This window comes from Pseudomonas sp. NFACC05-1 (assembly GCF_900100135.1).
Taxonomy (GTDB): Bacteria; Pseudomonadota; Gammaproteobacteria; order Pseudomonadales; family Pseudomonadaceae; genus Aquipseudomonas; species Aquipseudomonas fluorescens_Q.
The window spans coordinates 57672-115342 of record NZ_FMTR01000018.1 but is presented as its reverse complement, the minus strand read 5'-3'; the positions used below and the strand labels follow the sequence as shown (position 1 = coordinate 115342).

Annotated in this window: 52 protein-coding genes, 1 tRNA gene and 2 pseudogenes (2 of these 55 cut by a window edge); 21 read left to right on the top strand and 34 right to left on the bottom strand. The window is 59.8% G+C overall.

Annotated features, from left to right (window positions below; all coding sequences use genetic code 11):
* Positions 1–520, top strand: the 3' portion of a protein-coding gene (locus BLO97_RS22705; protein ID WP_218189624.1) for an NAD-dependent epimerase/dehydratase family protein. 317 nt of this gene lie to the left of the window's left edge; 520 of the gene's 837 nt are visible here — the last part of the coding sequence; its start codon lies beyond the left edge, outside the window; the stop codon is at positions 518–520.
* Positions 521–568: 48 nt separating this feature from the next.
* Here BLO97_RS22705 and BLO97_RS22700 read toward each other — a convergent pair whose 3' ends face one another.
* The 4 genes and pseudogenes from BLO97_RS22700 to BLO97_RS32040 all read right to left on the bottom strand — a co-directional run.
* Positions 569–2743 carry a glycosyltransferase gene (locus BLO97_RS22700; protein WP_092348312.1) on the bottom strand — a complete coding sequence of 725 codons (2175 nt, stop codon included), beginning with the start codon at positions 2741–2743 and terminating at the stop codon, positions 569–571.
* Positions 2736–3422 carry a 2OG-Fe(II) oxygenase gene (locus BLO97_RS22695; protein WP_170862013.1) on the bottom strand — a complete coding sequence of 229 codons (687 nt, stop codon included), beginning with the start codon at positions 3420–3422 and terminating at the stop codon, positions 2736–2738. The genes BLO97_RS22700 and BLO97_RS22695 overlap by 8 nt, the downstream gene beginning before the upstream one ends.
* Positions 3416–4777, bottom strand: a pseudogene (locus tag BLO97_RS32045) (polysaccharide pyruvyl transferase family protein); the annotation flags it as partial. The gene BLO97_RS22695 and the pseudogene BLO97_RS32045, both read right to left, overlap by 7 nt.
* A gap of 138 nt (positions 4778–4915) precedes the next feature.
* Positions 4916–6139 (bottom strand): annotated as a pseudogene (locus BLO97_RS32040) (ABC transporter ATP-binding protein); the annotation flags it as partial.
* A 183-nt stretch (positions 6140–6322) separates the two neighbouring features.
* Here BLO97_RS32040 and BLO97_RS22685 point away from each other — a divergent pair.
* The 12 genes from BLO97_RS22685 to BLO97_RS22630 all read left to right on the top strand — a co-directional run bounded on the left by BLO97_RS22685 (position 6323) and on the right by BLO97_RS22630 (position 22219).
* The gene (locus tag BLO97_RS22685) at positions 6323–7141 is read left to right on the top strand and encodes an ABC transporter permease (RefSeq protein ID WP_092348306.1); all 819 of its coding nucleotides are present in this window, start codon (positions 6323–6325) and stop codon (positions 7139–7141) included.
* 148 nt (positions 7142–7289) lie between these two features.
* Positions 7290–9737, top strand: a complete 2448-nt coding sequence (locus BLO97_RS22680; RefSeq protein WP_092348303.1) for a glycosyltransferase — start codon at positions 7290–7292, stop codon at positions 9735–9737.
* A gap of 219 nt (positions 9738–9956) precedes the next feature.
* Positions 9957–12365 carry a phospholipid carrier-dependent glycosyltransferase gene (locus BLO97_RS22675; protein ID WP_256572237.1) on the top strand — a complete coding sequence of 803 codons (2409 nt, stop codon included), beginning with the start codon at positions 9957–9959 and terminating at the stop codon, positions 12363–12365.
* A 12-nt stretch (positions 12366–12377) separates the two neighbouring features.
* Positions 12378–13400 carry a glycosyltransferase family 2 protein gene (locus BLO97_RS22670; RefSeq protein ID WP_092348297.1) on the top strand — a complete coding sequence of 341 codons (1023 nt, stop codon included), beginning with the start codon at positions 12378–12380 and terminating at the stop codon, positions 13398–13400.
* 92 nt (positions 13401–13492) lie between these two features.
* A complete protein-coding gene (locus tag BLO97_RS22665) occupies positions 13493–14179 on the top strand; it encodes a class I SAM-dependent methyltransferase (RefSeq protein WP_256572236.1) in 687 nt (228 codons plus the stop codon).
* A complete protein-coding gene (locus tag BLO97_RS22660; protein ID WP_063320414.1) occupies positions 14176–14583 on the top strand; it encodes a GtrA family protein in 408 nt (135 codons plus the stop codon). Before BLO97_RS22665 ends, BLO97_RS22660 begins: the two co-directional genes overlap by 4 nt.
* A gap of 2 nt (positions 14584–14585) precedes the next feature.
* Entirely contained in the window at positions 14586–15866 is a 1281-nt protein-coding gene (locus tag BLO97_RS22655) for an NAD-dependent epimerase/dehydratase family protein (protein WP_092348291.1), read from the top strand.
* Entirely contained in the window at positions 15856–17442 is a 1587-nt protein-coding gene (locus BLO97_RS22650) for an FAD-dependent oxidoreductase (protein ID WP_092348287.1), read from the top strand. The genes BLO97_RS22655 and BLO97_RS22650 overlap by 11 nt, the downstream gene beginning before the upstream one ends.
* A complete protein-coding gene (gene wecB, locus BLO97_RS22645) occupies positions 17439–18548 on the top strand; it encodes a non-hydrolyzing UDP-N-acetylglucosamine 2-epimerase (protein ID WP_092348284.1) in 1110 nt (369 codons plus the stop codon). The genes BLO97_RS22650 and wecB overlap by 4 nt, the downstream gene beginning before the upstream one ends.
* Positions 18539–19645, top strand: a complete 1107-nt coding sequence (locus BLO97_RS22640) for a glycosyltransferase family protein (protein ID WP_092348281.1) — start codon at positions 18539–18541, stop codon at positions 19643–19645. Before wecB ends, BLO97_RS22640 begins: the two co-directional genes overlap by 10 nt.
* 60 nt (positions 19646–19705) lie before the next feature.
* Entirely contained in the window at positions 19706–19969 is a 264-nt protein-coding gene (locus BLO97_RS22635; RefSeq protein ID WP_003203536.1) for a hypothetical protein, read from the top strand.
* 228 nt (positions 19970–20197) lie between these two features.
* Complete coding sequence (locus BLO97_RS22630) at positions 20198–22219, top strand: DKNYY domain-containing protein (protein ID WP_092348280.1); 2022 nt, start codon at positions 20198–20200, stop codon at positions 22217–22219.
* Here the strand turns inward: BLO97_RS22630 and BLO97_RS22625 are convergent.
* A complete protein-coding gene (locus tag BLO97_RS22625; protein WP_092348279.1) occupies positions 22216–23256 on the bottom strand; it encodes a zinc-dependent alcohol dehydrogenase family protein in 1041 nt (346 codons plus the stop codon). The genes BLO97_RS22630 and BLO97_RS22625 overlap by 4 nt on opposite strands.
* Positions 23257–23669: 413 nt before the next feature.
* Here BLO97_RS22625 and BLO97_RS22620 point away from each other — a divergent pair, with 413 nt between their 5' ends.
* Positions 23670–25109, top strand: a complete 1440-nt coding sequence (locus tag BLO97_RS22620) for a lactate dehydrogenase (RefSeq protein WP_092348278.1) — start codon at positions 23670–23672, stop codon at positions 25107–25109.
* A 217-nt stretch (positions 25110–25326) separates the two neighbouring features.
* Here the strand turns inward: BLO97_RS22620 and BLO97_RS22615 are convergent, their stop codons facing one another.
* The 9 genes from BLO97_RS22615 to urtA form a co-directional block, all read right to left on the bottom strand.
* Positions 25327–26370: an AAA family ATPase gene (locus BLO97_RS22615; RefSeq protein WP_092222651.1), complete on the bottom strand. Its 1044-nt coding sequence runs from the start codon at positions 26368–26370 to the stop codon at positions 25327–25329.
* A gap of 3 nt (positions 26371–26373) precedes the next feature.
* Entirely contained in the window at positions 26374–27417 is a 1044-nt protein-coding gene (locus BLO97_RS22610) for an aliphatic amidase (RefSeq protein WP_092144409.1), read from the bottom strand.
* Between the two features lie 14 nt (positions 27418–27431).
* Complete coding sequence (locus BLO97_RS22605; protein ID WP_082534334.1) at positions 27432–27779, bottom strand: FmdB family zinc ribbon protein; 348 nt, start codon at positions 27777–27779, stop codon at positions 27432–27434.
* 36 nt (positions 27780–27815) lie between these two features.
* Positions 27816–29045, bottom strand: a complete 1230-nt coding sequence (fmdA, locus tag BLO97_RS22600; RefSeq protein ID WP_003203578.1) for a formamidase — start codon at positions 29043–29045, stop codon at positions 27816–27818.
* A 132-nt stretch (positions 29046–29177) separates the two neighbouring features.
* The gene (gene urtE / locus BLO97_RS22595; protein WP_063320404.1) at positions 29178–29867 is read right to left on the bottom strand and encodes an urea ABC transporter ATP-binding subunit UrtE; all 690 of its coding nucleotides are present in this window, start codon (positions 29865–29867) and stop codon (positions 29178–29180) included.
* A 10-nt stretch (positions 29868–29877) separates the two neighbouring features.
* Positions 29878–30636: an urea ABC transporter ATP-binding protein UrtD gene (urtD, locus tag BLO97_RS22590; RefSeq protein ID WP_092144407.1), complete on the bottom strand. Its 759-nt coding sequence runs from the start codon at positions 30634–30636 to the stop codon at positions 29878–29880.
* Positions 30633–31820 carry an urea ABC transporter permease subunit UrtC gene (urtC, locus tag BLO97_RS22585; protein WP_063320402.1) on the bottom strand — a complete coding sequence of 396 codons (1188 nt, stop codon included), beginning with the start codon at positions 31818–31820 and terminating at the stop codon, positions 30633–30635. The genes urtD and urtC overlap by 4 nt, the downstream gene beginning before the upstream one ends.
* A gap of 10 nt (positions 31821–31830) precedes the next feature.
* A complete protein-coding gene (gene urtB / locus BLO97_RS22580) occupies positions 31831–32748 on the bottom strand; it encodes an urea ABC transporter permease subunit UrtB (RefSeq protein WP_170867292.1) in 918 nt (305 codons plus the stop codon).
* Positions 32749–32858: 110 nt separating this feature from the next.
* Positions 32859–34103: an urea ABC transporter substrate-binding protein gene (gene urtA, locus BLO97_RS22575; protein ID WP_058542510.1), complete on the bottom strand. Its 1245-nt coding sequence runs from the start codon at positions 34101–34103 to the stop codon at positions 32859–32861.
* A gap of 320 nt (positions 34104–34423) precedes the next feature.
* Here urtA and BLO97_RS22570 point away from each other — a divergent pair, with 320 nt between their 5' ends.
* Positions 34424–37816 (top strand): ATP-binding protein, encoded by a 3393-nt coding sequence (locus BLO97_RS22570; RefSeq protein WP_092348277.1) that lies wholly within the window; start codon positions 34424–34426, stop codon positions 37814–37816.
* On the top strand, positions 37791–38483 hold the full coding sequence (locus tag BLO97_RS22565; protein WP_092144399.1) for a response regulator: 693 nt from the start codon (positions 37791–37793) through the stop codon (positions 38481–38483). The genes BLO97_RS22570 and BLO97_RS22565 overlap by 26 nt, the downstream gene beginning before the upstream one ends.
* A gap of 189 nt (positions 38484–38672) precedes the next feature.
* Here BLO97_RS22565 and BLO97_RS22560 read toward each other — a convergent pair.
* From BLO97_RS22560 to thrS, 9 genes are all read right to left on the bottom strand, one after another.
* Positions 38673–38749, bottom strand: a tRNA-Pro gene (locus BLO97_RS22560).
* A gap of 90 nt (positions 38750–38839) precedes the next feature.
* On the bottom strand, positions 38840–39196 hold the full coding sequence (locus BLO97_RS22555; protein ID WP_003179985.1) for a MerR family transcriptional regulator: 357 nt from the start codon (positions 39194–39196) through the stop codon (positions 38840–38842).
* Positions 39177–39479, bottom strand: coding sequence for an integration host factor subunit alpha (gene ihfA, locus BLO97_RS22550; RefSeq protein WP_002553164.1), 303 nt, complete (start codon positions 39477–39479; stop codon positions 39177–39179). The genes BLO97_RS22555 and ihfA overlap by 20 nt, the downstream gene beginning before the upstream one ends.
* 3 nt (positions 39480–39482) lie before the next feature.
* Positions 39483–41861 carry a phenylalanine--tRNA ligase subunit beta gene (gene pheT, locus BLO97_RS22545; protein ID WP_092348274.1) on the bottom strand — a complete coding sequence of 793 codons (2379 nt, stop codon included), beginning with the start codon at positions 41859–41861 and terminating at the stop codon, positions 39483–39485.
* A gap of 35 nt (positions 41862–41896) precedes the next feature.
* Entirely contained in the window at positions 41897–42913 is a 1017-nt protein-coding gene (gene pheS, locus BLO97_RS22540; RefSeq protein WP_063320398.1) for a phenylalanine--tRNA ligase subunit alpha, read from the bottom strand.
* Between the two features lie 109 nt (positions 42914–43022).
* The gene (rplT, locus tag BLO97_RS22535; protein WP_002553161.1) at positions 43023–43379 is read right to left on the bottom strand and encodes a 50S ribosomal protein L20; all 357 of its coding nucleotides are present in this window, start codon (positions 43377–43379) and stop codon (positions 43023–43025) included.
* 30 nt (positions 43380–43409) lie between these two features.
* Positions 43410–43604, bottom strand: a complete 195-nt coding sequence (rpmI, locus tag BLO97_RS22530; RefSeq protein ID WP_002553160.1) for a 50S ribosomal protein L35 — start codon at positions 43602–43604, stop codon at positions 43410–43412.
* Between the two features lie 60 nt (positions 43605–43664).
* On the bottom strand, positions 43665–44216 hold the full coding sequence (gene infC, locus BLO97_RS22525) for a translation initiation factor IF-3 (RefSeq protein ID WP_169432615.1): 552 nt from the start codon (positions 44214–44216) through the stop codon (positions 43665–43667).
* On the bottom strand, positions 44216–46138 hold the full coding sequence (gene thrS / locus BLO97_RS22520; protein ID WP_003203626.1) for a threonine--tRNA ligase: 1923 nt from the start codon (positions 46136–46138) through the stop codon (positions 44216–44218). Before thrS ends, infC begins: the two co-directional genes overlap by 1 nt.
* A gap of 371 nt (positions 46139–46509) precedes the next feature.
* Between thrS and BLO97_RS22515 the strand changes: the two genes are divergently transcribed.
* Together BLO97_RS22515 and BLO97_RS22510 are read left to right on the top strand one after the other, a co-directional pair.
* Positions 46510–46812 carry a hypothetical protein gene (locus BLO97_RS22515; protein ID WP_063320397.1) on the top strand — a complete coding sequence of 101 codons (303 nt, stop codon included), beginning with the start codon at positions 46510–46512 and terminating at the stop codon, positions 46810–46812.
* A gap of 289 nt (positions 46813–47101) precedes the next feature.
* Positions 47102–47314, top strand: a complete 213-nt coding sequence (locus tag BLO97_RS22510; RefSeq protein WP_003179963.1) for a cold-shock protein — start codon at positions 47102–47104, stop codon at positions 47312–47314.
* A gap of 68 nt (positions 47315–47382) precedes the next feature.
* On the opposite strand, the gene BLO97_RS22505 is transcribed toward BLO97_RS22510, so the two are convergent.
* Both BLO97_RS22505 and BLO97_RS22500 read right to left on the bottom strand, forming a co-directional pair.
* Positions 47383–47697 (bottom strand): I78 family peptidase inhibitor, encoded by a 315-nt coding sequence (locus tag BLO97_RS22505; protein WP_014337548.1) that lies wholly within the window; start codon positions 47695–47697, stop codon positions 47383–47385.
* Between the two features lie 162 nt (positions 47698–47859).
* Complete coding sequence (locus BLO97_RS22500) at positions 47860–48165, bottom strand: hypothetical protein (protein ID WP_092348271.1); 306 nt, start codon at positions 48163–48165, stop codon at positions 47860–47862.
* A 128-nt stretch (positions 48166–48293) separates the two neighbouring features.
* Between BLO97_RS22500 and BLO97_RS22495 the strand changes: the two genes are divergently transcribed.
* Positions 48294–48491, top strand: coding sequence for a hypothetical protein (locus BLO97_RS22495; RefSeq protein WP_003203634.1), 198 nt, complete (start codon positions 48294–48296; stop codon positions 48489–48491).
* A 48-nt stretch (positions 48492–48539) separates the two neighbouring features.
* On the opposite strand, the gene BLO97_RS22490 is transcribed toward BLO97_RS22495, so the two are convergent.
* From BLO97_RS22490 to BLO97_RS22455, 8 genes are all read right to left on the bottom strand, one after another.
* Positions 48540–49568, bottom strand: a complete 1029-nt coding sequence (locus BLO97_RS22490) for a nucleoside hydrolase (protein ID WP_003203636.1) — start codon at positions 49566–49568, stop codon at positions 48540–48542.
* A gap of 30 nt (positions 49569–49598) precedes the next feature.
* Positions 49599–50003, bottom strand: coding sequence for a D-ribose pyranase (rbsD, locus tag BLO97_RS22485; protein ID WP_092348268.1), 405 nt, complete (start codon positions 50001–50003; stop codon positions 49599–49601).
* Positions 50000–50914, bottom strand: a complete 915-nt coding sequence (gene rbsK, locus BLO97_RS22480) for a ribokinase (RefSeq protein ID WP_092348265.1) — start codon at positions 50912–50914, stop codon at positions 50000–50002. The genes rbsD and rbsK overlap by 4 nt, the downstream gene beginning before the upstream one ends.
* 23 nt (positions 50915–50937) lie before the next feature.
* Positions 50938–51957: a LacI family DNA-binding transcriptional regulator gene (locus tag BLO97_RS22475; protein ID WP_092144384.1), complete on the bottom strand. Its 1020-nt coding sequence runs from the start codon at positions 51955–51957 to the stop codon at positions 50938–50940.
* Positions 51958–51960: 3 nt separating this feature from the next.
* Complete coding sequence (locus BLO97_RS22470; RefSeq protein ID WP_092144381.1) at positions 51961–52938, bottom strand: ABC transporter permease; 978 nt, start codon at positions 52936–52938, stop codon at positions 51961–51963.
* The gene (locus tag BLO97_RS22465; RefSeq protein ID WP_092348262.1) at positions 52935–54488 is read right to left on the bottom strand and encodes a sugar ABC transporter ATP-binding protein; all 1554 of its coding nucleotides are present in this window, start codon (positions 54486–54488) and stop codon (positions 52935–52937) included. The genes BLO97_RS22470 and BLO97_RS22465 overlap by 4 nt, the downstream gene beginning before the upstream one ends.
* A gap of 58 nt (positions 54489–54546) precedes the next feature.
* The gene (locus BLO97_RS22460) at positions 54547–55503 is read right to left on the bottom strand and encodes a sugar ABC transporter substrate-binding protein (RefSeq protein WP_063320391.1); all 957 of its coding nucleotides are present in this window, start codon (positions 55501–55503) and stop codon (positions 54547–54549) included.
* Between the two features lie 133 nt (positions 55504–55636).
* Positions 55637–56083, bottom strand: a complete 447-nt coding sequence (locus tag BLO97_RS22455; RefSeq protein WP_092144375.1) for a hypothetical protein — start codon at positions 56081–56083, stop codon at positions 55637–55639.
* Positions 56084–56280: 197 nt separating this feature from the next.
* Between BLO97_RS22455 and BLO97_RS22450 the strand changes: the two genes are divergently transcribed.
* Positions 56281–56580 (top strand): DUF1654 domain-containing protein, encoded by a 300-nt coding sequence (locus BLO97_RS22450; RefSeq protein ID WP_170862015.1) that lies wholly within the window; start codon positions 56281–56283, stop codon positions 56578–56580.
* A gap of 5 nt (positions 56581–56585) precedes the next feature.
* Positions 56586–57275: an endonuclease gene (locus BLO97_RS22445; protein ID WP_043042288.1), complete on the top strand. Its 690-nt coding sequence runs from the start codon at positions 56586–56588 to the stop codon at positions 57273–57275.
* Between the two features lie 151 nt (positions 57276–57426).
* Here the strand turns inward: BLO97_RS22445 and BLO97_RS22440 are convergent, their stop codons facing one another.
* Positions 57427–57671: the 3' portion of a penicillin-binding protein activator LpoB gene (locus BLO97_RS22440; RefSeq protein WP_092348256.1), read on the bottom strand. 121 nt of this gene lie beyond the right edge of the window; the window shows 245 of its 366 coding nt (coding positions 122–366); its start codon lies beyond the right edge, outside the window; the stop codon is at positions 57427–57429.

Here is a 57671-nt window from a genome sequence, read left to right as displayed (position 1 = left end):
AGAAGAACAACTCGAGCAGTGGGCGATCGAACGGCAAATCGAATGGGTGATCCTGCGACCGACCCTGATCTATGGCTTTGGCCGCGACAAGAACATCTCGGAAATAGCACGTTTCATTCAACGCTTCGGATTTTTCCCGCTTATCGGTGGCGGTACCGGCTTGCGCCAGCCAGTGCATGGGGATGACGTGATCCAGGCGTGTCTGTCCGCCATGAGTACACCTGGCCTGCCCAGTGGCGGCTACAACCTCTCAGGAGGGGAAGTCTTGCCGTATCACACGATGGTGCGGCGAATCTTCCAGGCCATGGGACGCCCGGAGCGAACGCTGCCCCTTCCCGCCAAGGCACTCAGCGCGGGCGTTTCGATTTTGCGCTGCCTGCCACGTTACCGACATCTTTCAAGCGCCCTGGTGGGGCGGATGAACCAGGACCTGGTGTTCGACCATTCGCACGCCAGTGACTGGCTTGGTTTTGCTCCCCGGGCGTTTCATCTGATGGATGAAGATTTGCCTGGGCGCTGAAACAGCCTTGGCATGGTTGCGATGATGTTGGATGTGTCGGTGCCGACCTTATTGCGACCCAGCCTTCTCCCCCGTTTCCCCGCCAGGCTCGTCACGATGAACATGGGCCTGCCACGCCCCCCATTTGCTTTCGAAGTACGCCTGGTTTTTGTCCCAGAGGGCCTGGTACTCACCACTGGCGATCAGCTTCCTGAACGACGCCTGCCCGTAATGATGGATAAACGCGTCTTCGGCGCAGACCGTCCGGTAGCCCGCCGCCTGTACGCGACGACTGTAGTCGTCGTCCTCGAACATGCCGATGCCGAATGCTTCATCCAGATACCCCACCTCTTCGAGGATGCTGCGGCGAAAGGCGACACAAAACATCGCCAGCATCGAGATGTCGAACGTCTGTCCCTTGCGGGCTTCGGTGTAGCGGTCTGCAAAATCTTGCATCTGTTGAATGTCGGTGTAGGAAATCGCGATTTTCGCTTCGTTGCCTACCGCATTCGTGACCGGCCCGACCAAGCCGATACTCGGCTCTCTCAAATGCCTAACCAGCGGGTCCAGCCAGCCGCCAGGCACTACCGTGTCGTTATTGAGCAACAGCAGGATGTCACCGTCGGCTTCTCGCAAGCCCTGGTTATTGGCCGCAGCGAAGCCTCGGTTGTCGGGGTTGAGGATGACCTTCGCGGTCGGCACCTCTTGGCGCAGGCGCTCAAGATAATCGCCCGTACCATCCTCCGAGCCGTTGTCGACGACAATGAGCTGGTAATTGGGCCAGGTGGTATTGCGCAGAATGCTGTTTACACATTGAATCGTCAGGTTGAGGTTGTTGTATGTCACGAGCACGATGGAGACTTTCTCGTACAGCCCGACGATAGCAAGTTGCATGCTATTGAACCGATCCTTCCAGTCGTTTGCTCGGGCGAGCTCCACGCGCCGCTTGTACAGGGCCAGGTCGCGCTCGGCCAAGGCACGCTCGATCTGCTCGATGAACTCATCGACCCCGGTGGCGAAGTACAGCAGGTCCTTATAAATGCTCATCTCCGTCAAAGGCGTGGAGATCACCGGCTTGCCTGCGCTGATGTACTCATAGAACTTCACCGGATCGACCGCATGCGTCACGTTGTAGAGCCTGAAGGGAATCAGGCAGGCATCGAAATGATCCAGGTAAAGCGGCATCTGCGAATAAGGCTTGCGGCCCAACAACTGGACATTGGGCTTGCGCTCAAGGCCCGCCAGATCGTCGACAAAAATATCCCCCACCAGGACGAAGTTCCACGCTGGCCGCCTGTCCGCCAACGCCGCCAGCAAAGGAAAATCGAGCCATTGCGCCAGGGCACCGTAGTAACCAATGACAGGCCCGACAAGCCCGTTCAGCACATCATTGGTAAAGCAGTGCTGCCGAAAAAAAGCGAAATCCACCGCGTTTCGGACCAGTACGCAGCGTGGGTTATGGGCGCACCACTTGTGGTAAAGCAACGCGGCGGAGACAGTCACCAGATCGGCCCGGGCAATCAGGGTCTTTTCCTCGCTCAGCAGCTGTTCGCCGATGTTCGGGAAACCGTCCCAGTCATCCATGCAGTCATAGAGAATCCGCCAGCCATGCAGGGTGCGCAGGCTGAGTGCCACGGGGCTCCAGTAAGCGATATGCACCACCGAGAGGGCGGTTCTGATCTGCATGTCGGCGACCAATGCAGCCAGGGCACGCAGCAACGCCTGATGATTTTCAGGCGTCACTATTTTTTCGTAATACGCCTCTTGCGCCTCGCGCTGCAGGACCACTTCAAAGACATTGGGCGCCACCGATGTCAATCCATAGCGCTGTCCCTGTTCCGGCACACGGGCGGGGACGATATAAAACACCCGATAACCATTGCTCGCAAACTGACTCATCAACTGCTGCGGTCGCTGGAAGCGTGCGGCCCAATCGATGTTGGCGAAGCAGAGAATATCCAGGCGTCCCTTCGTGGCAAAATCAGCCTCCACCTCAACGTTCGGCAACGGTTCCGGTGCGGCCGGGTAGACGATTGCAGCGGCCGTGTCGGGGAACTCCTGGGTAGCGGCAAACCCATACCGCATCCATCGGAACAGCGAGCGCAAGGGGCGAGTGAAACGCCACGAACGGGTGTTTTGCAGGAAGTCGACTTTTGCCAAGGCAATATCGCGCTCATTGATGGCCGCATCTCTTTGAGCCAAGGCGGCGTCGCGGTCGATCAAGGTGCTGTCGAGCTTAAGCACGTGGGTATCCATGCAGTGGAGTGCTGTCGCCCGGTGGCCACATGGAACTGAGGGACCCCGGTCGGTAGAACGTTGCCGTCAGGCTGCGGCGGGAGGAATGACAGCCGCTCACCACGGGCGTGACAGCATGCCAGGAGTTATCCGAACGCACCAGGATCGCCGAGTTGCCCACCAGGGGCTCGATCTCGGCCGCCACGGCAGTGGGATCGTTACGGTGCAAGATGTTCAGGCACCCGCCGTCGTTGCGGTCCCAGGACTCATTGAAATACAGGATATGGGTGACCAGTTTATCGGGCAGGTCTGGATGGGCCCCCAGGCTCGCGCCAGGACCGTAATGAAAAACGTTGACCTCCATCGGCACGCTGCGCAGATCAATCCCGGTCAGCTCCGACATGGCCTCACGATAGCCGGCCGAGCCAAGATCCTGCGCCAGCCTCAACCACGCCTCGCTCAGTTCTTCGGGGAAAGCGATGGTATGGCTGCCCATGTCTACCAGGGCGCGGGCCTCATAGTCATAGTTTTTTTCACCACCATAGCCACTTACCGTCTTGAAGTGATCATGGGGGAAGGTTGCCGCCAACGCAGCGGCATCCCCGGCCGAATACAGACTGCCAATTTCAGCCCATGAGAATGGATGAGACTTTAGCGCCGCTGGCGTGAGACGAGAGAGATCTAGCATTGTCTGTTCTTGTTCGCTGTCAGGTTTCTGATACCACGGGCGATGGAACGCAGTGGTGCGGTCATTCGGAATGAATTGGAGTTCTGCAACTCAAGCATCCTGGCATCACTGAGGGCCAGTTGCTGACTGAGTTGGGCAATCCGTTGCTGCTGGGCGAGCGCCTGTGTTGCCGGCTCCGGCGTCGGTTCGATGACCTCAGGCTCCGGCACGACGGGGCTTGCCGGACATTCAGCCGGCAATGGGTCGCGACCCTGGGCTGCGCTTTCGAGCAGATTGGGCAGATGCTGTAGAAAAGCGCCCAACACCGGCTGGGACGACGTTTTGCCCTGGCGAATGATCGCCGCGACCCGGTCCCAATGCTCGACCAACCGATCTGCCGCCGCAAGCGCCGCGGGCGATGGGCGGGTCTTGCCCACCCGCGCGAGAAACCATTGCGGATCGACCGTCGCCACATCCGGCAATGCGTGGAGTGTGTCGAACCCAGCCAACGCCGTGTATTTGCCCGTGGTCAGGTCCGCCGAGCAGAACACCGGGACGCCAAACGCCAGGGCGGTGATTGCCAGGTGGTAACTATGGCCGATCACCGCTTGGGCCTGGCTGAGGATTTCCGCCATCAGCAACGGTTCCGGCCAGAACGACAAGGTGACGGCCCCAGGCAAGCGCCCGGCAATGACCGACGGATCGTCCCCCAGGACAGGACCAATCGGCACCACCAAAAACTGATAGCCCTGGAACGCCTCGGCGTGGTCTTCGAACAGTTTTACAAAAGATTCCACCACATGAATGGCGTGGATCACGATGTAGGGCCCATTCAACCCGGCCTGCTCACGCAGGCGAATGAACTCGGCCGAGGGTTGCTGCTCATCGATCAGGCGGGGTAAGCCGAACGCGGTATCGGGCAGCACTTCGATCTCGGCCTGCTGGGTGAGCGCACCGAGGGCATCGCGCGACAGCGCATCACGGACGCGCACGTACTGGCTATGCTCAAGGGCCATCGTCAACAACGGCCTGGCCCAGTCGGGAATATCGTTGCAATGCATCCCGGGGGCATTCCACATGACCGGAACCCCGTGCTGCTGCGCGATAAGCGCAGGGGTCAACCAATAACCGGTAGGGTGATGGATATTGGCGGTTGTCGGACCATAGCCGTGGGCAACGACTTTATCGAACCGGATCAGGAAGCCCCCGCCGATCAAAACGCCATCCAGGCTAGCCGCTACATGAGGCAACTGCGCCAAAGACGTCACCGCATAGGGCCATTCAGGTCGATTTTTTCCGTGATAGGAAAACCGATGCAGGTTGACTGAACCCAAGCGCCGGACCAATTCCGCCTCGGCAATGATCGGAAACAGCAGATCACCGTAGTTTTCTACATCAAAGGTTCCGAATATAGCGACCTGCCACGTGCGCTCGTCCAGGTGTTGCGTCAAGACCTTCTCTCCTTGAGTCCCGCAGGCCTTGGCAAGCGACTCGACTGGTCGAGGGTCGATCCTCTGCAACCCCAGGTCAACCATGCCCAGAAAATGCTTGTGGTTCGGCAACATGTCGAACGCCAAGGGCGCCACCTGTTTCTCGATCAGTTGCGAGGTGTCTTCCGTCGCGCCGTGCAACAGCTTGAGCGTGACATGATAGCGCCCCTCGGCGAGGTTGGCCGGGAAGCGCACCGTGATCGCCGCGCGCCGCCAGCCATTCTCGGCCGGGCCTGCTTGCAGTGCGAAGTTCCCCCCGCCGATCACCAGCAGCCTGGCTTCCTGGATGGTGAAACTGATGTTGGGTTGAGTGATCGACTCATGCAGCAACGCCTCGACACGAATCTCGATGTCGTCGCCATACAGGTAACTGGAGGAGAGCTGCTGGGTGTTGGTGAAGCAGGCAGCGCTGATGTGCCCCTCCTCGGTCCCGAAGGCCATCCCCTCCTGCCCGCCCATGAAGGACTTGCGCGTCACCGGTATGACCCCGCCACTGGCCCAGCGGCGTTGCTCGTCGCGCATGTCGAGCAAATGCAGCTCGGCCATTTCATCGGGCGAACCACTGGCAACGACCCGGCCTGCGCGCAGATAGATGACCCGATGGCAAAAGCGCTTGACCATGCTCATGTCATGGGAGACGAACAGCAGGGTCGTGCCTTTGGCAGCCAGTTCTTCCAGCCGATTCAGGCATTTGAATTGAAACGAGGCATCGCCGACGGAAAGGGCCTCATCGACGATCAGGATCTCGGGCTCGACACAGACCGAAACGGCGAAGGCCAGCCGCACCAGCATCCCGCTGGAATAGATTTTGGTGGGCTGGTCGATAAAGTCGCCGATATTGGCAAAAGCGAGGATGTCATCGAAGCGAGCGTCGATTTCCGAGCGACTCAAGCCCAGCACCGCCGCATTCACATAGACGTTTTCCCGGCCGGTGAACTCCGGATTGAAACCAGACCCCAGCTCGAGCAACGCCGCAATCCGCCCCTGCCCCTGGACACTGCCGCGAGTTGGCATCAACGTTCCGCAGATCAGTTGCAACAAGGTGGATTTGCCACTGCCATTACGGCCGATGATACCGACGGTCTCCCCCCTTGCGATGGTCAGGGAAACATCGTCCAGGGCCCAGAACTCGCGATAGAAACGCTTCCTGCCGCGCACCAGCATCTGCAACAGGCGGTCCTTGGGGGCATCGTAAATCTGATAACACTTGCTCAGGTTTTCGGCGTGGATGGCCACTTCAAACGACATCGGCAAAACCCTTCCATGAATCACGGCCATTATTGCGGTGCCACTGAAATCCGTCCTTCGTTGGGCGCTGCGGATGAGTTAAGCACAAATGGGATAAAACACTGCGAATGAATCTACACTGGGCCTACTCCATGAGGATGCGACTCAAGGAGCATCCGCTATTGTCTTAAGGATCAAGCACCCATGCAGTCGTTCAGCACGTCCCCCGTTGCCATGCTCAGGAGTGTCCTGATCAATCGAATCTTGATCTACGTGTTGATCCGCAGGGAAGTCATCGGTCGCTACAAAGGCTCGATGCTCGGTATTCTATGGTCGTTCTTCACGCCGGTTTTCATGCTGGTGGTCTACACATTCGTGTTCAGTGTCGTTTTCAAGGCCCGCTGGTCTGGGGGCGGTGAATCCAAGAGCGAATTCGCCTTGGTGCTGTTCGCGGGCCTGCTGGTCTTCAACCTGTTTTCCGAATGCGTGAACCGTGCGCCAGGCCTGGTGCTGGCCAATACCAACTACGTCAAGAAGATCGTGTTTCCACTGGAAACCCTGCCCCTGGTGTCGCTCGGCGCAGCGCTGTTCCACATGGCGGTCAGCGTCCTGGCCTGGCTGGTGTTCTATATCGTCCTGTTCGGTACCCCTCCGGTAACCGCGCTTCTGCTACCGGTGGTGCTGTTCCCATTGGTGCTGCTGACGCTGGGAATCTCCTGGTTTCTCGCCTCGATAAGCGTCTACCTGCGCGATATCGGCCAGTTCATCGGCATTATCATCACGGCGATGCTGTTTCTCTCACCGATTTTCTATCCACTCTCGACCCTGCCCCAAAGCTACCAGGTCGCCCTGCAGGCAAATCCCCTGACACTGCCGGTGGAAATGGTTCGCGATGTCCTGTTTTGGGGCAAGGCGCCACAATGGGGGCAACTGGCCGCTTATTCGGCGACCTCCGTACTGATTGCCTGCTCAGGGTTCGCCTGGTTCCAGCGGACACGCAAAGGCTTTGCCGACGTCATATGACGCTTGTTGGCGTGGCGCCCCGTCCAGCAGCCGCTATGATGATTCATGCACGGCTGGAGCCTGGGCCTGTCTGTGTTGATTGAAGCCAACATCGATCCTGAAAGACCGAGTATGCGTTGCCGTATTGACCAAAGGACCAGAAAACCGCATGGACCAGATCAACCGTCTTGTTGATTGCATTGACAAACTGACTCGCTCAACACATTCCAGATCCATTGAAGCCTTGCAACTGGTCAAGGAAATCGAGAATCGAGATCGGCTTATCAAACAACTGAACCTTGATTCAAAAGCGCTTCGCACCCGCCTGTCACTTCAAGAAGGCAAGACCGGGCGGCTGCGTGAGCGACTGCGGCTGGCCGAACAGCGCCTCAAGGACGCCGAGGCATTAATCCAGACAAAGGAAAAAGAGGCTGTCGTGTTTTCCGATTGGGCGGTGGATTTGCGTGCCCAACTGGCGGCCAAGCAAGCCGAGTTGTTCAAGCTTTCCGACTGGGGCAACGCCATCGAACGTGCACCGCTGCGTTATTCGATACGCAAGCAATTGTATAAATTATCGCGCCGGGTCTACGCCTGGTTGCCCCTCACCGCACAGCAGAAAAGCAAACTGGCGCGTCGGCTTCGAAATTGGCTGAAACCCGGCAAGGCAACACCAGGCGAATCATCGCCAGACGCTGGTTTTGCGCTGCAGACTCTGCCACCGCCCGTAAACGTTGCCGTACCGTCCAGCCTCGGGCAGCCCATGATCCTGATGTTCGGCGTGATTGACTGGCACTTTCGCATCCAACGCCCACAAAACCTGGCCAAGGAATTGGCCCGGGCCGGACAAACGACTTTTTATATCTCGAACAATTTCATCGACGACGAGGCCCCCGGCTTCCAAGCAGAACCTTTGGAAGGCTCCCACCGGCTGTTCCAGGTCCGTTTCAAGGTACGCGGTGCACCGGCCATCTATCATGCCCCGCCGTCAGCGGCCGTGATCCGCCAGTTGTGCGAAGGCCTGGCCATGCTCCTGGAAGCGGCGAATATCGATGCCGCGGATTGCATTGTCCAGCACGCCTACTGGTTTCCGCTGGCAAGGCGTGTCCCCAACGCCACCCTGGTCTATGACTGCATGGATCATCACGAAGGTTTCGGCAACGTTGCCCAGGAACTGCTCGACCTGGAAATCGCCCTGATGCGCAGGGCCGATCTGCTGGTGGCGACATCCGACTGGATCGAACAACACGGCAAGCGGGAAAACCGCAACGTCGAGGTGATCCGCAACGCCTGCGAGTTCAGTTTCTTCAGCCGACGTCCCGACAGGGTCTACCGGGACCCTGCCAACAGAAAGATCATCGGTTACTACGGCGTTATTGCCGAATGGTTCGACCTGGACCTGGTCAAGCGGGTCGCCCAATCCTTCCCGCAGCACCTGATTCTGTTGATCGGCAGTGATATCGTCCAGGCAAAAAAACACTTCAAGGCCTGCCCGAATGTGATCCTGGAAGGTGAAGTCCCGTATACCGCCCTGCCTTACTACCTCCACGCCATGGACGTTTGCCTGCTACCGTTCAAGGTCATGCCGTTGACCCTCGCCACCAACCCGGTCAAGGTCTATGAATACCTGAGCGCGGGCAAACCGGTGGTGTCGGTGAAACTGCCGGAGTTGAGCCAGTTCGGCAAACTGGTCTGGGCGGTTGAAGATCCGACTGAGTTCATCTCGACCCTGCGCGCTGTCCTGGGAGCACTGCCGGAGGCCAGCGCCACATTGGAGGCTCGTCAATCGTTCGCCCGAGGCCAGACCTGGCAGCACCGGGCCGCCAGCCTGCGCGATGCCATCGCCACATTGCCCCAGCCCAAAGTCAGCGTCGTGGTGCTGACCTACAACAACCTCGAACTGACCAAGGCCTGCCTCGACAGCCTGTTGACCCAGAGCCAATACCCGAACCTTGAAATCATCGTCGTCGACAACCACTCCAGCGACCAGACCCCGGCCTACCTCACCGCCTGGGCCAAGGGACATCCGGACCGGATCGTCATCCTCAACCCGGACAACAAGGGCTTCGCCGCCGGCAACAACCAGGGCCTCGCAGCGGCCAGTGGCGACTATCTGGTCATCCTGAACAACGACACGGTCGTCACCGCCGGCTGGATCAAAGGCTTGATCCGCCATCTGCAGGACCACAAGGAAATCGGCATCATCGGCCCGATCACCAACAACATCGGCAACGAGGCCAAAGTCAGCACCCGCTATGGCCGGATCGAAGACATGCCCGCCGAAGCCGCGCAGATGACCCGCGCCCGTATGGGCGAGTGGTTCGAAATCAACACCCTGGCCTTTTTCTGCGTGATGTTCCCGCGCTCGACCTACGAGCAAATCGGTGGCCTGTGCGAAGAGTATGGCCTGGGGTTCTTCGAGGATGACGATTACTGCCGTCGCGTGCAGCGTCGTGGCATGCGCGCGGCGTGTGCCGAAGACGTTTTCGTGCACCACCACCTGTCCGCCTCGTTCAATACCTTGGGTGCAAGGAAAAAACAGGCACTTTTCGAAAAGAACCGGGCGATCTACGAAAGCAAGTGGGGATCCTGGGTCCCGCACACGTACCGAGACGTATAAGCAGCCCCTTTGCAGGCGCAGCAGATGAATTTGTGGCGAGGGGATTTATCCCCGCTGGGCTGCGAAGCGGCCCTGAATCCAGCCACCGCAGCATGCCAGGTTGGTTGCATCCAGCCTTTTTGGGGCTGCTTCGCAGCCCAGCGGGGATAAATCCCCTCGCCACAATGAATCGAACAAGCATCCAGTGGACAGCATTGCCCCTTTAGCCGAGACGATATTTTGCCCAGATTCAGCCTGAAATACGCAGTGGTGTTGTTGGTTTTGCTGGCGAGTGCGGTGGTCGGCGCATACGGTTTTTCGACGCTTGAACTGGCGTCCATGAACAGCGGCACCCGGACGATATTGCTGTCACTGGCAGGGCTGGCCGCCCTCACCGTCTTCACTCGCAAGCCACCGATCATTCTTTGCCTGGGTTTGCTGGCGTGCCTGTCCATTGCCTGCGCACAGATTTGGCCGGTGATGGTCGTCGCGGTGTTCGCACTGTCTTCGACCGTGCTCGGCAGGTGGATGCTCAGGCAAGAAACCTTGGACGACTGGAGCGTCCACCTGCTGGTGGGAGCCGGTACGTTCGGCACGCTGACAGGCCTGGCGGCCTACTTGCCGATCAACTACCCCTGGCTGTATGGCACGCTGCTGTTGTTGCCGCTTGTATTGGGACGCAGACACGTCACCTCGATAGGCCGTGAACTGTTGCGGCAAATCCGGGCCGACCGCTCAGCGCAAACACCCCTCCAGACGGGGCTCGACGTACTGATCTGCAGCTTCGCCTGCCTCTATGTGTTGGTCGCCTTCATGCCGGAGGTCGGGCACGACGCATTGGCCATGCACCTCTTTGTCCCGTCACACCTGGCCCAGCGGCATCAATGGTCGTTCGACGCCAGCACCTATGTGTGGGCGGTCATGCCCATGCTGGCCGACTGGATCTACAGCATTGTCTATATGCTGGCCGGTGAAACAGCCTCGCGCCTGAGCAACGGCGCGTTCACCCTGCTGCTGGCGTGGCAAATCCGCAACATGACCCTTTGGGCCGGCGGCTCCGCCACAAGCGCCCGCTGGGCCAGCCTGATCTTTCTGTCAACGCCTCTCGCCTTCGCTGAAAGCAGCAGCCTGCACATCGAATCGGCGTGGACCGCCTTCATGATGGCCGGGACGCTGGCGATCCTGAAGGTCTCAAGCGCTACGCCGGAACCCAGGGAGCGCCTGTCGCAATTGCTCCTGGCGGGCCTCCTGCTGGGCTTCGCCATGGCGACCAAGGCCGTGACCCTGAGCGTCCTGCCGGTCCTGCTGGTGATCCTCTTGCTGCACTACAAGGCCTGGGCCGTCCACGGGATCGCCAAGACGGTCCTACTGGGCAGTGTCGCCCTGATACTGGCCGGTGCTACCCCTTACGTCTCTGCCGGGTACTTGACCGGCAACCCCGTGTTCCCGTTTTTCAATGCCATTTTCCATTCGCCGCTCTGGCCGAACATCAACTTCGAACCACCGGCCACTTTCGGTACCGGGGTGACCTGGGACACCCTGTATCGAATGGTCTTCAAATCGCCTCAGTTCATCGAGGGACGGGTTGGCGCGGCAGGTTTTCAATGGCTGCTGCTGCCCACGGCTGCCGTCGCCGTGCTGTTGAGCGGCAACAAAAAAGCCCTGTGCATCCTCCTGGTCGGCGCCGGCGCGATGTTCATGACGTTCCACTCAACGGCCTACCTGCGTTATGTGTTCCCCTCCTTCGCGCTGTTCTCAGTGATCCTGGCCCTGCCCTTTTCCGACGCCAGGATCTTCCCGCGCGGCCTCGCCATCGTCGCCGGTGCCGTGCTGGTCCTGACCAATACCCGTTTCATCCAGGCCGCGACTTACTATGGCGACATCAAACCCTCTGCACTCTTGAGCACAGCAGGTCGGGATGCCTATCTATTGGAACGCCTGCCCATTCGAAAAATGGTCGACACCGTCAACGCCTTGAATACCGGACATCAGCCCGTGGCGGTCTTTGCGTCGCCCTTGATGGCGGGTTTACATGGCGATGCCCTTTACGCGTCGTGGTACAACCTGAAATGGAAAAACGAGTTCGACGCGGCGACCTCGCCATCAGAACTTGCCCAGCGCTTGCGCCGGCGCCAGGTGAGCTGGCTGGTGATCGACCTCAAGTCCCTTCACCAGGCGCCACTCGATCGGCTGCTCACGGTGTCCACGTCGTATGCCAGACTGGGTGACATGGAACTGCGCAAACTCAATGACACGCACTACGAACACCTGCTCAACCCAGAGCTGTCCAGCCTCGAGGGCTGGAGCCTGACGTCACCCTCGACCTATGACGCGTCGCGCAAGATCCTGACCGTCAACGTCAAGACACCGGCCACACAGCGGGTCGAAGTGACGCCGGGGCTGACGTACATCAACAGCGTTTCCGCACGTTGCGCAACGACGGTCACCGCCGGAAGAATCCAGGCCAATTGGATGGACGACCAAGGCAACTTCATTACCACCAGCATCGAAACGTTTGACTGCACCACGCAATGGGAGACCCATGAGATGAGCGTCGTCGCCCCTGCGAATGCCGCGTCCGTGATCATTTATGCATCCGGGCATACCGACACTCCCCTGGAGTTCAAGTCACTTTCATTCAGGCAATAGTGGGCGATATCGATGAACTCAAAAACAGCGCTTTTCACGGACGAGCAACGCGTCGCCGTCGTCATCCCCAGCTATCGGGTTACCGCTCATATAGACGCCGTCATAGCGGCCATAGGGCCGGAGGTCTGGCGCATCTACGTCATCGACGATGCCTGCCCGGACGGTTCCGGCGGGCATGTCCTGGCTTCCTGTCACGACCCCCGGGTCAAGGTGCTGCCCCATGAGGTCAACCAAGGCGTGGGCGGTGCGGTCATGACCGGCTATCGAGCCGCCCTCGCCGACGGTGCGCGTATCATCGTCAAAGTCGATGGGGACGGCCAGATGGACCCGACCCTGATCCCGCTGTTCATCGAGCCGATCCTGGCGGGAGAAGCCGACTACACCAAGGGCAATCGGTTTTTCGATCTGGAAGAGGTCCAATCGATGCCACGCATCCGCCTTTTCGGCAACGCCGTGTTGTCGCTGATGGCCAAACTGTCTACGGGTTATTGGGATCTGTTCGACCCCACCAACGGCTACACGGCGATTCACCGCGACGTCGCCAGGCTTTTACCCCTGGACAAGGTCAGCCAACGCTACTTTTTCGAGACCGACATTCTGTTCCGCCTGAACACCGTGCGTGCCGTCGTGGTGGATATTCCGATGGAAGCCCGATACGGCGATGAGGTCAGTCACCTCAATATCTCGAAAATCGTCGGTGAATTCCTGTTCAAACACCTGCGCAATTTCACCAAGCGTGTGCTCTACAACTATTATCTTCGCGACATGTCCCTGGCCTCGATCGAGCTGCCGATCGGGATTGTCATGTTCTTGTTCGGCGTCTTCTTCGGCAGTTATCACTGGTATGAATCGGCGCAGAATGGCATCGCGACTCCCGCCGGCACGGTGATGCTCAGTGCACTGCCCATGCTCATGGGGTTGCAGCTGATCATGGCGTTCCTCGGTTACGACATCGCCTCGGTGCCCAGCCGGCCACGGCAATCCAGGCGTGTTAAAGCAACGTCATTGCGGGAAGAAAACTCATTAAAGCGCTGAGAGATTTTTTATCGGACCCGTCGCTCAAGGCATTGGATGTCGATGGCAGCGAACGCCTGGAACTTCACGGCAAAGTGCTTGAGCGCAAGCGGATGCTTCGGGAAGTCTTCGTGGATTTCCACCACGCGTTTCATCGCCTGGCGGACCACTATTTCAAGGTCGAAGGTCTTGAGGTGGAGTTGGGGGCAGGCATCGCCCCCATGCGTCACTCATACCCTGAAGTATTGGCCACGGACATTGTCGCCACCGAGCAACTGGACATGGCGCTCAATGCCGAGGCAATGAGCCTGGACGATCACTCGGTCAGGGCCTTTTACGCTCAGAACTGTTTTCACCACTTCCCTCATCCCGATCGCTTCTTCACGGAGCTGGAAAGAACCCTCAAGATCGGCGGCGGCGCCATTTTGATCGAACCCTTCCACGGCCCCTTTGCCGCTTTTCTCTATAAGCGCCTGTTCAAATCCGAAGGCTTCGACATGCACTTCCCATCTTGGGAAACCCCGTCGACCGGGCCCATGAACGGTGCCAACCAAGCCCTCAGCTACATCGTCTTCATTCGCGACAGGCAGGCGTTCGAGCGCAAGCACCCGGGCCTGGAAATCGTCCACCAGGAAATCTGCGGCAACTATCTGCGCTACCTGATTTCCGGCGGCTTGAACTTTCGCCAGTTGCTGCCCGACGCGCTGATCTCTGTGCTCAAGGTCGTTGAAAAACTGTTGTATCCGTTGAGACGGGTATTGGCGCTGCACCACATCGTGGTCATCCGGAGGAAGTCTTGACCTTTATCAGGTACGGCATCATCCAACTCGTGGCCTATGCGCTGGACATGGGGACTTTCTTGCTATTGATGGCCTTGTTCAACGATCAACCCGTCCTGGCCAACATCGCCGGTAAAGGCGTCGCCGGTGTGTTCGCGTTCTTTTTGCATCGGCACTTCACGTTCCAGTCGACCGGCGGCAGCAGCAAGGTTCAAGCGGTGCGCTATTTCTCGTTGCTTGCCATCAATATTCCGCTCGCTTCGGCGCTGTTCAGCGTGGGGCTGTACTTCGTCAACAGCCCTGCCCTGGTGAAGTTTGTCTCCGATGTGGCCTGCGTGGTGCTGACTTACTGGATCAGCAAACTGTTCGTGTTCCATTGCGCTGCGCACCCGCCGGTTCCCACTGACCGCGCCGAAGGCGCATGACGATGAAGCTACTGATTACCGGCGCAACAGGCTACATCGGACAACGCTTGTCAGCCCTCGCGGCGGCCAGCGGACACGAGATCATTTGCGCCACGCGCCAGCCGTGCCCCGCCACCTATACCTGGCTCCCTTATGACCTGCAGGGCCCGGCACCCGAGTGCCCGGCGGGTACCCAGGTGTTGATCCACTTGGCGGCCGACACATCGACATCCCCCACCAACACGGACGACGAAGTCAAGGCGGCCGAGGCACTGATCCGTTGTGCCCAACAAGGCTCGGCCAGGTTCATCTTCATCTCCAGTCAAACCGCCATGGCCACGGCCCCTGGCGCTTATGGCCGGACAAAGTGGCGTATCGAGCAGCACGTATTGGCCGCCGGGGGCACCGTGATCCGTCCTGGCCAAGTGTATGGTGGCCCCGAACGCGGGCTCTTTGGCGTGTTGTCAGGGTTGGTGCGCCGCAGCCCGTTTGTTCCGATCCTGATGCCGGCGCCTGGCGTGCAACCTATTCATGTCGACGACTTGGCAGCCTCGATCTTAGCGGTCGTCGAGCGGGATGACCTTGACGCCGAGATCCTCAATCTGGGCGCCGTGCAGCCGATTGCCTTTGGCAGCTTCCTGATGTTGATTGCCGCGCACCGGGTGCGTGCCGCTCGCCTGCCAGTCCCTCTGCCGGTGGCATTGCTCAGGCTATTGCGCCTGTCACTCGGACGCTCCTTGAGCGCGAAATGGGGCCTGGCGCGGATTTTTTCCCTCATCCACCTGCCGCCCATGGACAGCGCGCAGTCCCTGCAAAAACTCGGCATCCAGTTGCGCCCCCTTGCCCACGGCATGCATCGCTCCGGCCATGGGCAACGTCGCGGTCTTCTGCAAGAAGCCGCAATCCTCCTGCACTACCTGCTCAAACGCCCGCCGCAAAAAAGCCTGGTCAGTCGTTACGCCAGGGCATTGCAACGTGCGGGTAAAACCCGACCCATCATTCATTCACCCTTGCTGATGCGCTGGCCGATACTCCTGGCGCTTCTGGACAATCCCGGTGTCCTGCACAAGCCCGGCGGCCAGGAACTGTCCTGGCGCCTGCAGGTTGCACTCGGTATAGCCGAAGCCTGCCCCCAGGGCGCGCAAGTGTTTCTCGGCGCCCAACAGCCGCGCAGCCTGGTCGCCACGCTGGTTGCGCTGGGACTCACCTCGGTCAAAGCGCTGGCGTGGAAGATAGCGGCGCTGTTAGGCCGCCCCTTTGCCCGCCAACTGTTGCATGGAAGTGAAGCCCACCGTGAAGCCTGAATTTGATGTGATCATTGTCGGCAGCGGTCCGGCCGGGACTTCGGCAGCCTATCCGCTGGTCAAGGCGGGCCTGAAAGTCCTGATGGTCGATGCCCAAGCCGATACAGGCTCAGTGACAGCGCCGACGCGTCCATTTCTCAGCGCCAGGGCAAACGACGAGCATCAGTGGAAATGGATGATCGGCGAAAACTTCCACGCCTTGAGCCAACTGGACGCGGTATCGCCCAAGCTGAAGACGCCGACCCACGCCCATGTTTTCGAAGGGTTCAGCGCCCGCAATCGCATCGAGACCGACAACTTTATCGGCATCGGTTCACTGGCCACCGGAGGCCTGTCCAATGCCTGGGGCTGCGGCGTGGCAACGCTCGGGGCCAGCGACTTTGCCGGGCTGCCCATCGATTACTCCGAGATGCAGGCGTCCTATGAAACGGTAACTCGCCGGATCGGTATCAGTGGCCGGATCGACGATGATCTCTCAAGCTACTTCGGTCTCGATGAGTGGTCGCAACCGCCCCTGCCATTGGACACACTGCACCAGCGCCTGCTCGATCAATACACCCGGCGCCGATCGGCGTTTCCCGAACTGGGGTTTCGCCTTGGCCGCTCCAGGGTCGCCGTCTTGAGCCAGCCGCTGGACGAGCGCAAGGCCTGCGACCTGTCTGGAAACTGCTTGTGGGGCTGTCAGAACCAGGCCTTGTACAGCGCCTCGCAAGAGCTGCAAAAACTCAAGCAATACCCTGGGTTCCAGCACGTCCAGGACTTTCTCGTGGAGGATCTGCAGAAACTGGACGGTGCATGGGCGATCACCGATCATCGCTGCGCCCGGCGCTTCTGCGGTACGCGCCTGCTGCTGGCAACGGGCACCCTGGCCACGACCCGGCTCGCCCTCAAGGGCCTGAACCATTCGTCCCCGATCCCGCTGCTGTCATCGCCGACGGCCGCCTTCCTGCTGTGGCTGCCAAAAATGCTCGGAACCCCAAGGGTGTCGACATTTGGCCTGGGCCAGCTATCGTTCGTCCTGGCGCTGACGGCCAGTACCACTGCTTTCGGTTCGACGTTCAGCACCACAGGCTTGCCGATGACCGAATTTGTCAGCCGGATCCCCATGAGCAAACGCTACAGCATCGAACTGCTGAAAAACCTGCTCAGCGCCTGCGTCGTCGGGAATATCTTCCTGCCCGGGCACTTGTCTCACAACACGGCGGTCTTGCGCCCTGACGGTTCGTTGAGCATCAACGGCCACGAGCATCCGGAGCTTCCCGGCCTCATGAAGACCGCCGAGGCAAAGCTGCGGCGGATCTATTGGAAAATGGGCGCGCTATTGATGCCCATGAGCTTCACGGTCGGCAGGCCGGGGGCGGATATCCATTATGCGGGCACCCTGCCCATGCACTCGGCGCCCAGGATCGGGCAGACCGATCGCCTCGGCGAAATCGCGGGCCTTGGCGGCGTGCATATTGTCGACGGCGCCTGCCTGCCCAGCCTGACCGAGAAATCCCACACGCTGACTCTCATGGCCAACGCGGACCGAATAGCCCGTTCACTCGTAACAACGATAGGGAATCACAAGGCATGACACGCAAGGTACTCTGCATCGTCGGTACGCGTCCGGAGGCCATCAAAATGGCCCCTGTGATCAAGGCGCTCCAGGCCCAAGACAATATCGTTTGTCGGGTGCTCGCCACCGCCCAGCACCGAGGCTTGCTGGACCAGGTGCTTGAGGGCTTCGCAATCACCGCCGATCTGGACCTGGACATCATGCGCCCCAACCAGTCATTGACGGCGCTGACCTCACGCTTGCTGCTTGAACTCGACGGGGTACTGCAAGCCGAGAAACCGGACGTCGTACTGGCTCAAGGCGACACGACCACGGTCATGTGCGCCGCACTGGCGTGTTTCCACCTGCGGATTCCCTTTGGCCATGTTGAAGCCGGCCTGCGTACCGGGGACCTAGGCAATCCGTTCCCCGAAGAAGCCAACCGGGTGATCGCCGGCAAACTGGCTCGCTGGCATTTCGCGCCGACCCAGCAGGCCGTGGACAACTTGCTGCGCGAGGGTGTCGCCGCCAGGGATATCACCCTGACTGGCAATACCGTGATCGATGCCTTGTTGATGACAGCCGCACAAGGCTCCGCCTTGACTATCCCACTGGACGCCAACAAACGCCTGGTGCTGGTGACCGCCCATCGGCGGGAAAACTTCGGCGAACCGTTCCAGGATATCTGCCAGGCCCTCAAGGACCTGGCCGAGCGCAACCCAGGCATCCAGATCCTCTACCCCGTCCATCCCAACCCGAACGTCAAGGATGTCGCGCACCGATTGCTCGGCCAGACGCCGAACATTCTCCTCTGCGCACCGCTGGATTACGCACCGTTTATCGCGGCAATGAAGCGTTCTTACCTGATCATCAGTGACTCCGGGGGCGTGCAGGAAGAAGCCCCGGCCCTGGGCAAACCCGTGCTGGTATTGCGGGAGGAAACCGAACGCCCGGAGGCCGTCGAGCTCGGCGTGGTAAAGCTGGTGGGCGCCAACCGGGACACCATCGTCGAACAGGCACAGCGCCTGCTCGATGACCCACAGGCTTACCAGGGCATGGCACGTGGGGTTTCCCCCTATGGTGACGGCAAGGCCGCCGCGCGCATCGTCGACGCTCTCAGGCAGTACTTCCAGTCATGCGCATGATCTACCTGTCCCCGGTGCCATGGGCCAGCTTCAGCCAGCGCCCCCATCACTTCGTCAACGGGTATCACCAGCAGACCGGGGCGCCGGTCTTCTGGATCGATCCGTACCCGACACGCTTACCGACGCTGACCGACCTCACGCGCAAGCCGCCTGTTGCCGATCAGCAAAGCGTCAGCGTTCCACCCTGGTTGCAGATCTGCAAACCCCGGAGCCTACCCATCGAGCCCATTCCGGGCTCAGCGTTGCTCCTCAAGCGACTGTGGCGCAACCTGTTCAAAGAGGCTGCGGCATTTTCCGCAAAAGGGCCCTGCATGATCTGTGTCGGAAAACCTTCCGAACTGGCCCTGCAACTGCTCGCCCTCATCCCTGGCAGCCGTGCCGTCTACGATGCCATGGATGATTTCCCGGCCTTTTATCAGGGCCTGTCACGCAGGTCCATGGAACGTCGCCAGGCGCAGCTCATTCGACAGGTGGGCACAGTACTGGCGTCCTCCAGCCCGCTTCGCGACAGACTCCTGGGCATGACCGACCAGGTAGAACTGGCCCTCAATGCCTGTGACATGCATGCACTGGCGCCGGTCGAAAGCCTGGACTTCGGTGTCAAACAGCAGGTACTCGGCTACGTTGGCACGCTAGGGCGTTGGTTCGATTGGGAGCTGGTCATCGCGCTGGCGCAGGCCAATCCTGGAAACCAGATCCGGCTGATCGGCCCCCTCTTCACACCACCGCCTTGCGTATTGCCCGCCAACATCGAGCTGCTCCCCGAGTGCTCCCATGCCGATGCAATCGCAGCCATGACAACGTTTTCGGTGGGCTTGATCCCGTTCAAGCTCAACCGCCTGACCGCCTCGGTCGACCCGATCAAATACTACGAGTACCGCGCCCTCGGCCTGCCCGTCATCTCCACTCGCTTCGGTGAAATGGCCCTGCGCGACCGAGAACCGGGGGTCTGGATCGTGGATGAAGGCACCGATCTGGGTAAAACCGCCACGGAAGCACTCGCCAGCCCAAGCGACCGCTCGACGGTTCATCAATTTCGTCAGGCGCACCTCTGGGCTCAGCGTTTTTCTGCGATCAATCTCAAAAACGGCCAATAACGGCCGATACCCAGGATAAGACCCCGCAACTGGGGCGCAGGACAGAACGGTAGGTCAGTCATGACAGAGATTTATTTGCTGATAGCGCACGGCACGGACCAGGGCGAAGCTTACGTTCTGGGCTGGTTCGATGACCGGAGCAAAGCCCGGGAAGTGGCCGAGCAGAAGGAATGGGAAGCGTACCGCGCCAGCCTGAAGGAGAAACATCCATGGTCCAGCCACAAACCGCTGGCGCCGGACCAGACGGACTATCGCCGCTACTGGATCAAGACCATTTCCAAATTCGAGCATGTGCCGGTGCCAAGGTCCTTTGCGGTTCATTGATCACCACGCATGAATATTCAACGAAACGAGCGTTATCGGTGGCGGTCTAGACGAATAAGCCCATCCGATGAGAGCGTTCTTATGTTGAAATTCCTTGGCGGTACCGTAGGTATCATTTTCCTGATTGGCCTGATCGTGGTGATTGCGCTGTTCAAGTTCATTTTTTGAGCGTGGCGGCGGCGATCTTTGACTTGGTGTCCCACCTACCTGGAGAGCAGATCGCAATAAATGACAATCACAGGGACGGATAAGGCTGACTGGGAACCGCTGAACCTTGAATGGCATCAAGGCTTCGCTTTCATGGACGGTGTGCTGCTGGGCGACGGGCAAGTGCCTGATGTGTACATCATGCTCAACCCTCAAGGCGCACGACCCGGCGAGTTGGCACAATGGGCCAGCGCTGGGCACTATCCGCCCTCACCCTTGCTGGCCGGTCAGCCGGTTTGGCGGCATCGACGCAACCCTTGGGTCTTGCGCGACGCCCTGCGTGATTACTACCTGCTTCCGGCCTACCGGGAGCGCCACGGCTACCACGCGCTGCAGCCCTTGCCGTTTCGGTTCGACAAGGGCCTGGAAAGCCTCGGCCACCAGTACTGGCGTGACGCAACCGGCGCCTATTGGTTCGGCGAGTACGCGATCACCCAAATTCCCGAGGCACGCCCCGACAGCCTGGCCCTGTTGGCATCGTCCCCGGCCTCGGTGACTTCAGCGTCCGCGCTGTTCTGCGACGGCGTGCATCTTTTTTTGCAGGGGCGATTTATCGCTAGCGCCACGGCGCGGGTGCGGTATTGCAACCACCCGTCCTATCGAGTGATCGACGATCAAGTCTATAGGGGCTTCAAGCCCCTGCACCAGAAGGACGGCACGCCGCTGCCGATCGCCAACCCGGACAACTTCCAGATGCTCGCCCAACGCTGGGGCACCGATGGGCAGTCGATCATCGTGCAAGCGCAGCAAGGTTCGAGCATTTCCTATGAGTACTTCTACCGCATCGACAATGCCGACCTGGCGACCTTCACCGTGCTTAACGAACGCTACGCCAAGGACAAGCAACGCGCCTATTACCTGACCGGAAAAACCATTCGCTACGTGGGCGACTTCCACCTGCTCCAGTGCTGGCAGCCAGCGTTCGATGACGGCGGTCGCGTGGTCAGCGCCAGCGAATACGAGGATGAGTATTTTGCCGTGGACGACCAGTACGTCTACGCCGCCGGGACCCGCCTTCGCGATGCCCATGGCCCGAGCTTTCGTCATTTGGGGTTCGATTATTACCGTGATCACCAACACGTCTACAGGTGCCAGAAACGCCTCGATGTCGACGTGGATAGCTTCGTCGTGACCCAGCTCTGTCGTAATGACCAGGATTACTCGCCCGTGCTGGTCGGTGACAAGCACGGCCCGCTGGGCTCTGGCGGCATCATCGATGCGACCATGCAAGAGGCGTGGGCACCTTACTTCGAAGCCCATCCGCAGTTGGAAGGGTATTGGTGGCACCGCTTGCAGGCACAGCCTGAAGCCGCACAAACGCACACGGAAACGCTGGCGCTACAGGCCATCGGCCTCGGTTTCGAACTGGGCGACCAGGTGTATTTCCATGGACGTGTGATCAACGGGCTGGACGCAGCGAGTTTCAAATTGCTGGACACGCATCTGTGCGGCGATGCCAACGGCTTGTATCTGATCCCATTCCATAACGCCGACACGGAGGTACCCGAACGTTTTTCCCCGGAAGCGGCGGAACATTTTCGCTCACTCGGCCCACCCTACCTGACCGACGGCAAGACCGTGTTCTGCCACCGGATTTTTTACCATCCCCCGGAACCGATTCGTAAGGCACAAGCGGCCTCTTTCGAATCCTGCGGGCATGGCTGGGCCAAGGATCAGGACACGGTGTATTACTACGGCGAGGCGAAAAAGCGGCTACACCCCTCGGACACCCGCATTCTCGGCACCTATGCCATCAGCCCTACCCTGATTCTCTCGGAAGGCAAGCCGCTGGACGTGGCGTTCGATCCCGATGAGGTCCACGTGCCCCACCCTGACTTTTTGCAGTTGGGCACGCGCAAATTGTTCTGTCATCGACGCCCACTGAGCGCCAAGCGGATCGACCTGACGACCCTCCAATTCCTGAATGACCGCTACGCCCGTGACAGGCATCGGTTCTACCATTACGACGGTTATGCGACGCTGAGCGAGGTCGATGAAACGCAGTATCGGGAATCGCTCGGCCAGCCGGCGGCAAGCGTTTAGAACTGCGTCACAACCGTAACGCCTGCGGTGTCAAACCGGTCCATGTTCATGAGCGCATCAATCGATTGCTCAAGGCTGATGGTCTTGCCCACCAGTTTTTCAGGCGCCAGCTTGCCGGACGTAATCATGTCCATCATCGCGCCGTAACGGTGAGCCTGCATGCCATGGCTGCCACAGATCTCCAGCTCGTAGGCAATGACCTTGCTCATTGGGATCGAGGGCGTGCTGTGGTCCGCCAGCATCAAACCGACCTGGACATGCCTGCCGCGCCGTCTCAGATTATTGATGGAGTTGAAGCAGGTCGTTGGATGACCCAGGGCATCCAGCGAAACGTGAGCGCCGCCCTTCGTAATCTCGAGTGCCGCCTCGGTGACATCCGCCACCCGGCTTGCGTTGACCGTCGCGACGGCACCAAGCGACTGGGCAAGCTTGAGCTTATCGTCGCAGATATCGATGGCGATGACGTTCGCCCCGATAGCGTGGGCGATCATCACCGCGGACAGCCCCACGCCACCACAGCCATGAACCGCCACCCACTGCCCCGCCGAGACCCTGCCTTGATCGACAACCGCGCGGAACGAGGTGACGAAACGACAGCCCAGGCTCGCCGCCGTGGCGAAGTCCATGTTTTCCGGCAACGCAACCAGGTTCAAATCCGCCTTGTGAATCCCCACATATTCGGCGAAAGAGCCCCAATGGGTGAAACCCGGCTGAAACTGGCTGTGGCACACCTGCTGGTTGCCGCTATTGCATTCCGGACACGCGCCGCAGCCGCCGACAAAAGGCACGGTGATGCGATCGCCCACCTTCCATCTTGTGACATCTTTACCGACCTCAGCCACGATCCCTGCCAATTCGTGACCGGGCACATGGGGCAGTCGAATATCAGGGTCGTGACCTTTCCAGCCATGCCAGTCGCTTCGGCAGACGCCCGTGCCAAGGACCTGAACCACCACACCGTGACGCTCGGGGGTCGGGTCTTCGACAGTCATCAAACGTGGGGGTTGGGAGAAGGCTTCGTAAACTACGGCTTTCATGAGGATCCCTCTACTTTAGAAAAGCGCTATGCCTGAAACCGACAAACGGCTTGGGCTCAATTTACTATCAGATGGCTTGATCACGCAGCATTGAACCGTCCCTGCCTGACGCTCCCATGAAAAACCCAATCCGTTCAGATTGAGCTGTGTCGTTCCGGCATTCGCCGACGGATCATAGCTCTCTGCCACCTATTTCAACGTCCACGCTTTCAATCGGACGGTGTATTCACTACATTGAGCGTAACCCTGCTCTGTCGACACGGACTGTCATGACTACCCTATCCCCGATCAGCCCTGCCATTCCCATCCAGATCCCGACTCGCTCTGCCGTCGCGGCATCGCCTGCAACAGTGATAGAGAGCGCTGATGTCTCGGCGGCTCGACCAGCGGCAATCGTCAGCCTGGGCAACCCCGTGGCCGATGTCGAATCACAGACCTATTCCCGACTCGGGCAACTGCCCGGCCAGGAGATTGTTCGTGTCTGGGAAAAGACCAGTCAGGATGCCGTCACTCGCGTCATGGGAACCAATCCCAGATCGCTGTCGATAGCCAACCGTTTCCACGGCCTGGGCGCAGCCTTGGTGGAGCAGTTCGCCAAGAGTGGTTCGAGCATTTCCCAGTCAGTGCTCCATACCACCACGGACGGGGCTCACAACGCCGCCGAGATAAAATCCGAACAGGCACTGCTGCACAATAAAGCCGATAACCTGATCACCCTCAGCATCAAGACCGCCAGTGGCAAGACGGTTACCTTCAGCCTGACCAGCCAGGACGATGGACTTGGCGTTCAGGCTACGGTGGACGGCGACCCGCTGAGCGAGGACGAACTCAAGGCGATTGGCGTTCTGGGCAACGCCTTTCAAGCGGCTGTCGACGGGCTGACCGCCGAGCCGCCCAAGCTCGACCTGAGCAAGCTGACGCAGTTCGACTCCAGCGTATTGGCATCCATTGACCTGAACGCCAAGCTCAAGGGCGTGGACGGTGAGGACCTGATCCTTGCCTACCGCGCCGACAGCCAGAGCCGCACCACGCAAATGAGTGGTCCAGATGGCGAATTGAACCTGAGCGTGGATCTGAAAAACAGCACAATCCTGGGTGATGCCAAGCAACAGACCAGCGCCCTGAACAGCTACCTCGCCCAGTTTGACCGGGTGCAGAAGCGCGGCAGCGCCAAGGCCGCCCTGATGGAGATGTTCAAGGACGCCTTCAGCGCCATGAACAGCCACTATCCACAGGGCGTTACCCCGTCACAGCCACTGACCCGTAACGCGACGGACAAAGGCCTGCTGACTGGACTGGCAGACTTCGAGGCGTCCATCAAACAAACCAACAACGCGTCCAACCCGATGCGCCCGTCCGAAGTCGATAGCTTTGCTTATACCCTGTCGCAAAAAACTGTCGTTGCAGGTTCCATAATGAGCAATCGCAGCGTTGATCAAGTCCAGCAATCGAGTTTATCGGCCAGTTACCACAAGAGTCTGAAGGGCGGGAAAGCACCCGTGCTAGGCACAACGACCGACTCGCAGAACTATCTCTACGTACAAGTGCACGACGAGGCCCGCAGCTCGGCCAGCCTCGCCTACAAGGATGGCCGACTGAGCAAAGCCACCGTCACGCAAAGCGCCAGCCAGGACACACGGACACAGAAGTACGTCATCGGCAAAATGGTTGAAGAGACAGTGGTGCCGAAGGAACTTTCAACCAGCCGCAGCCACTTGGCATTGCTGGAATACGCCGCCAAGGAAAGCAAGAAATCCAAGGACGCGCAGGAACAATCCTTATTGAAGGAAGCGCTCGCCACCCTCCACAGTTCGGTGATGTTGCAGGAAAATCCTTCGGCGCTGGCGCGTTGACACGCTGGGGAATGCGCATCATCACCCAGCGTAGTGCGACAGCGATTCCCTAGGCCATAGCGTCAGCTTGATGCGTTGTAGAACTACCAGAAGAAAACGGCCAAAAGTTTGCACCGACTGAATCCTCGACTGCTGAACTCGGCAACGAGACACTGAATGCTGGTCAGGATCGCCGGTAAGCGGGGTATTACGACGGACCTCAATCCGGTGTCGTCTCTTACGCCAATGGAACAACCCTGAGCCTGTTTGATTCGACCGTCGCAGCCATCTGCATTGCCTGGGGATAAGCCAGCAAACACTCAGCGATGGCAGGTTCCAGCTCAACCCGCACTCGCCTTGTCAGGGCCCGAGCACCGAAGCGTGGGTCATGCTTTTGGCACAGCCAGTCGCTTGCCGCAACGTCCAGGACCAGCGTACGGCGATGCTGACCGAGACGTTGGTTGAGTTTGTTCAGTTCGATCTGCAACAACGCTTCCAGCCATTGGGTTTCGATGCGTTGGAAAACCAGGATGCGATCAATACGGTTTAGAAACTCCGGTTCGAACCACGCGTGCAACGCCAGCTCCAACATAGCCTGCTCACCTTGTGGGGCGATGCCGAGCCAGCGCCGCCAACCGCGTGAAAAACGTTCCCTGTAGGTGGTCGCTTGCCGGGCTCCAATGTTGCTGGTCATGAAGATCAGGCTATTGCGAAAATCCAGTGTTCGGCTACCGCCCGCCAAGGTCAGTTGGCCGTTCTCAAGAATGCCCAGCAAACTGCGCACCACTTCCTTGCTGGCCTTTTCCAGCTCATCGAACAGCACGATGCCTGGGCGACTGTAGGTGCCTTGAATCAATTCGCTATTGAACAGACTGACGCCCTCTTTACTCCCCACATAACCAGGTGGCGCTCCGGTGAGCGCCGCCGAGTAATGCTCCTGGGCCAAGGTGTGCATGTCGATGCGACAAAAAGCATCGGCGCGACCGTGTATGGCCAGTGCCAGCAGACGTACGATTTCGGTCTTGCCGACACCGGTCGGCCCCATGAACAGGTTCACCGTCAACGGTCGCTCACGTTCACCAATATCGACCTTAACCACGTTTAGCAACGCCTCGACCGCGCGCATGACGTGTTCTTGGCCGACAATTCGACTGCGCAACAACGCCATGACTTGGGCGGGATTGAAGGCGAAGCGTGAGGTCAACAACTCTGCTGCCGGTGATGCGCTGGTCAGGCCAGGCTGGGGGTGGTTTGGGTCGATGCGATCATTCACCAAAGGCATGGTTTAGCCTGCGTGTTTTTCTTTACCGTCGTGGGGAAGCTCTCCCACCGGGCAATGAGCCACGCCGACGGTGCTACGGGTCAGTTTTTCGACGTTTTCCCGGGCTTTCTGCGCGTCCAGTACCCAGGTGCGGTAAAAGTCGAACGGGCAGTCAGCCACCCCCTTGTCGCCGTCCCCGGAGTGATAGACCCCGGTGTAACCGCGATGCAGCAGCTTGAACAAATGATTCTGTGATTGGTCGTTCGCTCGCGCATCGCGGATTTGCGAAACGGATAATTGTGCGTACTGAATGCCCATTTCCTCTTCACCGCATTCGCCCAGGGTGCGACCGTCGAAGCCAATAATCGCCGAGTGACCAAAGTAGGAATAAACCCCATCGAAGCCGGCCGCATTGGCCACTGCCACATAGCAATTATTGGCCCAGGCCATGCTTTTGGACATCATCACCTGCTGCTCTTTGGCCGGGTACATATAGCCCTGGCAACGGACGATCAACTCCGCTCCTTTCATCGCACAGTCGCGCCAGATCTCCGGGTAGTTACCGTCATCACAAATGATCAAGCTGATTTGCAGGCCCTTGGGACCCTCGCAGACATAGGTCCGATCACCCGGATACCACCCTTCTATGGGGCACCAGGGAATGCACTTGCGGTACTTCTGGACGATTTCGCCCTGGTTATTGATCAACACCAACGTGTTGTACGGGGCTTTGTGGGGATGTTCCTCATGCCGCTCACCGGTCAGTGAAAACACCCCCCACGTGTCAGCCGCACGGCACGCGGCGGAAAAGATCGCAGTCTCTTCGCCTGGAATACTGGCGGCAGTCGCCATCATCTCATCGTGGTCGTACATGATGCCCATGGTGCTGTATTCAGGAAACACCACCAGGTCCATGCCGGGGAGACCGCTTTTCATCCCCGTGATGATGTCGGCAATCTTGCGGGCGTTTTCAATGACCTCGGCTTTTGTATGCAGCCGCGGCATTTTGTAATTGACGACCGCGACACCCACGGTGTCCGGGCTGCTGGAAATATCACCATGACGCATGAGATTTACCTCTGTTAATGACTGATCATCCAAGGTCTGGAGCCGGTTTTACGCTTGAGCCCCTGTGGATTTTCTTTGGTCGGGGCCAGCGGTTTGCTCGGTGCACAACAACTGCACCCACTGGGATGACGACGGTTCTGCTGGTACTCGCCAAGCGTCTGCGGCGCGTGGGCACTTCGCTCGTTGGTCGCCATGGCCTGGCGTTGACTGCTCGACAACGTCGTCAGTGCCGGCGCAGACAACAGCAACCGCCCTCCCGGGCCCGCGCAAGACGGGCACTGGCACGACTCGTGCCGTTGGGCCATGGGCCGCAACATTGTGAAAGAACCACAGGTTTGGCATTCGTACTCATAGGTCGGCATGGCGCTCTCCAGACATTGATCGAGCTCGGGCGTGTCTCACAGGTCCGGGGCAATCGGCAGATCGATACTGCCGTCGAGGTGTTTGATGGGACCGTTGGCGTTGGGGTTGATGTCGAACTCGAAGATTTCGGTGGGTAACCAGAGGGTCGCGCAGGCGTTGGGGATATCGACCACGCCGCTGATATGCCCTTGCACCGGCGCAGAACCCAACAGGGCATAGCCTTGGGCGGGGGAATAACCAAACTTGGTCAGGTAGTTGATCGCATTCAGGCAGGCCTGGCGATAGGCGATATTCACGTCCAGGTAGTGCTGTTTGCCGGCTTCATCCACCGAGATACCTTCGAAGATCAGGTAGTTCTGGTAGGTCGGGATGATCGGGCTGGGCTTGAACACTGGGTTCTTGATCCCGTACTTGGCCATGCCGCCCTTGATCAGCTCGACTTTCATATGAACCCAGCCGGCCATCTCGATAGCACCGCAAAAGGTGATCTCGCCGTCGCCCTGACTGAAGTGCAGATCCCCCACTGACAACCCGGCGCCTTTGACGTAGACCGGGAAGAAAATCTTCGAGCCCCGGGACAAGTCCTTGATATCGCAGTTACCACCATGTTCACGCGGTGGCACGGTGCGCGCGCCCGTGGCCGCGGCATCATCCCGGGCCTGGCCCTTGAGCTTGCCCATGTGTGCGGTGGCGGCCAGCGGCGCGTTGGCCAGGGGCGGCACGCGGGTCGGGTGGGTGTCGATCAGTTCCTGCTCACGGCGGTTCCAGTCGCCGAGCATTACCGGGTCGGGCAGGCAACCGATCAATCCGGGGTGGATCAGGCCGGCGAAGTTAACCCCGGGAATGTGCCGCGAACTGGTAAACATGCCTTTGAAATCCCAGATGGCTTTCTGTGCGCTGGGAAAGTGATCCGTGAGGAATCCGCCACCGTTCTGCCGCGAGAAGAAGCCGTTGAAGCCCCACATCGATTCGGCCTTGGCGCCGATGTCCAGCAGGTCGACCACCAGCAGATCTCCCGGCTCGGCGCCATGCACGCCCACTGGACCGGACAGGTAGTGCACGGTGGACAAGTCGACGTCACGCACATCCGAAGCGTCGTCGTTGTTCTTGATCGCGCCAGCGGTCCAGTCGTAAGTCTCAAGAATAAAGTCGTCCCCCGGCTTGACCCAGCAGGCCATGGGAATGTCCGGATGCCAGCGGTTGTGGATCTGTTCGTTCTCGGTGGCGGGCTGGTTGAGGTCGACTTTGATCAAGGTATCGGTCATGGCGAAGCTCCTGAACATTAGGGATGTACCGCGTTGGAACCAGTCTCGAATGGCGGCACGAATCGGCCAATACGTTGGATGACGTACCCCTTTGAGCTGGCTTGCCAGCTGCTACAAGGGGGGCGATCGCGCCTACACGCAGAGGTAGCGACTGATGGTGGATTCGTCGACCTTGTCCCGGGTCTCCTCGATCACGAAGCGACCCTTCTCGATCACCAGGAAGCGGTCGGCGATTTCCAGGGTGAATGACAGCACCTGCTCGGAGACCACAATGGTCAGGTCGCGCAGGTGGCGGATCTCTTTCAAAGTGCGGGCGATGTCCTTGATGATCGATGGCTGGATGCCCTCGGTGGGTTCATCGAGCAACAACACCTTGGGATTGGTCGCCAGTGCCCGGGCAATCGCCAGTTGTTGCTGCTGCCCGCCCGAAAGGTTGCCACCCTTGCGCGAGCGCATGTCGTGGAGCACCGGAAACAACGCATAGAGGTCTTCGGGCACCTGGCCCCGGGCCGATGCCGGCAGGCCGGTCTGTATGTTTTCCAACACCGTCATGCTAGGGAAAATCATCCGCCCCTGAGGCACATAGGCGATGCCGTGCTCCACCCGCTCGTGGGTTTCCAGGTTCGAGACTTCCTGACCATCGACGCTGACCTGCCCCCGCCACTGCGGAAGGATGCCCATCAAGCTCTTGAACAGCGTGGTCTTGCCCATGCCGTTGCGTCCCATCACGGCGACGATTTCGCGTTTGGCCACGGCCAGGTCGAGGTCGTGAAGGATCTGACTCTGGCCGTAACCACAGGACAGCTTGTCTACGTTGAACATGCCTGCTTCCTCAATGGCCTAAATAGACTTCGATGACTTTCGGGTTGCTCTGCACCGACTCCATGCTGCCCTCGGCCAGGACCTTGCCCTGATGCAGCACCGTGACCTTATGGGCGATGCTCTTGACGAATTCCATGTCGTGTTCGATCACCAGCACCGAGCGGCCCTGGCTGATGCGCTTGAGCAGTTCCGCAGTCTGTACGCGCTCGTTGACGCTCATCCCTGCGACCGGTTCATCGAGCATCAACAGGTCAGGGTCCTGCATCAGCAGCATGCCGATCTCCAGCCACTGCTTCTGGCCGTGGGACAGCAGGTCGGCCTGTTGCTGCAACAGCTCGCCGAGAAAGATCTCCCGCGCCACCTCTTCAACCCGGGCAATCACTGCGGCACTGCGTTTGAAGAACAACGCGCCAAACACCTTGCGCCCCGCCGGGTAGGACATCTCCAGGTTCTCGAACACCGTGAGGTTTTCGTAGATCGACGGGTTCTGGAATTTGCGCCCGACACCGGCACGGACGATGTTGTACTCGCGCATCCTGGTCAGTTCCTTTCCATCGAACTGGATGCTGCCGCTGGTGGCGCGGGTCTTGCCGCAGATCAGGTCGAGCACCGTGGTCTTGCCTGCGCCGTTGGGCCCGATCACCACCCGCACTTCATTGCGGTCGATGTACAGGTTGAGGTTGTCCACGGCCTTGAAACCGTCGAAGGACACCGTCAGCCCCTCGATAACCAGCACCGGCTTGTTCATCTGAAAACCTACGGCGGTCATGGTTGCGTCTCCAGCGAAGGGCGTTCAGAAGCAGGGGTCGGCGGTGCAGTGCGCGACGTCTCCGGCAGGGGCGCGGCAACGGCAGCTTGCTGCGGGGTACGCCGCAATAAACGGCCAAGGGTCTGGCGGCCATGGCTGTCCCAAAGTCCGGCCAAACCATTGGGGAAGTACATGACCACGGCAATGAACAGCCCGCCCATCAGGTACAGCCACAATTCGGGGAAGGACTCGGAGAAATAGGTCTTGCCGTAGTTCACCAGCAAGGCCCCATACACCGCGCCCAGCAGCGACATGCGCCCGCCGACAGCGGCAAAGATCACCATCTCGATGGATGGCACGATGCCGACGAACGAAGGCGACATGAAGCCCACCTGCAAGGCGAACATGGCGCCGCCTATGGCCGAGAAGGCAGCGGCGATGCAGAACACGAAAATCTTGAAGCTGGCCACGTCATAACCGGAGAAGCGCACCCGCTCCTCTTTATCGCGCATCGCCATCAGCAGCCGCCCGAGCTTCGACGCAAGGACAAAACGGCCGATGAAAATGCAGCCGAACAACAAGGCCGCGTTGATGAAGTACAGCAGCAGCTTGGCGCTGTCACTGCGCAGGTCCCAGCCCAGCAGCGTCTTGAGATCGGTGATGCCGTTGACTCCGCCGGTCAGGCCCTGCTGGCCGACGATCAGCACCGTGAGAATCAGCGCGATGGCCTGGCTGACGATAGAGAAATAAACATCCCCTACCCGCCGCTTGAACAGCGCCATGCCAATGATGAAGGCCAGCCCTACCGGCACCAGGATCACCGCCAACAGGGTGAAGCTGAAACTGTGGAACGGTACCCAGAGCCACGGCAGTTCGGTGATCTGGTTCCAGTCCATGAAATCCGGAATGCCCGGCGTCGACTGGATTTTGGTGCTCTGCGGGTCGGAGGCTTCGAGCTTGAGAAACATCGCCATGCAGTAGCCGCCGACGCCGAAGAACACCCCTTGTCCGAGGCTGAGAATGCCGCCATAGCCCCAACACAGCACCAGGCCGACAGCGACGAAGGCATAGGTCAGGTACTTGCCCACCATGTTCAGGCGAAAGGCATCCAGGGTCAGCGGGAAGACCACGAGAATCAGTAGCGCCAACAGGGCCACGCCCAACAGGTTCTGCTTGCCCGCCAGCATCTTGTCTAAAAGCTTCATTGGCTCGCCTCTACTTGCGCACTTTGATGGAGAACAACCCTTGAGGGCGCAACATCAGGATCAGAATCACCCCGGACAGGGTCAGCACCTTGGCCATCGAACCACTGAGGAAGAACTCCGAGATCGATTGGGTCTGGGCAATGACGAACGCCGACGCAATAGTGCCGAACAGGCTTTGTGCGCCGCCGAAGACCACCACCAGGAAGGTGTCGACTATGTACTGCGAGCCCGCGGTGGGCCCGGTGGAGCCAATGGTGGTAAAGGCCGCGCCGGCCACCCCCGCGACACCACAACCGAGGGCAAAGGTCATGCGGTCGACCTTGCGCGTGTTGATGCCAACGGCACGGCTCATCAGCCGGTTTTGCACCGTGGCCCGCACTTGCAGGCCCCAGCGTGAGCGGTAAAGCAAGAGAAAAATGGCCGCGGTGAGCAGCAGGGTCAGGGCCATCATGAACAGACCGTTGCGCGGGATCTCGATGGACTCGGTGAAGTTGAACGAGCCCATCAGCCACTCCGGCGGCGTGGCGCTGACTTCACGGGCGCCGAACACCGAACGGAAGGTCTGCTGCATCACTAGGGACAGCCCCCAGGTCGCCAGCAATGTGTCCAACGGACGCTTGTAGAGCCGACTGATCATCGCCCACTCCACCAGCCAGCCGATGGCCCCGGCTACCAGAAACGACAGGGCGATGGCGAGGAAAAAATAATAGGGTTGAAACCACGGAGCGAAATGACTGGTCAGGCTCGAACAGACATAGGTGGTGTAGGCGCCGATCGTGAGGAACTCGCCGTGGGCCATGTTGATGACCCCCATCTGGCCGAAAATGATCGCCAGCCCCAATGCCATCAACAGCAGCACACAGAACACGGACAAGCCGTTGAACCCCTGCATCGCCGCGATGGCACCAAATTCCGATAGCCATTCCATGATGATGGACTCCTGCTTGGAGGGAGGATGTGGAAAAAAGTTGGAGCTCCATCGCCGGCAAGCCAGCTCCTACGGAGTGTTGGAGTCGGCTTGCCGCGATGGCCCAGACCTTACTGATAGCCTTTAGGGAACGGATTCGGCTCGATCAGATCGGACTCGTACACCACTTTGAACTGGCCATCGGGCTGCACTTCACCGATGCGGGTCTTGCTCCACAGGTGATGGTTCTCATGCACTTTGACGTAGCCTTCAGGCGCGGTTTTCAACTCGATGCCCGGCGAGGCTGCAACCACTTTGTCGACATCGAAGCTGCCGGCTTTTTCCACCGCGGCCTTCCACAACCATGGGCCCAGGTACGCGGCCTGGGTCACGTCGCCGATCACCGAATCCTTGCCGTACTTGGCCTTGAAAGCGTCGACGAAGGCTTTGTTGTTGGGGTTGTCCAGGCTCTGGAAGTACTTCATCGAGGCATAGAAACCGGCCATGTTCTCGCCGCCGATGCCCAGCAACTCATCTTCGGTGACCGAGAGCGTGAGCAAGGTCTGCTTGGCCGAATTGACACCCGCCGCATTGAGTTGCTTGTAGAAGGCCACGTTGGAGCCACCCACCACTGCCGCGAACACCACGTCGGGCTTCTTCAACTTGACTTTGTTGATCAGCGAACCGAACTGGGTGTTGCCGAGCGGGTAATAGTCTTCGCCGACCACGGTGCCGTGCAGCACGTTTTCAATGTGCTTGCGGGCAATTTTCATCGAGGTGCGTGGCCAGATATAGTCCGATCCCACCAGGTAGAAGGTTTTGGCGCCTTTGGTCTTGGCGATCCAGTCGAGGCTGGCGAGGATTTGCTGGGTGGCTTCCTGGCCCGTGTAGATCACGTTCTTCGACTGCTCCAGCCCCTCGTAGAAAGTCGGGTAGTAAAGCAGGCCGTTTTCTTTCTCGAAGATCGGCAGCACAGCCTTGCGCGACGCCGAGGTCCAGCAGCCGAACACCGTGGCCACCTTGTCGTTGACCAAAAGCTTCTTGGCCTTCTCGGCGAAGGTCGGCCAGTCGGAGGCGCCGTCTTCTTGGATCACCTTGATCTGCCGACCGAGGATGCCGCCTGAAGCGTTGATCTGCTCGATGGCCAGGCGTTCGGCCTGGATCGAACCGGTCTCCGAAATCGCCATGGTGCCGGTGGCCGAGTGCAACTGGCCCACCGTGACTTCAGTGGCGGTCACCGCCAGGCCGGTGCTATTGGCCTCGTCGGCCCATACACCCTGGCTGAACACACTGGCAGCCAATAGCGACAGGGCCGCCGCCCCCAGCGCCAGGCGGCGCGGCAACAGGCCTTTGGTCCGGATCAATCGTGGTTCCATGCTGCTACTCCTCTGCGGTGACGCTGACAGCTCGCCTTGGGGCGGCCGGCAACGGTGGTGGCATCAGCATGGCTGCGCGGATCGGCGACGGGTATACGCAGCCTGACGTAAGCGCATACGTCATTTGACGTAGGGAAAAATGCACCAAGGCGGCGCAGGCTATCGCTCCAGGCCCCGCCTGAACGGCACTGCGCGGACGCGCGCGCAGGCAACAGTTGGCGCGGCAAGACGGCGCGGTGCAGGGCATGAAAATTGCTCGGCTATCCACCACGGGCACACCCGCCAGGCACGGAGCGCCTTGACCCCAGGAGTCTTTCGTCGTGCTTCCACCTGGCACCCAGCGCATCGCCAAGATCCGTCGCGACTACAACAGCTGGGTCGCCGACGAAACCATGGAAGACTACGCCCTGCGTTACACACCAAAGTCCTTTCGCAGGTGGTCGGAACTGCGCATCGCCAACACCGCCCTGGGCGCGGTGTCGTTCCTGGCCCTGGAGGCGATTGGCGGGGTGCTGGCCCTGAGCTACGGCTTCACCAACACCTTCTGGGCGATCCTCGCCGTGAGCCTGATCATCTTCCTCACCGGCCTGCCCGTCAGCTACTACGCTGCCCGCTACGGCGTCGATATGGACCTGTTGACCCGCGGTGCCGGCTTCGGCTACATCGGCTCGACCATCACCTCACTGATCTACGCCAGCTTCACCTTTCTGTTCTTCGCCCTGGAAGCAGCGATCATGGCCCTGGCCTTGGAGCTGTACTTCCATATCCCATTGGCCTTTGCCTATGTGATCTGCTCTGTGCTGGTGATCCCCCTGGTGGCCTATGGGGTGACCCTGATCAGCCGCCTGCAACTCTGGACCCAGCCGTTGTGGCTGGTGCTGCTGGTGCTGCCCTATCTGTTTGTGCTGCTGAAAAACCCCGAGGCCTTCAGCGACTGGACCAGTTTCCAGGGCCGTGATGCCAGCGGCGACTTCAATCTGCTGGCGTTTTGCGCGGCCTGTACCGTGGCCCTGTCCCTGGTGACGCAGATCGGCGAACAGGTCGACTACCTGCGCTTCCTGCCGGAAAAAACCGCGTCCAACCGCAAGCGCTGGTGGGCCGCCCTGCTCTGCGCCGGCCCCGGCTGGATCCTGCCCGGCGCCCTGAAAATGTTCGCTGGCGCCTTCCTGGCGTTTCTCGCCCTGCAACACGAGATCCCCATCGAGCGCGCTACAGAGCCGACCCAGATGTACCTGGTGGCCTTCGGTTATGTGTTCGCCTCGCCGGAATGGGCCCTGGCGGCCATGGTGCTGTTCGTCTTCGTCTCGCAGATGAAGATCAACCTGACCAACGCCTACGCCGGCTCCCTGGCCTGGTCGAACTTTTTCGCCCGGGTCACCCACAGTCACCCCGGCCGCGTAGTTTGGCTGGTGTTCAATGTGGCGATTGCCCTGATGCTGATGGAGCTGGGGGTATTCGACGTCATCGACCAGGTGCTCGGTCTCTACGCCAACATCGCCATCGCCTGGATCGGCTCGGTGGTCGCCGACCTGGTGATCAACAAACCCTTGGGGTTGTCACCGAAATACATCGAGTTCAAGCGCGCTCACCTCTACGACATCAACCCGGTGGGCGTCGGCTCCATGCTGATTGCCTCGCTGCTGTCGGTCCTCGCCCACTTCGGTCTATTTGGTGCGCTGGCCCAGGCCGCCCCGCCCTTCGTCGCCCTCGGCACCTCGCTGGTCATGACCCCGCTGCTGGCCTGGGCCACACGCAGCCGCTATTACATTGCCCGCACCCGCGATCCGCTACTGCTGCAACCGGTGGCACCGAGCACGCTGATCACCTGCGGCCTGTGCAGCAACCCGTTCGAAACCGCCGACATGGCTTTCTGTCCGGCCTACAGCACGCCCATCTGCTCACTTTGCTGTTCGCTGGACGCGCGTTGCGGCGATCGCTGCAAACCTCACGGGCGTCTGTCGGCGCAGTTCGAAGCGCTGTTGCATTGGTTGCTGCCCAATGCAACGGTGCCACGCCTGCACACCCGGCTAGTGCATTACCTGGGCCTGCTGCTCGCGCTGATCCTGATGCTCAGCGGCGCTCTGGCGCTGATCTATGGCCAGGCCTCCCAGGGACTGCCCCACTCGCCGCAAGCCCAGGCGACGCTGTACCAGGCATTTTTCCAGGCCTTCCTGACGCTCTCGGTACTGGCGGCCATCCTCGCCTGGTGGGTCGTTCTGACGCGGGAAAGCCGCCGCGTGGCCCAGGAAGAATCGGACCGCCAGACCCTGCTGCTGATGCAGGAAATCGAAGCCCACCGCTTGACCGACCAGGCCCTGCAAGATGCCAAGGAGGCTTCCGAGGCGGCCAACGCGGCCAAGAGTCGCTACGTCACCGGACTGTCCCACGAACTGCGTACACCGTTGAACAGCATCCTCGGTTTTACCCAGATCCTGCAGCGCGATGCGGCCATGCCGGAGCAGCATCAGGATGCCCTGGCGACCATCCTGCGCAGCGGCTCGCACCTGCTGTCGCTGATCGACGGCCTGCTCGATGTGGCCAAGATCGAGGCTGGCAAATTGCGCCTGGAACCGACGGAAATCCCCTTTCCGGAACTGATCCACGATCTGGAGCTGATGTTCACCCCACAAGCACGGGACAAAGGGTTGCGCTTTCGCCTGGAGCTGATCGGCAAGATGCCGGCGGTGGTGCGAGGCGACGAAAAGCGCGTCCGGCAGATCCTCATCAACCTGTTGGGCAATGCGGTCAATTTCACCGACAGCGGCGAAGTCTGCCTGCGGGTCAGTTACATGCGCGAGACGGCAACCTTCGACATCATCGACACAGGTATCGGCATCGACCCCGAGCACATCGAGCGAATCTTCCAGCCTTTCGAGCGCGGTGATCTGATGCGCCAGGACAAGGGCGTTGGCCTGGGCCTGACCATTACCCGCATGCTCACCTCGCTGATGGGCGGCGAGTTGCAGGTCAAGAGTCAGCAGGACAAGGGCACCTGTTTCCAGGTGCGCCTGTTTCTCTCGCAAGTACGGGTGCCGCAAGCGGTGATCCATGTCGAACACGACATCATCGGCTACCAGGGGCCGCGGCGTCTGGTGTTGGTAGTGGACGACCATGTGGACCATCGCAAGGTCCTCAGCGGCATGCTTACGCCCCTGGGCTTTGAAGTGGTCCAGGCCAGCAACGGCCAGGAAGCGATTCGCCAGGTCGCCCTGCTGGGGCCGGACCTGATTCTCATGGACCTGTCGATGCCGACGATGGATGGCTGGGAAACCAGCCGGCTGATCCGCCGCAATGCGTTGTCCACGGCACCGATCATCGTGATATCGGCCAATGCCTTTAACGACGAGCGCGAGCGCAGCCTGGCCAGTGTCTGCAACGACTACCTTGCCAAGCCGGTACACACCCCGGAGCTGCTCGAGCGGATCCAGAAACAGCTCGACCTGCACTGGCTGCGCCGCGAAAAACCAGCTCCTGCGACATTCCCCGAACCGGGGATATTGCCCTCACAGCCTGACCTCATCGCCCTCGGCGAACTCAGCGCCATCGGCTACGTACGCGGTCTGCACGAAAAACTCGACGCCATCCAGGCCGAGACGCCAGCCACCGCCCCTTTCATCAGTTCGCTACGCAAGCTGCTGAAAAATTTTCGCCTGGACGAAATCAACCGCGCCCTCAAGGAGGCAGAAGATGAATGCACTGACCACAGTCGCTGAACCCGGTGTCGTGTTGATTGTGGACGACACCCCGGACAACCTCGCCATGCTCTCCGACGCCCTCAACGATGCCGGCTACATGGTGCTGGTGGCCCTCGACGGGCTCAGCGCCCTGAACCGCATCGAACGCCGGCGTCCAGACCTGATCCTGCTGGATGCGATGATGCCGGGCCTGGACGGCTTCGAGACCTGCCGGCGGATCAAGGAGCAACCGGCCAACGCCGATATTCCAGTGCTGTTCATGACCGCGCTGACGGAAAGCAGGCATGTGGTCCAGGGCTTTGAAGTGGGTGGCAGCGACTACGTGACCAAGCCGATCCAGACCGACGAAGTGCTGGCCCGGGTCGCCGCGCACCTGCGCACCTCGCGCATCCTGCTGTCGGCCCGAGCGGCGTCACAACCAGCCCCGCCGAGCCTGGACGACGAGCCGGCGCACAGGGTGCTGTCGGCACGCTTTCAGCTCACCGGTCGGGAAGTCGAGGTTCTGCGCTGGGTGGCCTGCGGCAAGACCAACCGCGACATCGGCACCATTCTTGATCTGAGCCCACGCACCGTGAACAAACATCTGGAACATGTGTATGTGAAGTTAGGTGTAGAAACACGCACAGCAGCGACCTCCGTGGCCTTGTCGGCCATGACCGACTCTCGCAACAGTGCTTCAAGGTGAGCCACGACAACCGGACGTATTGTTGGATGAGCACTGGGGCCGTTTTCGTCCATGACAGAACCTGGAGGATGAAGCAGGAACGTTAGAAACGGCTCTGGATTTTCAGCCCAGCCACCCAGGCAATGCGGGGTATTTTTTAGGCATGAAAAAGCCCAACCTTTTCAGATTGGGCTAAGTCATTGAAAAATATGGTCGGGACGGAGTGATTCGAACACTCGACCCCTAGCACCCCATGCTAGTGCGCTACCGGACTGCGCTACGCCCCGACTAGGCGTGAATCTTGTTCCGCTTCTCAACGGAACGCTCAGGAATATATCGCAAGCTTTTGAAAACTGGAAGTATTTAAAAGCAGAAATTTATTTCTTGAGCACCACCAGCACATCTTCAAGCTCGGCGATCATCTGGCGGATCATCTGTTTGTACTGGGTTGTATCGTCTTTGGCCTCATCACCGGAGAGGCGCAGGCGTGCGCCGCCGATGGTGAACCCCTGATCGTACAGCAGCGCGCGGATCTGCCGGATCATCAGCACGTCTTGACGCTGATAATACCGGCGGTTTCCGCGGCGCTTGACCGGGTTGAGTTGAGGAAACTCCTGCTCCCAATAGCGCAGCACGTGCGGCTTTACCGCACACAGCTCGCTGACTTCACCAATGGTGAAGTAGCGTTTGCCCGGGATGACGGGTAGTTCGTCGTTATGACTTGGTTCCAGCATAAGCCTCAACTCGGGCCTTCAACTTCTGCCCTGGACGAAAGGTGACCACACGGCGAGCCGTGATCGGGATTTCTTCTCCCGTTTTCGGATTGCGGCCAGGCCGCTGGCGTTTGTCCCGAAGGTCGAAATTGCCGAAACCGGACAACTTGACCTGCTCGTTGTCTTCCAGAGCGTGCCTGATTTCTTCGAAAAACAGTTCGACCAATTCTTTGGCCTCCCGTTTATTCAGGCCCAGCTCCTCATACAGACGTTCCGCCATCTCAGCTTTCGTCAGAGCCCCCATACGTCACTTCCTTAACGTGGCGTTCAACCTGTTTTCGAGCGAGGTGAGGATGTTCTGCGTTGCGGTATTCACCTCATCGTCATTAAGAGTGCGCGATGGATGCTGCCAGGTCAAGCCAACTGCAAGGCTTTTTCTATGCGGATCAATGCCTTTACCCTGATACACGTCAAATAGCCTGAGGTCCGTGAGCCATTCGCCTGCATTTTCACGGATTACCTCCAGCACAGCGCTGGATGCAACGTCGCGATCAGCCAGCAGCGCCAGGTCACGACGCACTTCAGGAAAGCGCGATAACTCCTGGAATTTCGGCATTTTCCCCTGGGCGACTTCAGCCAGAACCAGCTCGAAAACGAAGACCGGACGATCAAGGCCCAGGGTTTTCGACAGTTCCGGGTGAATGGCACCGACATAGCCGACTTCGCGCCCGTCTCGCTCGATGCGTGCGGTCTGTCCAGGATGCAGCGCTGGATGCTTACCCGGCACGAAAGTGAACGCGTCGAGCGCACCGGCGAAGCCGAGCACCGCTTCCACGTCAGCCTTGACGTCGAAGAAATCGACGACATCGCGACCTTGGGCCCAGCCTTCCGGCAAGCGACTGCCGCAGACCACACCGGCCAGCATCGACTCTTGCTTCAAGCCGTCCAGTTGACCGACGAAGCGCAGGCCGCTTTCGAACAGACGCACGCGATCCTGCTGACGGTTCAGGTTGTGCTGCAGCGACTTGACCAAACCAGGCCACAGCGACGAGCGCATGGCGGCCATGTCGTTGGAGATCGGGTTGGCCAGCAACAGCGGCTCGACACCTGGATTGAACAGCTCGAACTGACGCGGATCGATGAAGCTGTAGGTGATCGCTTCCTGATAACCGCGGGCCACCAGCAGGCGGCGCAGTTCCGGCAGGTCGCTGCGAGCTTCAGCCTTGGCCTGTGGGGCCAGGCGTGCTTGCGGGTAGCGAACCGGCAGGCGGTTGTAGCCATACAAGCGGGCCAGTTCTTCGATCAGGTCGACTTCCAGGCTGATATCGAAGCGATGGCTTGGCACTTCGACGCGCCACTGCCCTGCCCCATCCGCACTGATACCCAGGCCAAGGGCACTGAGCAGGCGCTCGACTTCGGCAGCGTCCATTTCCATGCCCAGCATCTGGGTGATGCGTTGGGCACGCAGCGTGATCGGAGCGATCTTCGGCAGGTGCTGTTCGCTGACAGTTTCGATGATCGGGCCAGCTTCGCCACCGGTGATGTCCAGCAGCAAGCCAGTGGCGCGCTCCATGGCTTCACGGGCCAGTTGCCAGTCCACGCCACGCTCGTAACGGTGCGAAGCATCGGTGTGCAGCCCATAGGAGCGCGCCTTGCCAGCCACTGCGATCTGGTCGAAGAACGCGCTTTCAAGGAATACGTCACGGGTCGTGGTGGAAACACCGCTGTGCTCGCCACCCATTACGCCGGCAATCGCCAAGGCGCGGGAATGGTCGGCAATCACCAGTGTATCGCTGCGCAAGGTCACTTCCTGGCCGTCGAGCAGGACCAGCTTCTCGCCCTCTTCGGCCATGCGCACGCGAATACCGCCGTTGATTTCGGCGAGATCGAACGCGTGCAGCGGTTGACCCAGCTCCAGCATCACGTAGTTGGTGATGTCGACGGCGGCGTCGATGCTGCGCACGTCGGCACGGCGCAGGCGCTCGACCATCCACAGCGGCGTCGGCTTCGACAGGTCGACGTTACGGATCACGCGGCCCAGGTAACGTGGGCACGCCGCTGGCGCGAGGACTTCAACCGAACGCACCTCATCATGCACCGCTGGCACGGCCGCGACCACAGGACGCGTCACGGGGACGGCATACAGCGCGCCGACTTCGCGGGCCAGGCCGGCCAGGGACAGGCAGTCGCCACGGTTCGGCGTCAGGTCGACCTCGATGCTCGCATCGTCCAGGCCCAGGTATTCACGAATATCCTGGCCCACCGGCGCATCCGCCGGCAGTTCCATCAAGCCATCGTTGCCTTCGCCAATCTGCAGCTCGGCCTGGGAGCACAACATGCCGTTGGACTCGACGCCGCGCAGCTTGGCTTTCTTGATCTTGAAGTCGCCCGGCAGTTCGGCACCGATCATGGCGAACGGGATCTTCAGACCCGGGCGCACGTTGGGCGCGCCGCAGACCACCTGGAAGGTTTCCGCGCCATTGCTGACCTGGCAAACCCGCAATTTGTCAGCGTCCGGGTGTTGCTCGGTGCTCAACACCTCGCCCACCACCACGCCGCTGAATTCACCGGCGGCCGGCGTGACGCTATCGACCTCAAGACCGGCCATCGACAGGCGAGCAACCAGCTCGTCCCGACTTACCTGCGGGCTTACCCAGCCGCGCAGCCATTGTTCACTGAATTTCATCCTGCTCTCCTAATAGATTCGTTACCGACCGCGACCTAGCGAAACTGCGCAAGGAACCGCAAGTCGTTGTCGAAGAACAGGCGCAAGTCATTCACACCGTAACGCAGCATGGCCAGGCGCTCGGCGCCCATGCCGAAAGCAAAACCCGAGAATTCTTCCGGATCGATACCGGACATACGCAGCACGTTCGGGTGAACCATGCCGCAGCCCATGACTTCCAGCCAGCCAGTCTGTTTGCAGACGCGGCAGCCTTTGCCGCTGCACATCACGCATTCCATGTCGACTTCAGCCGATGGCTCGGTGAACGGGAAGTACGAAGGGCGGAAACGTACCGCCAGTTCTTTTTCGAAGAACACCCGCAGGAACTCTTCGATCGTGCCTTTGAGGTCGGCGAAATTGATGTCGCGATCAACCAGCAGGCCTTCGACCTGGTGGAACATCGGCGAGTGGGTGATATCGGAGTCGCTGCGGTACACACGGCCTGGGCAGACGATGCGGATCGGCGGCTGCTGCGATTCCATGGTGCGGACCTGTACCGGCGAGGTATGTGTGCGCAACAGCATGTTCGCATTGAAATAAAAGGTGTCATGCATCGACCGGGCCGGGTGATGGCCTGGGATGTTGAGCGCCTCGAAGTTGTGGTAGTCGTCTTCGACCTCAGGGCCTTCGGCAATGCCGTAGCCGATGTGGGTGAAGAACTGCTCGATGCGTTCCAGCGTGCGGGTCACCGGATGCAGGCCGCCGGAAGTCTGGCCACGGCCAGGCAGGGTCACGTCGATGGACTCGGCGGCGAGTTTGGCAGCCAGATCCGCCTCCTCGAACAACGCCTTGCGCGCGTTAAGGACCTCTGTGACACGTTCCTTGGCAACGTTGATCAGCGCACCGACCTGCGGACGCTCTTCGGCCGGCAGGTTCCCCAGGGTCTTCATCACCTGGGTCAACTCGCCCTTCTTGCCAAGGTACAGAACCCGGATTTGCTCCAGGGCATTGATATCTTCAGCGCTTTGCACAGCCTCTAGTGCTTGAGCGACCAGCGCATCCAGGTTTTCCATGTACAGACTCCAGATACAAAATAGGGGAAGAGCTTTAAGGCTCTTCCCCTATTTATGACGTTTAACACCCGAGCCCACAGAGGTGAGCCCTGGTGACTGTCGGGGGTACTTAAGCCAAGGTGGCTTTAGCTTTCTCGACAATCGCAGCAAACGCCGCTTTTTCGTTCACTGCCAGATCAGCCAGAACCTTACGGTCGATCTCGATGGACGCTTTTTTCAGGCCGGCAATGAAACGGCTGTAGGACAGACCGTTAACACGAGCACCAGCGTTGATACGAGCGATCCACAGAGCGCGGAACTGACGTTTTTTCTGACGACGGTCACGGTAGGCGTATTGGCCTGCCTTGATTACCGCTTGCTTGGCAACACGGAATACGCGGGAACGCGCGCCGTAGTAGCCTTTAGCAAGTTTCAGAATTTTTTTGTGACGCTTACGGGCAATGACGCCACGCTTTACACGAGCCATGAGTTACTTCCTCTATTCTTGATCCAAAAATTAACGAAGGCGCAGCATGCGCTCGACTTTTGCCACGTCAGACGGATGCAGCAAGCTGCTACCGCGCAGTTGACGCTTACGCTTGGTCGACATTTTGGTCAGGATGTGGCTCTTGAAAGCGTGCTTGTGCTTGATACCGTTAGCAGTTTTCAGAAACCGCTTAGCAGCACCACTTTTGGTTTTCATCTTTGGCATGTTCGGATACTCCGCATTCAGTTGATAAACATAATCGCAAGGCCTGCCGTGCCCTGGTGATTACTTCTTCTTTTTCGGGGCGATGACCATGATCAGCTGGCGTCCTTCCATCTTAGGATGCTGTTCGACCGAACCGTACTCGAGCAGGTCTTGTTCAACCCGCTTGAGGAGTTCCATCCCCAGCTCCTGGTGGGCCATCTCACGGCCGCGGAATCGCAAGGATACCTTGGCCCTGTCCCCGTCACTCAGGAAACGTACCAGGTTGCGCAGTTTTACCTGGTAATCCCCTTCCTCCGTCCCTGGACGAAACTTGATTTCTTTTACCTGAATCTGCTTCTGGTTTTTCTTCGCCGCGGCAATCTGCTTCTTCTTTTCGAAGATCGACTTGCCGTAGTCCATCACCCGGCAAACCGGTGGGACTGCGTCTGCGGAAATTTCTACCAGATCAAGCTTGGCTTCTTCAGCAATACGAAGCGCTTCATCAATCGAGACGATGCCAATCTGCTCGCCGTCAGCGCCAATTAACCGAACCTCGCGTGCCGAGATATTCTCGTTGATCGGGGCTTTCGGTGCAGCTCGTTTATCTTGTCTCATTTCACGCTTAATAATAATTACTCCAAATCTGGGCGACCACGCCGGGAAACCGCTTGCGCGAGGAACTCAGCGAATTCGGCGACGGGCATCGAGCCCAGGTCAGCACCTTCACGAGTACGCACAGCGACAGTCTGCATCTCGACCTCCCGATCTCCAATAACCAAGAGAAAGGGAACCTTGAGCAAAGTATGCTCGCGGATTTTAAAGCCGATCTTTTCATTTCTCAAGTCGGACTTGGCACGAAATCCGCTTTGGTTGAGAGTTTTTTCGACTTCGGCGGCAAAATCTGCCTGTTTATCAGTGATATTCATGATCACTGCCTGGGTCGGCGCCAGCCACGCGGGGAACGCACCCTCGTAGTGCTCGATCAGGATCCCGACGAAACGCTCGAAGGAACCGAGAATCGCGCGGTGAAGCATGACCGGGTGCTTGCGGCTGTTGTCTTCGGACACGTATTCGGCGCCCAGACGGATCGGCAGGTTGAAATCGAGCTGCAAGGTACCACACTGCCACACGCGACCGAGGCAATCTTTCAGCGAGAATTCGATTTTCGGACCGTAGAAGGCCCCCTCACCCGGCTGCAGGTCGTACGCCAGGCCCGCGCTATCGAGGGCAGCCGCCAGGGCCGCTTCGGCGCGATCCCACAGTTCGTCGGAGCCAACGCGCTTTTCCGGACGAGTGGACAGTTTCATTTCGACTTCGGTGAAGCCGAAGTCGCGGTAGACGTCCATGGTCAGCTTGATGAAGGCGGCGGATTCGGCCTGCATCTGCTCTTCAGTGCAGAAAATGTGCGCATCGTCCTGGGTGAACGCACGCACGCGCATGATGCCGTGCAGCGCACCCGAAGGCTCATTACGGTGGCAGGCACCGAACTCGGCCAGGCGCATCGGCAACTCGCGGTAGCTTTTCAGGCCCTGGTTGAACACCTGCACGTGGCAAGGGCAGTTCATCGGCTTGATGGCGTAGTCGCGGTTTTCCGACTGGGTGGTGAACATGTTGTCGGCGTAGTTGGCCCAGTGCCCGGATTTCTCCCATAGGCTGCGGTCCACTACTTGCGGCGTCTTGATCTCGAGGTAGCCGTTTTCACGCTGGACCTGGCGCATGTACTGCTCGAGCACCTGGTACAGGGTCCAGCCGTTAGGGTGCCAGAACACCATGCCCGGGGATTCTTCCTGGGTGTGGAACAGGCCCAGGCGCTTGCCGATCTTGCGGTGATCGCGCTTCTCGGCTTCTTCGATACGCTGGATGTAGGCCGCCAGTTGCTTCTTGTCGGCCCAGGCAGTGCCATAGACGCGCTGCAACTGCTCGTTCTTCGCATCGCCACGCCAGTAGGCGCCGGACAGCTTGGTCAGCTTGAAGGATTTGAGGAAACGCGTGTTCGGCACGTGCGGGCCACGGCACATGTCGACGTATTCTTCGTGGTAGTACAGGCCCATGGCCTGCTCGTCCGGCATGTCTTCCACCAGACGCAACTTGTAGTCCTCGCCACGGGCCTTGAAGACTTCGATGACTTCGGCGCGCGGGGTGACTTTCTTGATGACGTCGTAATCCTTCTCGATCAGCTGCTGCATGCGCTGTTCGATGGCCGCCATGTCTTCCGGCGTGAAAGGACGCTCGAAGGCGATGTCGTAATAGAAGCCTTCGTCGATGACCGGCCCGATGACCATCTTCGCGCTCGGGTACAGCTGCTTGACCGCGTGGCCGACCAGGTGCGCGCAAGAGTGGCGAATGATCTCCAGCCCCTCTTCATCCTTTGGCGTGATGATTTGCAGCGTGGCGTCGCTGTCGATGACGTCACTGGCGTCGACCAGCTTGCCGTTGACCTTGCCGGCCAGGGTGGCCTTGGCCAGGCCCGCGCCGATGGATGCGGCGACCTCGGCTACGGAAACCGGGTGATCGAATGAACGTTGACTGCCGTCGGGAAGAGTAATAGTTGGCATGGCGCCTCCTCTCCTAGTGGTGACCCCTACCAAAGGTCACGTGGGTTGGGATGAGCCAGTACAAGATCCAGTCCAGGCCATTCAATGACGAACGCCTGCCTTACAGCGGCAGGAGCCTTGCGGCCAACCGGGAAAACCGAACCAGAGTGACTGGGATTCAAATCAGGGTTATTTCGAACATTTGCCGCCGGGACGAGTTGTCATCCGCAGCCTGGAAATACCCGAGCCCGGCATGCTAGCACAGATGAACGGTCATCACCGCGCTCGAATTGAAGCAGGCGTAAATCCACGGTTTTTATGCCAGAGTGCTGAACTGAACCGAGCGCAACGCCTCAGATATCAAGACATCGACCCGAAAGGAGCATCTTCGCATGCGTCTCAATACATTGTTTGCAGTAGTCGCCCCACTCGCCCTGCTGCTTCCACTGACCGCCCATGCCGACTGGCCCAAAGGCGAGCGCGAAAAATACATGGCCCAATGCACGGAGGCGGCAGCACCCCAGATCGGCCCGGCCGCTGCCAAGGCTCATTGCGCCTGTGGCGCCGATGCGATCAAGTCCTATCCAGCCTCGGACATCCAGGCCTTGATGGACAACAAGGCCACCCCGGATCTGCAGCAAAAGGCACTGGGCCAGATCGCAAAATGCAAGGCTGACAACAAGGCGAAAAAGTGAGAAAGCAGGCTTCCTGAACGAGCCCGGCAGGGTTGAAAAACACTGATTTCAGGCTTTTTTGAACGATTTATTCAGGTTTTACAGCTTTTTTTATCGTCTTTACTTTCGGCTGAAAGCCTTTAAAACCGGGCCTTTCAGCGGGTAAAGGCGGTAAAGTAAACACGACTGATTGGCAAACAGCGCGTCTGGGGGGGTCCCAAATCGAACATTTCGACTATGATACCCGGGTGTGCCCAGTTGGCCTGAGCAGCACAGTACACTGAAAATATATGTTTCTTGGAGATACACCATGTCTAATCGCCAAACCGGCACCGTTAAATGGTTCAACGATGAAAAAGGCTTCGGCTTCATCACTCCTCAAGGTGGCGGTGACGACCTGTTCGTACACTTCAAAGCTATCGAAAGCGACGGTTTCAAAAGCCTGAAAGAAGGCCAGACCGTTTCCTTCGTGGCTGAGAAAGGCCAAAAGGGTATGCAAGCTGCACAGGTTCGCCCAGAGTAATTTCTTGGCGCACTAAAAAAACCCCGTCCATGTGACGGGGTTTTTTATGGGCGATTGAAAACCGCCTGTCAGCCGCAGTTCACCCGGTTGACCACCAGGTTGGCATCGGTATTGAGATTCAGGCGATCGGAGCGGTACTCAAGCGTCACCATGTCGTTGGGCTTGAGGATTCGGGCGATCTGCGCGCCGGCACGGGTACGAGCCTGCTCCAGCAATTGTGGCGAGGCCTGCTTGCCAATGGCGAACTCGGCGCCCTTCGCTTCGCAACGGCCGTGACCGGTCTCGGTCGCCACGGGTTCGGGAGTCGATTCCGAGGTGCTGCTGCAACCGCTCAAGACCACGGCGGCCAACAGAGTACTCAATGACGCGAGCTTCCAAGGCATGAAGCCTCCTTTTTTCGATAGATAAACAGAGAGCGTGCGACAACCCAAACGGCGCTTGGTTTCAACACCACAGCCGTCGGCCTGGCTCATCCGGAAAACCGGCAGTTTGCCTGAGCCGCCACGGCTATTCAGACATGAATCGTGACTGGATATGAACACCGCTCAATAAACGTCGATGTAATCGAACGGAGGATTGGACCAGTTATCCTTCAGCGCATTGTAGATCTGCATGACCCAGACCTCGTCGCTGGCCGCAACCCGTCCGACGTACCCCGAGCCCTTCGCCCAGGTTTCGAGCCGAAACAGCAAACCATCGATGTCAGCGCCACCGACCACACCCGAGGACAAATAGGCGATACCGCCCTTGGTCACGCGCAGCTGGGTATGCTCGTCATCACTGGCCGAGGCCAGCAATTGACGAACCGCCTCGAGGGTCAGGCCATCCGGAGCGTTCAAATCGATCTGCACGGCGGGGCTCCTTTAAAAACAAAAAAAAGAGTGTCGCACAGCCCTCCTCCAATGCCTAAGTCGCAGTGCCAAACCGGGGGCAAAAATGCTTAACTCCACTTACAGCCCTCCAACTCGCGAGCCCTACCATGAGCACCGTCAGCATCGAAGCCACCATCAATGCCAAATGGTCGGAGGGCCATAGCTCCTATAGCCCGAGCAGTCCCGAGGAGTTGGCAATCATCGGCATAGAATTGCTGGTGAGGGAACTGGGGACGGAGGTCGCCCGCAACTTCATCCAGCAGGCATTCGAACGCTATCCGAGCGTTGTCGACGCCGTGGACTGATGCTCACGCACCCGCAGGCCCACCTGCGGGCGCATATAACCAGGCAGGTTACTTGAGGCGCGCCAGGCGCTCGGTCAGCAGGTCGAAGAAGCCCTGGGCATCACCGTTTTCCACCCAGAACGCGTTCTTCGGCGCTTTCAGGCCATCGTACCAGTCGACGATGGTCTGCCCGAACGTCGGGCCCTCACGACTGTCCACGACGACATTGACCGAACGACCAGTGAACAACTGTGGCTTGAGCAGATAGGCGATCACCGTCGCGTCATGCACCGGCCCGCCCGTCATGCCGTAGTGCTCCATGTCGCCCTTGACGTATTCGTTGAGGATATCGCCCACCAGCTTGCTGGCATTGTTGTTCAGCGCCGCGATCTGCTTCAGGCGCGCCTCGCTGGTGAGGATCTTGTGGGTCACGTCCAGCGGCAGGTAGGTCAGTTTCACACCGCTCTTGGCCACCACCTCGGCCGCCTGCGGATCGGCGAACAGATTGAACTCGGCCACCGGCGTGATATTGCCGCCGTTGAAGTGCGCACCGCCCATGATCACCACTTCCTTGATGCCCTGGACGATATCGGGCTCCTGCACCAGCGCCAGGGCCAGGTTGGTCTGCGGGCCAAGCATGGCAATGGTGATGCTGTGGGGCTTGGCCGCTTTCAGCGTGTCGATCAGGTAGTTGACGGCATTGCCTTCGGCCAAGCCCTTCTTCGGCTCGTGCACCGTGACACCCGACAGGCCTTCCTTGCCATGGATGTTTTCCGCGTAGATCGGCGTGCGCATCAACGGTTTCGGCGCACCGGCATACACGGGCACGTCTTCGCGCCCCGCCCATTCCCGGGCCAGGCGAGCGTTGCGAGAGGTCTTGTCCAGGCGCACATTGCCGGCGACGGTGGTCAGCGCACGAATATGCAACTCCTCGGGCGACGCCAGGGCGAACAACAGCGCAACCACGTCATCGGCCCCTGGGTCGGTGTCGATGATCAGGTCGATTTTTTCCGCCGCCTGGGCGCTCGTAGCGGTGATCAATGACAAAAGCAGCAGACTCCGGATCAGTTGATGCATTTTCTGAGCATAGCGGTGCATGGCGCACTCCTTGTGCAGGGTTGAACAGGGTTAGAACGTCACTCCAGCGACCAGCACGATATTGCAGTACGGAGAGCACTCGCCTGTGCGAATGATCGCCCGCGCCTGCCGGCTGATGATCTTGAATTGTTCATGGCTGACCAGCTCTCGCTCGCCCAACGCACCCTCGGCATGCAGTGCTTCCAGGGTCGTCAGCGCCGACGGTTGTTTGTCGAGGATCTCCTCGGCCAGGACATGGCTTTCCACCTGCATTTCGCTGAGCACCACCTTCAAGGTGCTGACAAAGTCAGGAATGCCATGGGTCAGGGCCAGGTCGATCAATTCGACCTGAGGCGGCACAGGCAGGCCGGCATCACCGATGACCACCTTGTCGCCATGGCCCAGGGAAGCGATCAGTCGTGACAGTGCCACATTCAACAACGGCGTCTTTTTCATGATTTGAAAGCCTGTACTTCCAACAACGTGGGGATTGAAGGCTGCGCGCCCGCGCGGGTGACCGACAGCGCGGCGGCGGCCTGGCCGAAACGAATCGCATCGACCTCGCTTTTGCCGCTCGCCAGGGCTGCCGCGAAGCCGCCGACAAAGGTGTCTCCGGCCGCCGTGGTGTCCACTGCCTTGACCCGCGGGGCCGGGAAGTGTTCGAAGCTGGCGCCGTTGGCGAACATCAGCCCCTGGGCCCCCAAGGTGACGATCACCTTGCCGGCACCGGCGGCGATCAGATGCGCGGCGGCGGCCTCTGCGGTTTCCAGGGAATCCACCGCCAGCCCGCTCAGCACCGCTGCTTCGCTTTCATTGGGAACCAGGTAGTCGATGCAGGCGTACCAGTCGGCGGGCAACGTATGGGAAGCCGGCGCCGGGTTGAGGATGACGATTTTGCCCAGCTCACGTGCGCGCTTGAGGGCATGGCCGACGGTGGCATCCGGCACTTCGAGCTGGCAGATGATGACATCGGCGCTTTGCAGCACTTCATCGACACTGTCCAGGACCTCGGCGGTGAGCGCACCGTTGGCACCGGCAACGATAACGATCGCATTCTGGCTATTGTCGTCGACGACGATCAGCGCCACGCCGCTGGCCCCCTCCACCACGCTGACCGCTTGGCAGTCGATGCCCTCGGCCAACAGCCCGCCACGCAATTGTTCGCCGTAGGCATCATTGCCCACGCAACCGACCATCGATACCTCGGCGCCCAGGCGCGCGGCGGCCACCGCCTGGTTGGCACCCTTGCCGCCCGGGATGGTGGAGAAGGACTCGCCGATCAGTGTTTCACCACCACGCGGCAGACGCGGCGCCCGGGTCACCAAGTCCATGTTCAGGCTGCCTATTACCACTACTTTTGCTGGCATACATCACTACTCATCAATTCGGTTCAGCGGTATTGGGCGAATGTGCCGGACAGCGGCGCAGTCGACTCTCGCAGGACAATACTTGGCGTCACGATCCGCTGCTCGGTGGCAAGGCCCGGCGTCGCAATTCGTCGCAGCAGCACTTCGGCCGCCATCTCGCCGAGCTGCAGGATCGACTGCCCTACCGTGGTCAATGCCGGGTAGACATAACGGCTCATCTGGATGTCATCGAAACCGATGACCGACAGTTCGCTGGGCACGCGCACATTGCGTTCAGCCGCGGCGCGCAGCACACCGATACCGATCATGTCGTTGGCCGCAAAAATCGCGCTCGGCGGCTGCTGTTCAAGCAACTGCGCAGCGGCGCGGTAGCCGCCGGTACTGGTGAAATCGCTCTCGAGCATGCGTTCGACAGGCAGCTCGATCCCGGCCTCTTTCAGCGCACGGCAGTAACCGGCCAAGCGCATTTGCGCCACGCTGGTATTGGCCGGGCCACCGATGAAGGCGATATCGCGGTGACCCAGCTCAAGCAGGTGCCGGGTCGCCAGGTACGCACCGCATTCATGATCGATGCGCACCAGGTCTGCGTCGACACCCTCGAGCCCACGGTCGACGATCACCATGGGGGTGCGCACGTTGGACAGCCCCTCGGCCAGGCCGACATCACCGCCGGCGGACGCGAAAATCAGGCCGTCGATGCGTTTTTCCAGCAGCACCCGCAGGTAGCTGCGTTGCTTGTCCGGGTTGTCGTCGGAGTTGCACAGAATCACGCAATAGCCGTTGCGCTCACAGTAGTCCTCGATACCCCGGGCCAACTCGGCAAAGTAAGGATTGAGGCTGTTGGGCACCAACAGGCCGATGGTCGCCGTGGTCTTGGCCTTGAGCGACCGGGCCACGGCGCTTGGCACGTAGTCCAGGCGCTCGATGGCCGCCTCGACCTTGAGCCGCACTTCCTCGCTGACCGGCCGCGTCTTGTTCACCACGTGGGACACGGTGGTGTAGGAAATCCCGGCGAGCGCTGCTACATCCTTGATCGTCGCCATGGTTCAGCCCCGCCGACTGGCGCGCTGGCTGCGATAGGTATCGAGCACGACCGCCACCACGATCACCGCACCGGTAATGATGCGCTTGGTTGGCTCAGTGGCGCCGATCTGCGCCAGGCCCGCCGCCAGCACGGAGATGATCAGCACGCCAAAAAAGGTGCTGATGACCGAACCGCGGCCACCCATCAGGCTGGTACCACCGATGACCACGGCAGCGATGACTTGCAGCTCAAGCCCTGAACCGGCGTTCGGATCCGCCGCTTCCAGGCGCGAAATCTGGAACAGCGCGGCCACACCTGCCAGCAAGCCCATCAGGCTGAATACCAGGATCTTGTAGGGCTTTGGATTGATACCGGCCAGGCGCACGGCTTCTTCATTGGTGCCGATGCCGATCAGGTAGCGACCGAACACGGTTCGGGTCAGCACGGCCTGGGCAATGAAGATCACCAGCAAGGCGATGATGAATGAAGGTGAGATACCAAAGGCGATGGGATTGGACAGCCAGGCGAACGAGTCGCCGATGTAGGCAGTCCGGGAGCCGGTCATCTGGTACGCCAGGCCCCGGGCCATTTCCAGCACACCGAGGGAGACGATGAACGATGGGATCCGCCACGCCACGGTAATCGAACCGGTGACCGTACCCGCCAACGCCGCCACGGCCATGCCGAGCAAGGCCGATGGCCACACGCTCCAGCCCCAACCGAGCACGGCCACGCTGACCGTCGATGCCGCCAGCGCCAGCACCGACCCCACCGACAGGTCGATGCCACCGATGATCAGGATGAACGTCATGCCGACCGCCAGCACCATCAGGTCGGGAATCTGGTTGGCCAAGGTGCTGAAGGTGTCATAGGACAGGAAATGGCTGCTCAGCGCCGAGAACAGCGCGATCATGGCCAGGAGCGCGCCAGCCAGGCCCAGGTAGGTCCCGAGGCCATAGAAGTTGCCACTCGATTTGCCGACGGCAGGTGCGGTTTTCATGAAAGATCCCTAGGCGCTGCTTCGTTGAGCAACGCATCACGTTTCTGGTAGCCGGCGAATGCGGCGGCAAGCAAGTCATCCTGGGTCCAACTGTCGCGCTCGAAGGTGTCGATCAGGCGCCCGGCGGACAGCACGCCGATCCGGTCGCAGATCAACATCAGCTCCCGCAGGTCGCTGGACACCACGACCAGCGCCTTGCCCTGGCGAGTCAGCTCGCCGAGCAGCGCATAAATGTCGAATTTGGCGCCGACGTCGATGCCACGGGTCGGCTCATCGAACAACATGACCGCGCAATCGCGTTCGAGCCAACGCCCGATGACCACTTTCTGCTGGTTGCCACCCGACAGCTCGGACACCAACTGGGTCGGGCTGGAACTGCGGATGCGCATGGCATCGACCTGCCGCTGTGCCAAGGCCAGTTCGGCATCGCCATTGACCAGGCCGGCGCTGGAAATCTCCGGCATGTTGCCCAGGGCAATGTTGGCGGCGATGGATTGGGTCAACAGCAGGCCTTCACCCTTGCGGTCTTCGGTGATCAACGCAATGCCATGGGCCACCGCATCGGCCGGGGAGCGAATGCTCACGACCTGGGCCGGCGAACCCAGCGCCACCGTGCCACTGTCAGCAGTATCGGCACCGAAGATCAGCCGCAACAGTTCGGTACGCCCTGCCCCGATCAGGCCGGAGATACCGAAGATCTCGCCACTGCGCACTTCGAAGGACACGTCGCGGACCTTGTCGGAGCGTGTCAGGCCTTTAACCGTCAGCGCCGGCGCGCCGATCTGGCGTGGACCCAGGTCGATATGCTCACCCAGCTCCCGGCCGACCATCAGGGTCACCAGTTGCTCGCTGTTGTAGTTGGCCATCGGCTCGACGCAGACCAGGTTGCCGTCACGCAGCACGGCAATGCGCTGGGCGACCCGCGCCAGTTCTTCGAGGCGATGGGAAATGTAGATGATCGATACGCCGCGAGCCTGCAGACGCGTGATCTGTTCAAAGAGCATCTCGACTTCGCGGGCCGTCAGCATGGCGGTCGGTTCATCGAGAATCAGCACATGGCAATCGCCAATCAGGTTGCGGGCGATCTCGACCATTTGCTGGTGACCGATCCCCAGTTCGCCGACCAACGTGTCAGGATCGATCGCATCGAGCCCCACCTGGGCCATGGCCTCAATGGCCGCCTTGCGCAATTGCTTGCGACTGATCCAGCCGCCGTGACTGGGCAGGTTGTCGAGGAACAGGTTCTCGGCCACGGACAGGGTCGGCAGCAGGTTGAGTTCCTGCATCACCATGCGCACGCCCAGCTCTTCAGCCTGGGTCCGGCTGCCAGGACGATAATCCTGCCCCTGAAATTGCATCTGCCCGGTCGTCGGCGTCACCAACCCGCCGATGATCTTGGACAAGGTGCTTTTGCCGGCGCCATTTTCGCCGGTCAGCGCCAGCACTTCACCGCGCATCAACGTCAGGTTGATATCGGTCAGTACCGGCTGGGCATAGGTCTTGCCGATACCGCTGACGCACAGGACAGCGTTCGGGTCGCGAACGGACATAACAAACTCTCCAATGCACTCGCCCGAATGGGCGAGCACCGTTGTGTCGCCAGGATAACTACTTGGTCACCAGCTCGACCGGAGTTTCGATAACGCCGTTGGTACCGCTGTCGACTTTTTCGCCCTTGAGGATCTTCAGCGCCGTCTCGATGCCGAACACGGCCTGCTTGGCGGCGAACTGGTCGGCCGTCGCCAGGACACGACCGTCCTTGAGCATTGGCTTGATGGCGTTGATGTTGTCGTAGCCGACCACCTGCACCTTGCCCGCCTTGCCCGCCGCGCGCACGGCCGATACGGCACCGACCGCCATGCTGTCGTTACCGGCCAGCAGTGCCTTGATGTTCGGGTATTCGCTGAGCATCGACGCGGCAACCTGGTTGCCCTTGTTGATTTCCCAGTCACCCGATTGCAGGGAAACGACCTTGACCTGCGCCGCTTCCATTGCATCCTTGAAGCCTGCGGTGCGTGCCTGGGCATTGGTCGTTGTGGACACGCCTTCGATGATGCCGACTTCGTCACCGGCCTTGAGCTGCTTGGCCAGGTACTCGCCCACCAGGCGCGCGCCTTTGCGGTTGTCCGGGCCTACGAACGGCACGTTGATGTTCTTGCTTTTGACCACGGCCGGATCGAGCTGGTTATCGATGTTGATCACCGTGATGCCAGCGTCCACGGCTTTCTTGATCACCGGCACCATGGCCTTGGAATCCGCTGGCGCGATGATCAGCGCGTCGACCTTGGACACGATCATCTGCTCGACGATGCGGATCTGGTTGGCGGTGTCGGTTTCATCCTTGATCCCGTTGGAGATCAGGTCGAAATCGGCGGAGTGTTCCTTCTGATAAGCCTTGGCGCCGTCTTCCATGGTCAGGAAGAATTCGTTGGCCAGGGATTTCATGACCAGGGCGACCTTGGGCTTTTCTGCGGTCTGGGCGAATGCCGAGGAGAGAGGCAGCGCAGCGGATGCGGCCGCGAGCATGGCAACAGCGAGAAGGCGTCCAGCGAATGGCAACTTCATGGGTTCACTCCGATCTTATGATTATTGTGAGCAAATCAATGCACGGAACGCCGCGCAAACGTTTGCGTGAAGTGAACTATGGTAAGGCTTCGCAGATTTGTCAACGTTGCGGTTTGATCCGCAACGTCGAGGCTCAGGCCGTTGTATTGACCACCGAACCCGAACCGCTACCCTTGGCCAGCTCCGTGACCAGATGACCAGTGACTTCCAGCAAAGCGCCACTGGTGTCGGCGATCTGTCCCTGGACGGCCATGACCGCCGAAGTCTTGGCTTCCTCCGTTGCATAGTCGCGCGCCTCTGCGGCGGCCAGTTGCTGTTGCTGCTCCCTGAGCTGCTGCTGAAGCTCTTGCATCCGCTTGAGCAGCACCTGCACCGCCACGCTCTGGGTGCTGCCGCCCTCCTGCGCCTGGTCGGTTGCTTCCGCGCCCGTACCCGTACGGACTTTGCCGGGCGTTTGCGTCTCGCCAAGGGCCTCATCGACGGCCTCGGCACTCGCCTCGTTCAAGGCCTTCAGGGTAGCGGTGGATTGACCGCCGATGGTCACGGCCGCCGCATTGGGAAAGCCGACTGAAAATGACATGACAAAACTCCATGGATGGGATTCCTACGCAGGACATCGCCCGCCGAAGCCATTTCTTTAGCGCTCGCGCAAAACCGTCACAGGCCAGAGCGGTTGATCCACCTGTTTATGCCAGCCAATAAAAAACTCCCTTCTCCTACACCAAAACGAAAAAAGTGCTGTCAGACGATTTTCTTGAATTTTAAGCAGTTGCGTAATTGCCTACGGTCAAATACTGTATGCACGTACAGCTTAATAAGGATAATTCTGTGGCCACGCCCTCCGCTGCAACTACCCCCTTAGATTCCTATACACGACTCGGCCTTCGGGTCTCGAAAATCATCAACGCCCCCACCGCGCAAAAAGCCAAGGCCGCCCTGATCTTCCGTCTGCCTGACGAGCCGGTGGATGAGTGGGAGCGCCTGTTGGAAGAAATCGACGAGAACGACAACGTGACCCTCGCCTATCGCGATGATGGCGGTGTGCAGGTTTTCTGGGTTGTGCCGAAGGAAGATTGAGCCTGATGAGTGTTCGCTGTTTAGCTTTTTTGCTTGTGTTTATCGCGATGGGCGCACAAGCCGGTGCGCCGCGCACCTTCAACGAAGCCAAGAAAGTCGCCTGGAAACTCTACGCACCACAATCCACCGAGTTTTACTGTGGCTGTAAATACACTGGCAATCGCGTGAACCTGGCCGCCTGCGGTTATGTACCGCGCAAGAATGCCAGCCGCGCCGCTCGCATCGAGTGGGAGCATATTGTCCCGGCCTGGCAGATCGGCCATCAGCGTCAATGCTGGCAACAAGGGGGTCGCAAGAACTGCACCCGCTATGACCCGGTCTATCAACGGGCCGAGGCCGACCTGCACAACCTGGTGCCCAGCATCGGGGAAGTGAATGGTGATCGCAGCAATTTCAGTTTCGGCTGGTTGCCTGTGCAGAAGGGCCAGTACGGCTCATGCCTGACCCAAGTGGACTTCAAGGCCAAGAAGGTCATGCCCCGCCCTTCTATCCGGGGCATGATCGCCCGGACCTATTTCTACATGAGCAAACAATACGGCCTGCGCCTCTCGAAACAGGACCGGCGCCTGTATGAAGCCTGGGACAAGACCTACCCGGTCGAAAGCTGGGAGCGTCAGCGCAACCAGAGCGTGGCGTGCGTCATGGGCCGTGGCAACGAGTTCGTGGGGCCGGTGGACATGAAGGCCTGCGGCTGACCTCGCACTCGTGAACAGCACAAAACCGACTATGCGAGCTTGCTCGCGATAGCGGTGGATCAGCCAGCATTGATGTTGACTGACATACCCCTATCGCGAGCAAGCTCGCTCACAGGTTTTGTGGCTTGGCTGACTTTTTTGGGTTGCCCGATTATTGGGCCGTCGGGTAATCCACCACCAACGTCTCGATGTTGCGTTTTTTCGCCCGGACCAGGGCAGCCGTCACCTGTTCCTGCTTGGCTTCGGCCTCAGCCTTGGAACTGAAAGGACCGACCAGGACGCGCTCCTTGCCGTTTTCACGCACCACGTTCGACATGAAGCTGTGTTCGATGAGCCAGCCGGTCAGGTCGCTGACAGCCTGCGGCGTCTGGCCACGAACCTCGACGGCCCACTGCG

Coding starts and splice junctions, on each gene's coding strand:
- BLO97_RS22695 (WP_170862013.1), bottom strand. CDS start 3,422: ATGCTAGATCTCTCTCGTCTCACGCCAGCGGCGCTAAAGTCTCATCCA.
- BLO97_RS22685 (WP_092348306.1), top strand. CDS start 6,323: ATGCAGTCGTTCAGCACGTCCCCCGTTGCCATGCTCAGGAGTGTCCTG.
- BLO97_RS22680 (WP_092348303.1), top strand. CDS start 7,290: ATGGACCAGATCAACCGTCTTGTTGATTGCATTGACAAACTGACTCGC.
- BLO97_RS22670 (WP_092348297.1), top strand. CDS start 12,378: ATGAACTCAAAAACAGCGCTTTTCACGGACGAGCAACGCGTCGCCGTC.
- BLO97_RS22665 (WP_256572236.1), top strand. CDS start 13,493: ATGCTTCGGGAAGTCTTCGTGGATTTCCACCACGCGTTTCATCGCCTG.
- BLO97_RS22655 (WP_092348291.1), top strand. CDS start 14,586: ATGAAGCTACTGATTACCGGCGCAACAGGCTACATCGGACAACGCTTG.
- wecB (WP_092348284.1), top strand. CDS start 17,439: ATGACACGCAAGGTACTCTGCATCGTCGGTACGCGTCCGGAGGCCATC.
- BLO97_RS22640 (WP_092348281.1), top strand. CDS start 18,539: ATGCGCATGATCTACCTGTCCCCGGTGCCATGGGCCAGCTTCAGCCAG.
- BLO97_RS22635 (WP_003203536.1), top strand. CDS start 19,706: ATGACAGAGATTTATTTGCTGATAGCGCACGGCACGGACCAGGGCGAA.
- BLO97_RS22630 (WP_092348280.1), top strand. CDS start 20,198: ATGACAATCACAGGGACGGATAAGGCTGACTGGGAACCGCTGAACCTT.
- BLO97_RS22625 (WP_092348279.1), bottom strand. CDS start 23,256: ATGAAAGCCGTAGTTTACGAAGCCTTCTCCCAACCCCCACGTTTGATG.
- BLO97_RS22615 (WP_092222651.1), bottom strand. CDS start 26,370: ATGCCTTTGGTGAATGATCGCATCGACCCAAACCACCCCCAGCCTGGC.
- BLO97_RS22610 (WP_092144409.1), bottom strand. CDS start 27,417: ATGCGTCATGGTGATATTTCCAGCAGCCCGGACACCGTGGGTGTCGCG.
- BLO97_RS22605 (WP_082534334.1), bottom strand. CDS start 27,779: ATGCCGACCTATGAGTACGAATGCCAAACCTGTGGTTCTTTCACAATG.
- fmdA (WP_003203578.1), bottom strand. CDS start 29,045: ATGACCGATACCTTGATCAAAGTCGACCTCAACCAGCCCGCCACCGAG.
- urtE (WP_063320404.1), bottom strand. CDS start 29,867: ATGTTCAACGTAGACAAGCTGTCCTGTGGTTACGGCCAGAGTCAGATC.
- urtD (WP_092144407.1), bottom strand. CDS start 30,636: ATGACCGCCGTAGGTTTTCAGATGAACAAGCCGGTGCTGGTTATCGAG.
- urtC (WP_063320402.1), bottom strand. CDS start 31,820: ATGAAGCTTTTAGACAAGATGCTGGCGGGCAAGCAGAACCTGTTGGGC.
- urtB (WP_170867292.1), bottom strand. CDS start 32,748: ATGGAATGGCTATCGGAATTTGGTGCCATCGCGGCGATGCAGGGGTTC.
- urtA (WP_058542510.1), bottom strand. CDS start 34,103: ATGGAACCACGATTGATCCGGACCAAAGGCCTGTTGCCGCGCCGCCTG.
- BLO97_RS22565 (WP_092144399.1), top strand. CDS start 37,791: ATGAATGCACTGACCACAGTCGCTGAACCCGGTGTCGTGTTGATTGTG.
- BLO97_RS22555 (WP_003179985.1), bottom strand. CDS start 39,196: ATGCTGGAACCAAGTCATAACGACGAACTACCCGTCATCCCGGGCAAA.
- ihfA (WP_002553164.1), bottom strand. CDS start 39,479: ATGGGGGCTCTGACGAAAGCTGAGATGGCGGAACGTCTGTATGAGGAG.
- pheT (WP_092348274.1), bottom strand. CDS start 41,861: ATGAAATTCAGTGAACAATGGCTGCGCGGCTGGGTAAGCCCGCAGGTA.
- pheS (WP_063320398.1), bottom strand. CDS start 42,913: ATGGAAAACCTGGATGCGCTGGTCGCTCAAGCACTAGAGGCTGTGCAA.
- rplT (WP_002553161.1), bottom strand. CDS start 43,379: ATGGCTCGTGTAAAGCGTGGCGTCATTGCCCGTAAGCGTCACAAAAAA.
- rpmI (WP_002553160.1), bottom strand. CDS start 43,604: ATGCCAAAGATGAAAACCAAAAGTGGTGCTGCTAAGCGGTTTCTGAAA.
- thrS (WP_003203626.1), bottom strand. CDS start 46,138: ATGCCAACTATTACTCTTCCCGACGGCAGTCAACGTTCATTCGATCAC.
- BLO97_RS22515 (WP_063320397.1), top strand. CDS start 46,510: ATGCGTCTCAATACATTGTTTGCAGTAGTCGCCCCACTCGCCCTGCTG.
- BLO97_RS22510 (WP_003179963.1), top strand. CDS start 47,102: ATGTCTAATCGCCAAACCGGCACCGTTAAATGGTTCAACGATGAAAAA.
- BLO97_RS22505 (WP_014337548.1), bottom strand. CDS start 47,697: ATGCCTTGGAAGCTCGCGTCATTGAGTACTCTGTTGGCCGCCGTGGTC.
- BLO97_RS22495 (WP_003203634.1), top strand. CDS start 48,294: ATGAGCACCGTCAGCATCGAAGCCACCATCAATGCCAAATGGTCGGAG.
- BLO97_RS22490 (WP_003203636.1), bottom strand. CDS start 49,568: ATGCACCGCTATGCTCAGAAAATGCATCAACTGATCCGGAGTCTGCTG.
- rbsD (WP_092348268.1), bottom strand. CDS start 50,003: ATGAAAAAGACGCCGTTGTTGAATGTGGCACTGTCACGACTGATCGCT.
- rbsK (WP_092348265.1), bottom strand. CDS start 50,914: ATGCCAGCAAAAGTAGTGGTAATAGGCAGCCTGAACATGGACTTGGTG.
- BLO97_RS22475 (WP_092144384.1), bottom strand. CDS start 51,957: ATGGCGACGATCAAGGATGTAGCAGCGCTCGCCGGGATTTCCTACACC.
- BLO97_RS22470 (WP_092144381.1), bottom strand. CDS start 52,938: ATGAAAACCGCACCTGCCGTCGGCAAATCGAGTGGCAACTTCTATGGC.
- BLO97_RS22465 (WP_092348262.1), bottom strand. CDS start 54,488: ATGTCCGTTCGCGACCCGAACGCTGTCCTGTGCGTCAGCGGTATCGGC.
- BLO97_RS22460 (WP_063320391.1), bottom strand. CDS start 55,503: ATGAAGTTGCCATTCGCTGGACGCCTTCTCGCTGTTGCCATGCTCGCG.
- BLO97_RS22455 (WP_092144375.1), bottom strand. CDS start 56,083: ATGTCATTTTCAGTCGGCTTTCCCAATGCGGCGGCCGTGACCATCGGC.
- BLO97_RS22445 (WP_043042288.1), top strand. CDS start 56,586: ATGAGTGTTCGCTGTTTAGCTTTTTTGCTTGTGTTTATCGCGATGGGC.